General features: G+C 61.2%; 55 protein-coding genes. 26 read left to right on the top strand and 29 right to left on the bottom strand.

Translation table 11 applies throughout. The features are described 5' to 3' along the window. Positions 1–49 precede the first annotated feature (49 nt). Genes lepB through recO form a run of 4 tightly spaced genes read left to right on the top strand, consistent with a single transcriptional unit; the run spans position 50 to position 3,220 of the window. Entirely contained in the window at positions 50–799 is a 750-nt protein-coding gene (lepB, locus tag NA8A_RS09865) for a signal peptidase I (RefSeq protein WP_009450297.1), read from the top strand. A gap of 4 nt (positions 800–803) precedes the next feature. Then, the gene (gene rnc, locus NA8A_RS09860) at positions 804–1,535 is read left to right on the top strand and encodes a ribonuclease III (RefSeq protein WP_009450296.1); all 732 of its coding nucleotides are present in this window, start codon (positions 804–806) and stop codon (positions 1,533–1,535) included. Beyond that, positions 1,532–2,461 (top strand): GTPase Era, encoded by a 930-nt coding sequence (gene era / locus NA8A_RS09855; protein WP_009450295.1) that lies wholly within the window; start codon positions 1,532–1,534, stop codon positions 2,459–2,461. The genes rnc and era overlap by 4 nt, the downstream gene beginning before the upstream one ends. 18 nt (positions 2,462–2,479) lie before the next feature. After that, positions 2,480–3,220: a DNA repair protein RecO gene (gene recO, locus NA8A_RS09850; protein WP_009450294.1), complete on the top strand. Its 741-nt coding sequence runs from the start codon at positions 2,480–2,482 to the stop codon at positions 3,218–3,220. A 52-nt stretch (positions 3,221–3,272) separates the two neighbouring features. Here the strand turns inward: recO and NA8A_RS09845 are convergent, their stop codons facing one another. Together NA8A_RS09845 and NA8A_RS09840 are read right to left on the bottom strand one after the other, a co-directional pair. Further along, positions 3,273–4,514 carry an MFS transporter gene (locus tag NA8A_RS09845; RefSeq protein WP_040672313.1) on the bottom strand — a complete coding sequence of 414 codons (1,242 nt, stop codon included), beginning with the start codon at positions 4,512–4,514 and terminating at the stop codon, positions 3,273–3,275. A gap of 188 nt (positions 4,515–4,702) precedes the next feature. Further along, on the bottom strand, positions 4,703–5,608 hold the full coding sequence (locus NA8A_RS09840) for a mechanosensitive ion channel family protein (RefSeq protein WP_051017986.1): 906 nt from the start codon (positions 5,606–5,608) through the stop codon (positions 4,703–4,705). Positions 5,609–5,808: 200 nt separating this feature from the next. On the opposite strand from NA8A_RS09840, the gene NA8A_RS09835 reads away from it, so the two are divergent. Beyond that, the gene (locus NA8A_RS09835) at positions 5,809–6,285 is read left to right on the top strand and encodes a GNAT family N-acetyltransferase (RefSeq protein ID WP_009450291.1); all 477 of its coding nucleotides are present in this window, start codon (positions 5,809–5,811) and stop codon (positions 6,283–6,285) included. After that, a complete protein-coding gene (locus NA8A_RS09830; RefSeq protein ID WP_009450290.1) occupies positions 6,282–7,733 on the top strand; it encodes a RimK family alpha-L-glutamate ligase in 1,452 nt (483 codons plus the stop codon). Before NA8A_RS09835 ends, NA8A_RS09830 begins: the two co-directional genes overlap by 4 nt. Positions 7,734–7,994: 261 nt before the next feature. Here the strand turns inward: NA8A_RS09830 and NA8A_RS09825 are convergent, their stop codons facing one another. The 5 genes from NA8A_RS09825 to NA8A_RS09805 form a co-directional block, all read right to left on the bottom strand. Next, entirely contained in the window at positions 7,995–8,621 is a 627-nt protein-coding gene (locus NA8A_RS09825) for a YfbR-like 5'-deoxynucleotidase (RefSeq protein ID WP_009450289.1), read from the bottom strand. After that, a complete protein-coding gene (gene ygfZ, locus NA8A_RS09820; RefSeq protein ID WP_009450288.1) occupies positions 8,618–9,475 on the bottom strand; it encodes a CAF17-like 4Fe-4S cluster assembly/insertion protein YgfZ in 858 nt (285 codons plus the stop codon). The genes NA8A_RS09825 and ygfZ overlap by 4 nt, the downstream gene beginning before the upstream one ends. Before the next feature lie 99 nt (positions 9,476–9,574). Next, complete coding sequence (locus NA8A_RS09815) at positions 9,575–10,357, bottom strand: 6-phosphofructokinase (protein ID WP_009450287.1); 783 nt, start codon at positions 10,355–10,357, stop codon at positions 9,575–9,577. Positions 10,358–10,367: 10 nt separating this feature from the next. Next, entirely contained in the window at positions 10,368–10,718 is a 351-nt protein-coding gene (locus NA8A_RS09810) for a TIGR02301 family protein (RefSeq protein ID WP_040672307.1), read from the bottom strand. Positions 10,719–10,928: 210 nt separating this feature from the next. After that, positions 10,929–11,348 carry an NUDIX hydrolase gene (locus tag NA8A_RS09805; protein WP_040672212.1) on the bottom strand — a complete coding sequence of 140 codons (420 nt, stop codon included), beginning with the start codon at positions 11,346–11,348 and terminating at the stop codon, positions 10,929–10,931. 134 nt (positions 11,349–11,482) lie between these two features. On the opposite strand from NA8A_RS09805, the gene NA8A_RS09800 reads away from it, so the two are divergent. Continuing rightward, on the top strand, positions 11,483–12,241 hold the full coding sequence (locus NA8A_RS09800; protein WP_009450284.1) for an SOS response-associated peptidase: 759 nt from the start codon (positions 11,483–11,485) through the stop codon (positions 12,239–12,241). A 21-nt stretch (positions 12,242–12,262) separates the two neighbouring features. Here the strand turns inward: NA8A_RS09800 and NA8A_RS09795 are convergent, their stop codons facing one another. Further along, on the bottom strand, positions 12,263–13,546 hold the full coding sequence (locus tag NA8A_RS09795; RefSeq protein ID WP_009450283.1) for an NAD(P)/FAD-dependent oxidoreductase: 1,284 nt from the start codon (positions 13,544–13,546) through the stop codon (positions 12,263–12,265). Between the two features lie 262 nt (positions 13,547–13,808). Next, entirely contained in the window at positions 13,809–13,979 is a 171-nt protein-coding gene (locus tag NA8A_RS25370; RefSeq protein ID WP_157174139.1) for a transcriptional regulator, read from the bottom strand. Positions 13,980–14,465: 486 nt separating this feature from the next. On the opposite strand from NA8A_RS25370, the gene cysS reads away from it, so the two are divergent. The 7 genes from cysS to rarD all read left to right on the top strand — a co-directional run bounded on the left by cysS (position 14,466) and on the right by rarD (position 21,011). Then, positions 14,466–15,941: a cysteine--tRNA ligase gene (cysS, locus tag NA8A_RS09780; RefSeq protein WP_009450280.1), complete on the top strand. Its 1,476-nt coding sequence runs from the start codon at positions 14,466–14,468 to the stop codon at positions 15,939–15,941. Then, a complete protein-coding gene (locus NA8A_RS09775) occupies positions 15,938–16,321 on the top strand; it encodes a VOC family protein (protein WP_009450279.1) in 384 nt (127 codons plus the stop codon). Before cysS ends, NA8A_RS09775 begins: the two co-directional genes overlap by 4 nt. Before the next feature lie 17 nt (positions 16,322–16,338). Continuing rightward, positions 16,339–16,830, top strand: a complete 492-nt coding sequence (locus tag NA8A_RS09770) for a GFA family protein (protein ID WP_009450278.1) — start codon at positions 16,339–16,341, stop codon at positions 16,828–16,830. Continuing rightward, complete coding sequence (locus tag NA8A_RS09765; RefSeq protein ID WP_040672209.1) at positions 16,827–17,318, top strand: GFA family protein; 492 nt, start codon at positions 16,827–16,829, stop codon at positions 17,316–17,318. The genes NA8A_RS09770 and NA8A_RS09765 overlap by 4 nt, the downstream gene beginning before the upstream one ends. Then, entirely contained in the window at positions 17,315–18,268 is a 954-nt protein-coding gene (gene pip / locus NA8A_RS09760; protein ID WP_009450276.1) for a prolyl aminopeptidase, read from the top strand. The genes NA8A_RS09765 and pip overlap by 4 nt, the downstream gene beginning before the upstream one ends. A gap of 101 nt (positions 18,269–18,369) precedes the next feature. Continuing rightward, positions 18,370–19,986, top strand: a complete 1,617-nt coding sequence (cimA, locus tag NA8A_RS09755; RefSeq protein WP_009450275.1) for a citramalate synthase — start codon at positions 18,370–18,372, stop codon at positions 19,984–19,986. A 110-nt stretch (positions 19,987–20,096) separates the two neighbouring features. Further along, complete coding sequence (rarD, locus tag NA8A_RS09750) at positions 20,097–21,011, top strand: EamA family transporter RarD (RefSeq protein WP_009450274.1); 915 nt, start codon at positions 20,097–20,099, stop codon at positions 21,009–21,011. A 218-nt stretch (positions 21,012–21,229) separates the two neighbouring features. Here rarD and NA8A_RS09745 read toward each other — a convergent pair whose 3' ends face one another. Continuing rightward, a complete protein-coding gene (locus NA8A_RS09745; protein WP_009450273.1) occupies positions 21,230–21,841 on the bottom strand; it encodes an LOG family protein in 612 nt (203 codons plus the stop codon). Between the two features lie 110 nt (positions 21,842–21,951). On the opposite strand from NA8A_RS09745, the gene NA8A_RS09740 reads away from it, so the two are divergent. The 5 genes from NA8A_RS09740 (at position 21,952) to NA8A_RS09720 (ending at position 27,619) form a co-directional block, all read left to right on the top strand. After that, on the top strand, positions 21,952–23,442 hold the full coding sequence (locus NA8A_RS09740; protein ID WP_009450272.1) for a LysM peptidoglycan-binding domain-containing protein: 1,491 nt from the start codon (positions 21,952–21,954) through the stop codon (positions 23,440–23,442). Positions 23,443–23,617: 175 nt separating this feature from the next. After that, entirely contained in the window at positions 23,618–23,992 is a 375-nt protein-coding gene (locus NA8A_RS09735; protein WP_009450271.1) for an ArsR/SmtB family transcription factor, read from the top strand. Further along, entirely contained in the window at positions 23,985–25,862 is a 1,878-nt protein-coding gene (locus tag NA8A_RS09730; RefSeq protein WP_009450270.1) for an ABCB family ABC transporter ATP-binding protein/permease, read from the top strand. Before NA8A_RS09735 ends, NA8A_RS09730 begins: the two co-directional genes overlap by 8 nt. A 210-nt stretch (positions 25,863–26,072) precedes the next feature. Continuing rightward, a complete protein-coding gene (locus NA8A_RS09725; protein ID WP_009450269.1) occupies positions 26,073–26,771 on the top strand; it encodes a phosphatidylserine decarboxylase in 699 nt (232 codons plus the stop codon). Continuing rightward, positions 26,771–27,619 (top strand): CDP-alcohol phosphatidyltransferase family protein, encoded by an 849-nt coding sequence (locus tag NA8A_RS09720; RefSeq protein WP_009450268.1) that lies wholly within the window; start codon positions 26,771–26,773, stop codon positions 27,617–27,619. The genes NA8A_RS09725 and NA8A_RS09720 overlap by 1 nt, the downstream gene beginning before the upstream one ends. Positions 27,620–27,891: 272 nt before the next feature. Here NA8A_RS09720 and NA8A_RS09715 read toward each other — a convergent pair whose 3' ends face one another. The 13 genes from NA8A_RS09715 to NA8A_RS09655 form a co-directional block, all read right to left on the bottom strand. Further along, a complete protein-coding gene (locus NA8A_RS09715) occupies positions 27,892–28,560 on the bottom strand; it encodes a lysophospholipid acyltransferase family protein (protein ID WP_009450267.1) in 669 nt (222 codons plus the stop codon). A gap of 319 nt (positions 28,561–28,879) precedes the next feature. After that, on the bottom strand, positions 28,880–29,629 hold the full coding sequence (locus NA8A_RS09710; protein WP_009450266.1) for an SDR family NAD(P)-dependent oxidoreductase: 750 nt from the start codon (positions 29,627–29,629) through the stop codon (positions 28,880–28,882). After that, a complete protein-coding gene (purF, locus tag NA8A_RS09705) occupies positions 29,626–31,101 on the bottom strand; it encodes an amidophosphoribosyltransferase (RefSeq protein WP_009450265.1) in 1,476 nt (491 codons plus the stop codon). Before purF ends, NA8A_RS09710 begins: the two co-directional genes overlap by 4 nt. 127 nt (positions 31,102–31,228) lie before the next feature. After that, entirely contained in the window at positions 31,229–31,768 is a 540-nt protein-coding gene (locus NA8A_RS09700; RefSeq protein WP_009450264.1) for a CvpA family protein, read from the bottom strand. 107 nt (positions 31,769–31,875) lie between these two features. Further along, positions 31,876–33,261, bottom strand: coding sequence for a DNA repair protein RadA (gene radA / locus NA8A_RS09695; RefSeq protein ID WP_009450263.1), 1,386 nt, complete (start codon positions 33,259–33,261; stop codon positions 31,876–31,878). Next, positions 33,261–34,418: an alanine racemase gene (gene alr / locus NA8A_RS09690; RefSeq protein ID WP_040672303.1), complete on the bottom strand. Its 1,158-nt coding sequence runs from the start codon at positions 34,416–34,418 to the stop codon at positions 33,261–33,263. The genes radA and alr overlap by 1 nt, the downstream gene beginning before the upstream one ends. 26 nt (positions 34,419–34,444) lie before the next feature. Further along, the gene (locus NA8A_RS09685; RefSeq protein WP_009450260.1) at positions 34,445–35,935 is read right to left on the bottom strand and encodes a replicative DNA helicase; all 1,491 of its coding nucleotides are present in this window, start codon (positions 35,933–35,935) and stop codon (positions 34,445–34,447) included. Between the two features lie 262 nt (positions 35,936–36,197). Further along, a complete protein-coding gene (locus NA8A_RS09680) occupies positions 36,198–37,454 on the bottom strand; it encodes an SAM-dependent methyltransferase (RefSeq protein WP_009450258.1) in 1,257 nt (418 codons plus the stop codon). Between the two features lie 284 nt (positions 37,455–37,738). Further along, on the bottom strand, positions 37,739–38,353 hold the full coding sequence (gene rplI, locus NA8A_RS09675; protein ID WP_009450257.1) for a 50S ribosomal protein L9: 615 nt from the start codon (positions 38,351–38,353) through the stop codon (positions 37,739–37,741). 241 nt (positions 38,354–38,594) lie between these two features. Then, positions 38,595–38,843: a 30S ribosomal protein S18 gene (rpsR, locus tag NA8A_RS09670; protein ID WP_009450256.1), complete on the bottom strand. Its 249-nt coding sequence runs from the start codon at positions 38,841–38,843 to the stop codon at positions 38,595–38,597. Beyond that, positions 38,843–39,277: a 30S ribosomal protein S6 gene (rpsF, locus tag NA8A_RS09665; RefSeq protein WP_040672301.1), complete on the bottom strand. Its 435-nt coding sequence runs from the start codon at positions 39,275–39,277 to the stop codon at positions 38,843–38,845. Before rpsF ends, rpsR begins: the two co-directional genes overlap by 1 nt. Positions 39,278–39,524: 247 nt before the next feature. After that, on the bottom strand, positions 39,525–40,286 hold the full coding sequence (locus tag NA8A_RS09660) for an ABC transporter permease (protein ID WP_009450254.1): 762 nt from the start codon (positions 40,284–40,286) through the stop codon (positions 39,525–39,527). Beyond that, positions 40,283–41,212 carry an ABC transporter ATP-binding protein gene (locus NA8A_RS09655; RefSeq protein ID WP_009450253.1) on the bottom strand — a complete coding sequence of 310 codons (930 nt, stop codon included), beginning with the start codon at positions 41,210–41,212 and terminating at the stop codon, positions 40,283–40,285. Before NA8A_RS09655 ends, NA8A_RS09660 begins: the two co-directional genes overlap by 4 nt. 272 nt (positions 41,213–41,484) lie before the next feature. On the opposite strand from NA8A_RS09655, the gene fabD reads away from it, so the two are divergent. From fabD to gmk, 7 genes are all read left to right on the top strand, one after another. Then, the gene (fabD, locus tag NA8A_RS09650) at positions 41,485–42,426 is read left to right on the top strand and encodes an ACP S-malonyltransferase (protein ID WP_009450252.1); all 942 of its coding nucleotides are present in this window, start codon (positions 41,485–41,487) and stop codon (positions 42,424–42,426) included. 50 nt (positions 42,427–42,476) lie between these two features. Next, positions 42,477–43,214, top strand: coding sequence for a 3-oxoacyl-[acyl-carrier-protein] reductase (gene fabG / locus NA8A_RS09645; RefSeq protein ID WP_009450251.1), 738 nt, complete (start codon positions 42,477–42,479; stop codon positions 43,212–43,214). Between the two features lie 306 nt (positions 43,215–43,520). Continuing rightward, positions 43,521–43,760: an acyl carrier protein gene (locus NA8A_RS09640; RefSeq protein WP_009450250.1), complete on the top strand. Its 240-nt coding sequence runs from the start codon at positions 43,521–43,523 to the stop codon at positions 43,758–43,760. A 48-nt stretch (positions 43,761–43,808) separates the two neighbouring features. Continuing rightward, complete coding sequence (gene fabF / locus NA8A_RS09635) at positions 43,809–45,065, top strand: beta-ketoacyl-ACP synthase II (protein WP_009450249.1); 1,257 nt, start codon at positions 43,809–43,811, stop codon at positions 45,063–45,065. A gap of 191 nt (positions 45,066–45,256) precedes the next feature. Then, positions 45,257–46,432 (top strand): endolytic transglycosylase MltG, encoded by a 1,176-nt coding sequence (gene mltG, locus NA8A_RS09630; RefSeq protein WP_009450248.1) that lies wholly within the window; start codon positions 45,257–45,259, stop codon positions 46,430–46,432. A gap of 128 nt (positions 46,433–46,560) precedes the next feature. Then, positions 46,561–47,451, top strand: a complete 891-nt coding sequence (locus tag NA8A_RS09625) for a YicC/YloC family endoribonuclease (protein ID WP_009450247.1) — start codon at positions 46,561–46,563, stop codon at positions 47,449–47,451. A 3-nt stretch (positions 47,452–47,454) separates the two neighbouring features. Continuing rightward, complete coding sequence (gene gmk / locus NA8A_RS09620; RefSeq protein WP_009450246.1) at positions 47,455–48,120, top strand: guanylate kinase; 666 nt, start codon at positions 47,455–47,457, stop codon at positions 48,118–48,120. Between the two features lie 76 nt (positions 48,121–48,196). On the opposite strand, the gene rsmA is transcribed toward gmk, so the two are convergent. The 6 genes from rsmA to lptF all read right to left on the bottom strand — a co-directional run bounded on the left by rsmA (position 48,197) and on the right by lptF (position 55,869). Beyond that, complete coding sequence (gene rsmA / locus NA8A_RS09615; RefSeq protein WP_009450245.1) at positions 48,197–49,024, bottom strand: 16S rRNA (adenine(1518)-N(6)/adenine(1519)-N(6))-dimethyltransferase RsmA; 828 nt, start codon at positions 49,022–49,024, stop codon at positions 48,197–48,199. 3 nt (positions 49,025–49,027) lie between these two features. Beyond that, entirely contained in the window at positions 49,028–50,029 is a 1,002-nt protein-coding gene (gene pdxA / locus NA8A_RS09610) for a 4-hydroxythreonine-4-phosphate dehydrogenase PdxA (RefSeq protein ID WP_009450244.1), read from the bottom strand. A gap of 123 nt (positions 50,030–50,152) precedes the next feature. Next, the gene (locus NA8A_RS09605; RefSeq protein ID WP_040672299.1) at positions 50,153–51,082 is read right to left on the bottom strand and encodes a peptidylprolyl isomerase; all 930 of its coding nucleotides are present in this window, start codon (positions 51,080–51,082) and stop codon (positions 50,153–50,155) included. Between the two features lie 124 nt (positions 51,083–51,206). Then, a complete protein-coding gene (locus NA8A_RS09600; protein ID WP_240532763.1) occupies positions 51,207–53,552 on the bottom strand; it encodes an LPS-assembly protein LptD in 2,346 nt (781 codons plus the stop codon). A gap of 26 nt (positions 53,553–53,578) precedes the next feature. After that, positions 53,579–54,664 (bottom strand): LPS export ABC transporter permease LptG, encoded by a 1,086-nt coding sequence (gene lptG / locus NA8A_RS09595; RefSeq protein ID WP_009450241.1) that lies wholly within the window; start codon positions 54,662–54,664, stop codon positions 53,579–53,581. Further along, positions 54,661–55,869 (bottom strand): LPS export ABC transporter permease LptF, encoded by a 1,209-nt coding sequence (gene lptF / locus NA8A_RS09590; RefSeq protein WP_040672203.1) that lies wholly within the window; start codon positions 55,867–55,869, stop codon positions 54,661–54,663. Before lptF ends, lptG begins: the two co-directional genes overlap by 4 nt. Positions 55,870–55,922: the final 53 nt, after the last annotated feature.

Below are 55,922 nucleotides of genomic sequence, written 5' to 3'. Positions count from 1 at the left end.
GCCGGATGGGCGCGATATGACCGAGCGAAACACTCGAACCGAGGAATTTATGAGCGTGGCTGACAAATCGAAGAAGAATTCGGGCGGTTTGGGCGAAACCATCAGCGTTATTGTTCAGGCTCTGATCCTGGCGCTGGTGATCCGCACCTTCCTGTTCCAGCCATTCTCGATCCCGTCGGGTTCCATGCGGCCGACTTTGCTTGAAGGTGACTACCTCTTCGTGACGAAGTGGGCTTATGGCTATTCGCGCCATTCTTTGCCTTTTTCGCCGCCGCTCTTTTCCGGCCGCATCTGGGGTAGCGAGCCGAAGCGTGGCGATGTCGTCGTGTTCAAGTTCCCGCCCAATCCCTCGATTGATTACATCAAGCGTGTGGTGGGTCTGCCGGGCGACAAGATTCAGGTGCGCGAAGGCGTGCTTTATATCAATGATGAGGCGGTCAAGCGCGAGAAGGTTGGCCAGATCGATGATCCCGATATCACCGAGACCGACCGGCCGGTGGATGTCTATCGCGAGACCCTGCCGAACGGCGTCTCCTATGACACGCTCGATCTGACGCCGAACGGCATCGGTGACAACACGCGTGAATTCGTGGTGCCGGAAGGCCATTATTTCATGATGGGCGATAACCGCGACAATTCCTCGGACAGTCGCTTCTCGGTCGGCTATGTGCCTGCGGAAAACCTTGTTGGCCGCGCCAACATCATCTTCTTCTCCATTGCAGGCGGTGCAAGCCCGCTTGAGCTGTGGCGCTGGCCTTCCGAGGTGCGCGCAACGCGGATCTTCAACTGGATCGACTGATATTTTGGTAAAAAGCGTATCGGGAAAACGTCTGCGCGGGAAGGAACTGGCCGAGGCCGTTTCTGCCTGCGCGGGCTTTGTATTTGAGGATGTGGCGCTTGTAGAGCAGGCCATGACGCATGCGAGTGCGCGTGGGCGCTCCGGGCTCGACTACCAACGCCTGGAATTTCTGGGCGACAGGGTCCTGGGGCTCGCAGTCGCGGAACTCCTCTACGAACTCTTTCCGCAAGCGCCCGAAGGCGAGCTTTCCGTGCGTCTGAACACGCTGGTCAACGCCGAGACGCTGGCCGAGATCGCCGACGCGCTGAGGGTCAGCCCGCTTATTCACATCGGCAGCGACCTGCGTGGGGCCGCGGCACGCAAGCAGGTCAATCTGCGCGCCGATGTCATGGAAGCGCTGATTGCGGTGATCTTCCTTGAGGGTGGTCTTGATGCTGCCCGCACCTTCATCCGTACCAATTGGGGCGGGCGCGCCCGTGCCGCCGACGCGGCGCGCCGCGACCCCAAGACCGCGCTTCAGGAATGGGCGCATCAGGTTTCCGGCGCAACGCCGGCCTACACGATTGAAAACCGCGAGGGACCGGATCACGATCCGATATTTTCCGTGGCGGTTCGGGTAAAGGGATACGAGCCGGCCCACGGGAGCGGACGCTCCAAGCGCGAGGCGGAACAGACGGCTGCAACATCGATGCTCGAACGCGAGGGTATCTGGGAAAAGAACGAGGCGGGATCATGAGCGACGAAAACACGACTATCCCGGAAGCTGGCGAGAAGACACGCTCCGGTTTCGTTGCACTGATCGGCGCCCCCAATGCCGGCAAGTCGACGCTTCTGAACCAGCTTGTCGGCGCCAAGGTCTCCATCGTCACACATAAGGTGCAGACGACGCGCGCCATCATTCGCGGTATTGCCACGCATGAGCAGACGCAGATCGTCTTCATCGATACGCCCGGCATCTTCAATCCGCGCCGCCGCCTTGACCGCGCCATGGTCACGACGGCCTGGGGAGGCGCGAAGGATGCCGACATCGTGGCCTTTCTCATCGATGCCGAACGCGGTATCAAGGGCGATGCCGAAGCCATTCTCGAGAGGCTTTCCGAGGTTGCCCAGCCCAAGCTCCTGATCCTCAACAAGATCGACCGTGTGAAGCGCGAAACGCTTCTCGAACTCGCCGCCATTGCCAATGGCAAGGTCGATTTCGAACGCACCTTCATGATTTCGGCGCTCAACGGCTCGGGCTGCGAGGATCTGCTCGCCTATCTCGGCGAACGGCTTCCTGAAGGCCCCTGGTACTATCCGGACGATCAGATATCCGACCTGCCCATGCGCCAGCTTGCCGCCGAGATCACGCGCGAGAAGCTGTTCCTGCGCCTGCATCAGGAATTGCCCTATGCGATCCATGTGGAGACCGAAAAGTGGGAGGAGCGCAAGGACGGTTCCGTGCGCATCGATCAGGTGATCTATGTGGAGCGCGATAGCCAGAAGAAGATTGTGCTCGGCCACAAGGGGGCGACCATCCGCGCCATCGGTCAGGCGGCCCGTGAGGAGATCGCGGGCATTCTGGAGCAGAAGGTGCATCTCTTCCTGTTCGTGAAAGTGCGTGAAGGGTGGGGCAACGACCCTGAGCGCTATCGCGAGATGGGGCTTGAATTCCCGGGCTGACGGGAGGACAGTCGGCCCATGGAATGGCGTGACGAAGGCATCATTCTGGGCGCCCGCCGGCATGGCGAAAGCAGCGTTATCCTTGAAACGATGACGGCGGCCCATGGCCGGCATCTGGGGCTCGTCAAGGGCGGCCGTTCGCGCCGCATGCAACCTTTGCTTCAGCCGGGAAACCGTGTGGAACTCGTCTGGCGGGCCCGCCTTGAAGAGCATCTGGGTGCCTTCCAGGTCGAGCCCGTGGAGCTGAATGCCGCCCGGCTTCTCTCATCCGCTATCGCCGTCTATGGCATCCAGCTTCTGGCCGCGCATCTGCGACTTGTGCCCGAGCGCGATCCCAATGCCGGCCTTTATGAGAGCCTGAAAATCATCACCGCGCATCTCGACGATCCGGAGCTTGCAGGCGCCCTGGTCGTGCGTTTTGAGCTGGCCGTCCTGGAGGAGCTGGGCTTCGGGCTCGATCTTGCCCAATGCGCCTTGACCGGAGTTCGGGAAGACCTTGCATATGTCTCGCCCAAATCAGGCCGCGCGGTCACGCGCACTGCGGGAGCGCCCTGGCAGGACCGGCTGCTGCCGTTGCCGGCTTTTCTCATGGCGGGCGGCACACAGCGTATTGCAGAAGAAACGGCCCTTGGCGAAGCATTCCGTCTGACCGGCTTCTTCTTCAATCGCAACGTCTATGAGCCGCGCGGCCTGCAGGAACCCGATGCGCGCGGCGGTTTTATCGCCGCTCTCGCAAGGCTTCGCGCGCAGGCGGTTTGACACCTCTCTCCGACAGGCAGACACCAGTGGTTTAAGCCGGTTGGACGGTTTTCTATTCCGCAGGCACGAGGGCAGGGCGGTCGACCGCCTTTTCCTGGATTGGCCAGTGCACGACAGCCGCAAACAGGCCAAGTGCCATGCCAAGCCACCAGACCGGATCGTAACTGCCGAATTGATCGTAGAGATAGCCGCCGAGCCAGACGCCCAGAAATGAGCCGACCTGGTGCGAGAAGAAGACGACACCGCCCAGCATGCCGAGATGGCGCGTGCCGAACATCACCGCGACCAGCGCATTGGTGGGCGGCACGGTCGACAGCCACAGAAGGCCCATGACCACTGAGAAAGCGATCACGCTCGTCGGCGTTTGCGGCAGAAGCAGGAACAGCGCCACCGCTACCGAGCGGGCGATATAGATATAGGCGAGGAAGATTGGCTTCGAATAACGCTGGCTGATGAAACCGGAAAGAAGAGAACCGATGATGTTGAAGAAGCCGATCAGGGCCAGCGCGATCACCGCATAGCTGGCGTCGATGCCGATATCGCCGATATAGGCGGGGAAATGCGCGGTGATGAAGGCGAGCTGAAAACCGCAGACGAAGAAACCTGACACCAGCAACACGAAGCTGCGATGACCGAGGGCCTCGCGCAAGGCTTCTGCCGCCGTCTGCTTGAATTGCGCATGTGCTGACGGGTTGGATGCCGCATTCCCGATAAGCGGGATCGCAAGCACCGGAATGATGAGCATGGCCGCCGCCATATAGACCAGCGTGTCCGACCAGCCATAGGCGCTGATCAGCCCTTGCGAAATGGGCGCGAAAAGGAACATGCCGGCCGAACCCGCCGCCGTGGCAAGCCCGAAGATGAAGCTGCGCTTTTCCGCGGGCACGCTGCGGGCGAATGCCGCAAGGATGATGCTGAAGGAGCCGCCCGCCACGCCAAGCCCGATAAGGACACCGCCGCCGATATGCAGCATCATCTCATTGTGCGCGGACGCCATCATGAGAAGGCCGGCAGCATAGATCGCAGCCGAAAGAGTGAGCACGCGCCAGGTTCCGAACCGGTCGGCGAGAGCGCCGAAGACAGGCTGCCCCACGCCCCACATGAGGTTCTGAATCGCAATGGCGAGACCGAAGGTCGTGCGGTCCCAACCGGTATCGGCAAGCATGGGAAGCTGGAAAAAGCCCATTGCCGAGCGCGGGCCGAAATTCAGTCCCGTAATCAGGCATCCGCAGATGACGATCAGCCAGGGAAACGAAGACTGGGCAGTCGCGCGGGCGGTGGCGGGCTGGGGCATGATCGACTCGTTTGTTGTGAAAACGGTTCTCGGGCTCATGCCCATACAGCAAGATAGAATGAGCTTGCATCAATGCAAATGAATAAAAACACTCGTTACATTCAAAAATCTTCACTGGCCCAAGAGCGGCATGCAGCACAGCCTTTTGAAAACGCGCGGGCTGCATGCCGGTTTGTATGGGGCGGTCGCTATTTCTTCGAGCCTGCCGCTGCCGCACCGGCCTTGCCGACGCTTTTGCCCTGCGGTTCCGCCTCCACAGGCAGATAGTGCACGTCGCGTTGCGGGAACGGGATGGAGATGCCTTTGGCGTCGAAGGCTTCCTTGCCGGCCTTGGTCATATCCAGGCGCGTCTGCCACCAGTCGGCTGTCTGCGTCCAGTAACGCAGCGTGATGCCGACGGCGCTGTCGCCAAGCTCGGAAACGAACACCGCCGGTGCCGGTTCGCTGAGAATCCGGGCATCCGCCTTGGCGAGATCAAGCATGGTTTCCTGCGCCAGATTGATGTCGTCCCCATAGCCGATCCCGATCGCCAGATCGTTCCGGCGCAGCGGGTTGCGGGTGAAATTGGTGACGGAGGTGTTCCAGAGCGAACTGTTGGGAGCCAGGATATAGAGCCCGTCAACGGTTTTCATCTCCGTGGCGAAAAGGCCGATGGACTGAACCGTGCCTGAGATGCCGCTTGCCTCCACATATTCGCCGATCCGAAAGGGTTTCAGCACCAGAAGCATGATACCGGCTGCGATGTTCTGCAAGGTGCCCTGGAGGGCGAGGCCGATGGCCAGGCCAGCCGCGCCGAGCGCTGCGATGATGCTGGCCGTCTGCACGCCGAACTGGGCAAGAACCGTGACCCCGACAAGCACGAGCACTGCATAGCGCGCAATGGTCGCGAAGAAGGTCGTCAGCGTGATGTCGAAGGAGGGGAAGCGTCGCAGCGTGCGTGTGACGGCGCGCTGCACCACCCCTGCCACGATGAAGCCGGCCACGATGAGAACGATGGCGCCGAGAATCGAGAAGGCGTAAGATACGGCGAACTCACTGACCTGGGCCAGCACTGATTCTGCCACCGTCATGAGGTTTTCTGGTTGCAGCTCCATGGATAAACGATCTCCGTGCAGTTTGTCGTGATTGTCGTCGATGCGCGGAAAGCGCGTCATCGCCCCTGTCGAAATCGCCAACGCGCCACTTTCGGTGCGGTTGCGGATTTCAGCCTGCGTCGGCTGTGCGGAGACCCCGTGTCTAGCAATATGAGACCGGGGTCGCAAATCCGCAGCGGGAATTTCAGGGGAGCAAATCCATGACGATCGAGGTCCGTCCTGCGCGTCGCAGCGATGTCGAGGCTTTGCTCGCTATCGAGAATGCCGCCTTTACGGGCGACTGGCTGTCGCGTCGGTCATTCTACACGCTTTCGAGCCGGCGTTCGGCAATCCTTCTCGTCGCGGCGGAAAACGGGCGGATCCTTGCCTATGCGCTCGTGCTCCTGCGTCGGCTGAGCCGCAAGGCGCGGCTTTACTCCATCGCTGTGTCGCCGCAGGCTCTGGGGCGTGGCATCGCAGGCCTTCTTTTAGAGGCTGTAGAGCAGGAGACGATGTTGCGCGGTTGTCAGCTCATGCGCCTTGAGGTGCGGGAAGATAATTCAGGCGCAATTTCGCTCTATGAGAAATCCGGCTATCGCTGCTTCGGGCAGCATGAGAATTACTATCATGACGGCATGCGCGCCCTGCGCTACGAAAAGCGCTTGGGCGGCAAAGAAGAGGAAGAAGGCCCTAAATGACCTGGGTCATCCTGACTGGCAGGAAAGGCGATCTGGACGAGACCGCCACCCCATACAAGATCATCACCAACCGGGATTATCTCACCCATCCGTCGCTTTTTCGCGGGCAGTTGCCGAAGATTATCAATCTTTCGTCGAGCTATGCCTATCAGAGCCGAGGCTATTATGCCTCGCTTCTTGCGAGTTCGCGCGGCCACCGCGTGATCCCTTCGGTCGAGACGATGATCGACCTGTCGGCTCGCAAGCTCTATGAAAATTCCCTGCCGGAGCTGGAACAGGCGTTGAACCGTTGCCGCGCCGAACTGGGGGGCGCCTTTCCATCGAGCGTAGGGGTTTTCTTCGGCATCGGGCCAAGCAAGGCGTGGGAGCGCTTTGCCCGGCTTCTCTTCGATTGGTTCCGTGCACCTGCGCTCGAGGTTTCCATCAAGGATGGCGATTGGGCCACGATCACCCGCATCGGCTTTCGCCCGCTGGCGCGCATGTCGGCTGAAGAGAAGGAGCGCTTTACCGCTTGCCTTGAGACCTACACCAGCCGCCAGTGGCGCGACGGAAAGGCGCGTGCCGCCGCCCGCTACAGTTTTGCGACCCTCATAGATCCGAAGGAAGAGCTGCCGCCCTCAAGCATCGCCTCGCTCAAGCATTGGTCGCGGGTTGCCGCGCGCATGGGCGTCGAGGTGGAGCCGATCACCAGGAAGGATCTGCCGCGGCTCGCCAATTTCGACGCGCTCTTCATCCGCGAAACCACCTCGATCTCGAACCACACCTATCGTTTCGCCCGCCGCGCACAGCAGGAAGGCATGCCCGTCATCGATGATCCCCTGTCGATGATCCGCTGCACCAACAAGGTCTATCTGAACGAATTGATGGCGGCCAACAATGTCCCGGTTCCGCCGACGGTGATGATCGCTGGACCGGGCGATCTAGAAAAAGCCGCCGAGCAACTCGGTTTCCCGCTGGTCCTGAAAATTCCCGACAGTTCGTTTTCGCGCGGTGTCAAAAAGGCGTCGACCCTGGATGAATTGAGGGCGCTGGCCACCAAATGGCTGGAGGATTCCGATCTTCTGATTGCGCAGAAATTCCTGCCGACGGAGTTTGACTGGCGCATTGGCGTTCTGGGTGGCGAACCATTGTTTGCTGTTCATTATCTGATGGCCAAGAAGCATTGGCAGATCGTCAATCACGAGCGCGGCGGCAAGCCGGATGAGGGCGGCTTTCGCTCCTTCACGCTGGCGGAGACACCGAAGGAGGTGATCGATATCGCCGTGCGCGCCGCGCGCTGTATCGGCGACGGGCTTTATGGCGTCGACATTAAGGAAACGCCCGATGGCATCTATGTCATCGAGGTCAACGACAATCCCAATCTCGACCATGGCTGTGAGGATGCGGGCGAGAAGGATACGGTCTGGACCAAGCTTACCCAGTGGTTCATCGACCGACTGGAGCGCTAGGCATTTTGCAGTCAGGTGGAATCACCTAGCGTCTGCATAAATGCGGAAAAACAAAATAGATCGGTTCAAGTGAAACGGTGAACCGATCTAGCGCATGTCTCGCGGAAGCGGGCACCGGCTTTCGGGATAGGGCATGCGCAAGAACGGCGCTCTGGAGCCTCATAAGCGCATCCCGCCCCTCCTTCTCCCCGTTCGCGGGGAGAAAGTGCCGGCAGGCGGATGCGGGTCGGGCCTCAGCGCCTCAATCCTGCGGAGCTCCAGTCAGCCGACCGATCCCCGCCCACGCAACTTCTCGATTTCGGCAAATCGCTTCAGGAAGGCGGCTTGTGCTTTCTTTGCAGGCTGGGGCGTCATGTCGACCGTCTCCGGTGCGATGCCCCTCGGTCGGCCGAAGAAGCGTGCAGCCTCGCTTTCGGCGAAACCGGCAAGCCTCGTTGCTTCATAGAAGGCGGCGATGCGGTCCGCACGCTTGATCGCCTTTTTGAGCGTCACCGTTATATCCGGCGGCAGGGTGAAGCGCAGATGGATGGCACGCTGCAATCGCTTCTCGACAGATTTGTAGTCGTCGCCGAGTGTGGCCTTGAAGGGCGAGATCATGTCGCCGATCACATATTCGGGGGCATCGTGCAGGAGCGCGGCCTGTAACCAGTCAGCGGTGGCGCCTGCGACGATCCTGCCGAAAACATCTTCAACGAGAAGCGAATGCTGGGCAACCGAATAGGCGTTGTCGCCCTCGGTCTGTCCGTTCCACCGGGCAACGCGGGCAAGCCCGTGCGCGATGTCGCCGATCTCGATATCGAGCGGGGAAGGGTCGAGCAGGTCGAGCCTCCGGCCCGAAAGCATGCGTTGCCAGGCGCGGGCGGCCTCCGGTGCCTTGGCCGGGCTCACGCCTCGCCTCCACCGGTCTCGGGAAAGGTGAAACGGGCCCAGGCGGGAATGCTCAGCGTGACGGAAACCTCTCCGGCCAGAATGGGTATCGCCGCATCCATGGCATCTTTCACCCGGTCGATGCGGGCGATGGCAAGTCCCATCGTTCCTGCCACACTGCCAAGTGTGCCCAGCGCACGATCATTGGCCTTGAGCTCGGTGCCTGCCTCCGGCAGGACGGCCTCGGCGCTCGCAATCAGCAGGCGCCGGCGCGCAGTGCCCCGGTGGTGCATGCGCGAAACGACCTCCTGCCCGATATAGCATCCCTTTTTCAGGCCGACGCCGCCATTCTGATCATAGAGCACATCATGCGGAAATGCGTCCCCCAGGGCGAAGTCGCTGCCGCTCTCCGCCACGGCGTTCTCGATGCGCAATCTCGTCCAGCCGGTCTCGTCCGCATTGGCTGGCGGTTGTGTGCCATAATGGCGGATCACCCTGGTCTCGGCCGGAAAGCGCAGGTCGAGCACTGTTTCGTCGCCGGTCTCGTGAGCGGAATCATTTTCCCACGAAACCGCCACAACAGATTGTTCTTCCAGTGCAATATCGAGCTTCGCACGAAGTTTGTAGAGCATCAACCGGCGAGCGAGATCAGCGGCAATGTCTGCACGGCAGTCGAGCCGGAATGCACCCGGTCCGGCGCGTGATACCACGAAGTCGAACATGATCTTGCCCTGCGGGGTCAAAAGCGCGCCGGCCTTTGCCTCGCCGGGTTGCAACGCTCCAAGGTCGGTGGTGATCACATTGTGCAGGAAGTGCTCGGCTTCCGGACCGCTGACACGGACGGTGGCGCGTGGGGCGAGGTGAATGACGGGCATGGCTTATCCGAAAGAACGCGAAGCTGAGGGCGATGCTCTCTAGCTAGGATGCTTTCGCGTGCGCGGCAAGGCACGGCGAGAACCGCTTGTCAGGGCCCGTCAGTCTCCTGCCACGAAAAACGCCCAATGCCCTTCAGGGGTGATGCCCACGCGATAAAACACATAGGCGCCGAAATTCTTCATCTCCTCGTAGTCGCCCGCCGTTACCAGGGTGAAGAGCTCCACTCTTTGGCGCTTGTCGAGGCTGTCGAGCGGCACGGCAAAGAAATAAGGCCAGACATAGAGTTCCGAAGGCGTGCCCACATCGGCGTGGACATAGCCCGCCTGCAGCACTTCCAGTAGGATGGCCATGATTTCCTGTCCCTCGTCGTCGCCCGAAAGCTCCCGCAGGAATTGCAGCGGATCGCCTTCGATCCCGCCGAGAGAAAGCTGTGTGGCGTCTTCGCCCATGCCGATCAGCGGGCGCAGCTGTTCCAGGTCGCCGGTCTTGCAGGCCTCGACGATCAGATCATGCATGCGCCGAACAGGTTCGGGCAGCTTGTCGAGATCATAGAGAACTTCAGGCAGCGGCTTGTCGGGGTCTATGCGAGGGCGAACGACTTCCTCTTCGCTCGCCCCTCCGTCCGGGGCTGCCTCTTCCGCACCCGGTTCATCTCCCGGTTCGGACGGTTCCACTTCGTTCGCGGCCGCAGGCGGTTTGACAGGCGAAGGGAGCGGCACACGCTCGATCGTCTCGGACGGCTCTTCCGCAGGCTCCGGCGCCTCCTGAAGCTGGCTGAGCGCATGGCCGGGCCCTGCCAGAGCAAGAAGCAAAGCGAGCGCGCTCAGACAGGCGCGCGGGGCGGAGGTTCGACTGGTTCTGGAAAAACTGGAGTTCCGCATCGGTTTTCCTTCAGTTCCCGTATCGTTGCGCTATGTCCTTCGACAGGCGCGCGCCTTCTTCCATATAGCCCGAGATGGCGCTGCGCGCCTGTTGCGTACAGCTTTGGTAGGTGCCGGCGAAGGCGCGGTAGCCTTGGTTGAAGCTGGCAACGAGTTTCTCGCGCCGCTCGGGCGAGGGGGCCTCGGTCGTCAGAAGCTCCTGCATCTTGCCTCGCCATGCATCGGAGGTCTCACCGCAAAGATTGCGCAGATAATGGACCGCTCCAAGCACCTCGGCGAGGCGCAGAAGTGGTTTCTCATAGGCGGCCTCGGCAGCGCGCGCGGGCTGTATCGCAAATGCCAGGGCAGCAATAACGAGCATGGTCGCGGATACTCCGGACAGCTTCGCGGTTTCATGGAAACGGCGTTTCGGTCCATTTTCGTATATTTCCACGTTCATGCGGATATCGGATGATTTCGCCTGACCGCAGGATGCTCTGGTGAACAAATTTAGCCTCCGGGCGCGCATTGGCACGCTTTTTCCCATCATAGTCGCATCCGCGTGAAGAAAGTGGCAAGATTGAGAAAGCTGTTAGCCGACCTTTCGGTTTGGCCATGCCGCGCTCAGTTCCTCGACGATTGCAAGTGTGCTCTGGGTGATCGGAAGCTGCCTGATTTCATCGGGCGTGAACCAGGCCGCCTCCGCCGCATCGTCGCCGGCCACCGGTTCGCCTGCAGCGGCCTCGGCGCGATAGACGCTCAGAAGGAAAACCATATCGCGTTCCTCGACCGGCAGGCGGATCTCCCGCAGGAATGCCGCCGAAAGCACGGTCAGCCCTGTTTCCTCCATGATCTCGCGGGCAACGGCTTCCTCATGCGTCTCACCTTCCTCCAGGCGCCCGCCGGGAAATGCATAGAGCCCCTCGGCCGGCGGCCGTCCCCGTCGAACCAGCAGGAAGCGGCCGTTTTGCACGACAGCCGCCGACACCGCGTGGATTTCCTCTGATTTCATGGAATGACACCTTGCATAGCCCGGTTTGATCGCCAACTCTGCCGCAAGCAACCGGAAATGTCACACTCCGAGGGGTTCATCGTGCAAAGAATGTCCCGCATGGCGGGCCGGACCATAACCCAGGGAAACAAGCCATGTGCGGCCGTTTCGCGCTGACTGCGACACCCGATGCGGTGCAGTCCATGCTTGGCGTGATGGAATTGGATCCGTTCCCGCCACGCTACAACATCGCTCCGACGCAGCCCATCCTCATGGCGCTTTCCGGTCCCTCGCGTGCACCCGGCTCGAATCTGCCGTCCCGTTCGGCGCTTCTGGTGCGCTGGGGGCTGATCCCGTCATGGGCGAAAAATCCCGCCGATCTGCCCCTGCTTTTCAATGCGCGCTCTGAAACGGCCGCGCAAAAGGCTTCCTTCAAGACCGCCATGCGGCATCGCCGCGCGCTTGTACCGGCCAGCGGATTCTACGAATGGCGGCGCGTGGGCAATAAACGCGCCGAGCCCTATTGGATCAGGCCACGCCATGGCGGCGTCATCGCCTTTGCCGGTTTGATGGAAAGCTGGTCGGAACCCGGCGGCACGGAGATGGATACCGGCGCGATACTGACCACCGAGGCGAACGCCCGGCTGAAGGGGATTCATCATCGCATGCCGGTGGTGATCGAGCCGCAGGATTTCGAGCGCTGGCTCGATTGTCTCAATCAGGAGCCGCGTCATGTGGCGGACCTGCTGAAGCCCGCCGAACCGGATTTCTTCGAAGCAATTCCCGTGTCCGACAAGGTCAACAAGGTCGCCAATGCCGGCCCGGAGTTGCAGGACCGCGCCGAACGGCCGGCAGATGCCATAACCGCTGAAAAAAAGAGCAGCGATAAAGACGATCAACTGACGCTTTTCTGAGATGCCCCCTGAAGCATCGTATCAGCCGAGCATGCCTGCGAGATGGGCAGCTTCCGAGCCATAGCGGTAAACGCTTTCGTAGATCGGACGGAAAGCCCGGACGCCGGGCTTGGTAACGGGGAGGGGAAGCTCCGCATCCGTACGTGTGCCCGACGCGAGTTCGGCAAGTGTTTTACCAAAAACAGTTCCCGGTCCGATGCCGCGCCCATTATACCCGGAAAATCCGACCACATTTTCCGAAAGCCGGTGAAACCGCGGCAGGTGATCTGCCGTCATGCCGATCTGTCCGTACCAGGCGCTCTCGAAAGCCACGCCTTTCAATTCGGGAAAGAGCCGCGTCATGGCACGTTCAGCCCATTTCCGGTGAACGGTGCGGCCGGTCCCTTTCAGCGCACCGACGCTGCCGAACACGAGCCTTCCTGCCTTGTCCCAGCGATAGGACGTTAGAATCTGCTTTGTGTCCCATGCGCCTTCGAGCCCCGGCAGAATGCGTTCGCGCGCCGATGCAGGCAGCGGTGGTGTTGCGAAGTTGAAATAGGGGAGGTGAACGAGCTCCGTCCGCACTTCAGGCCATGGCGAAGTGGTATAGGCATTGGTGGCAACGATAACCTTGTCCGCTGTCACTGCACCGTCTTTGGTAACGATGCGCCAGCCCGCTCCGTTCCTCTCGGCGCGCTCCACGCGCGAACCCGTGAAAACGCGGGCCCCTGCGCGGACCGCCGCATCGGCAAGGCCCCGTACATAGGCGAGCGGCTGGATCGTGCCGGCGCGCTCATCGAGCAGCGCCCCGGAATAGGCGCCGGTGCCGACACGTCTTGCCGTCTCTCGCGCATCGAGCAGCCGGACGGGCGCACCCCGCGCCGCCCATTGCCGGGCCCGCTCTTCCAGCTGTTTGAGGCCGGATGCACCGACCGCGCAATGCAGTGTCCCTTTGTGAACCGCCTCGCAGTCCATGTCATGGCGCTTTACCAGATCGAAAACGGCTTGGGGCGCATCGCCCAGGAGTTTCAAAAGCCGTTCGCCATAGTCCGTACCGAGGATTGCGGGCAGGTCGTCGGGCATGACCCACATGCCCGCATTGACGAGCCCCACATTGCGGCCCGAGCCGCCGAAACCGATCTCTTCCGCCTCGATCACCACCGCGTCGACGCCGGCTTCCGCGAGATGCAGCGCAGCCGAAAGTCCGGTGAAGCCGCCGCCGACGATTGCCACGGCGGCGCGGAGCTCGCTTGCCAGGGATACGGTTTGTGGGGCAGGGGGGGCGGTCTTTTCCCAAAGGCCGTGGGAAAGCGGATCGTTCTTCATGGCGCGGTGACCTTCTGGACGCCCTTGCGGACGACATGGTGAAAGTACACGCATCTCATGTCCGCCCGCACGCATCCAAGCGAAAAAAATGCATCATCCAATGCCGTTGGCGCATCGAAAATGCCAGCCGCGCCGGAAGGCGTATGCTGGAGCCCGTCGCGCCGCTCTCGCCTGCCGAAATGCAAGCGATGCCGCTACCCGCCGTTTGACCGCGATTTTTCCGGATGGAAGTCACCCGGCGCCCGAAAGGGCGTTCTGCGGTTCAATCGGTCTGGGTGGTATAATGGCTCGGCCGCGGCGTTTCCGCCGGCTTGTCGGCCTTGCACTGTAGGGCGGCGGCAATGGCCGCCGGCCCAACCGCGTGATACTGGCTGAGCAGCTCATGTTCCTTTTGTGGGTTCTGGGCTACTGGCTTGCTTGTTTCGCGGGGCATACTCTCAATCCTTGATACCGCGTTGTCGTCTGTCCGCGCAGGTGGGGATCGAATCCGACAAAATCTTGACGAGGCGCTTCCTGCGGCAAGACACATTGCTAAAATTGCAGCAGCAGCCTTAATATTTCCTTCACAAACGTGGCTTGAAGGCAACGGTTGATTGGCGTTGGAGCCTTTCGGCCGCCTCTCATCCCCAGTCTTTCAGGTGGGCCTTCATCTCCACCTTTTGTCTTGACGGCTTTCGCTGCGGCGGCGATAAGAACGGCCATGAAAACGCTTTGCGCCATCACCGGCATTTGCATTATCGGCTAGCGCCTCACCGCTGGTCCGGACGTTTTCGCCCCTCACACTGAAGAGAAAAACGCCCAGGCCAGACGGCCCTGGTTGCCTGTCGCCGTTTGATGGTTTCCTGTTGCAGGGCGTTTGCGCGGTCGCGGGCATGTGGCCGTGGCGGGTGAAACGGAAATTCGGAGACGGAAGGCGAGCATGACGGATGGTTTCAAGGGCCTCAGGGTCTACAACACGCTGACCCGCGCCAGGGAAGACTTCGTTCCCTTCGATGCCGACAATGTGCGCATGTATGTCTGCGGTCCCACCGTCTATGACTACGCGCATATCGGCAATGCCCGACCTGCCATCGTCTTCGACGTTCTGTTCCGGCTGCTGCGCCATCTTTATGGTGCCGACCACGTGACCTATGTGCGCAACATCACCGACGTGGACGACAAGATCAATGCGCGTGCGCGCCGCGATTATCCCGCTCTGCCACTGAATGAGGCGATCCGCGCCGTGACCGAAAAGACGGCGGATCAGTATCACGCCGATGTCGCCGCGCTCGGCTGCCTCACACCCACGATCGAGCCGCGCGCCACAGAATTCGTTTTGCCACGCACCGATGGACTGACGGATATGGCGAGCTTGATTCAATCTCTTATCGATCGTGGCCATGCCTATGAGGCGAAAGGCGAAATCCTTTTCGACACGGAATCCATGCCCACCTATGGCGGTCTTTCCCGCCGCAAGCTCGAAGACCAGCAGGCTGGCGCCCGCGTGGCCGTCGAGGCGCACAAGAAGAATCCCGCCGATTTCGTGTTGTGGAAGGCTTCTTCGCCCGAAGAGCCGGGCTGGGACGCGCAGTTCACCATCGCCGGCGCTCCCCTTGCAATCCGCGGTCGCCCGGGTTGGCATATCGAGTGCTCGGCCATGTCTGCCGCCTATCTTGGCGAGGTCTTCGACATTCACGGAGGCGGGCTGGACCTGATCTTCCCGCATCACGAGAACGAGATCGCTCAATCCTGCTGCGCCCACGGCACCGACCGCATGGCGCGCTACTGGATGCATAACGGGTTCCTTCAGGTGGAAGGCCGCAAGATGTCGAAATCCGAGGGCAATTTCATCACCATTCATGAATTGCTGGCGACGGAGAAGTTCGGCGGCCGTTCCTGGTCCGGTGAGGTGCTGCGGCTTGCGATGCTGATGACGCATTACCGCGAGCCAATCGATTTTTCCGTGCGCAAGCTGGAGGAGGCCGAAGCCGTTCTCGACGGTTGGTATCGTGCGGTGGGCGATCTGGCCGTGGACGGTGGCGATTGCGCGACCGTGCTTGCTGCGCTGTGCGACGATCTGGGCACCACCGGCGCGATTGCTGTCCTGCACGAGCTGCGGGGCGAGGCGGCAAAGGGCAATGAGGCTGCCCGCGCCGCACTCAAGGCGGGCGCCGGGCTCCTGGGGCTTCTGCCTTCCACTGAAAGCGATTGGTTCGCCGCCAAGGCTTCGGGTGCGGATATCGATACCGGTGCGGTGGACGCACTGGTGGAAGAGCGTTTGCGGCATCTGCGGGAAAAGAATTTCGCCGAAGCCGACCGCCTCCGCGATGAGCTTACGGCACAGAACATTCAGCTGATGGACTACAAGGACCCTGAAACCGGCGACCGCCGGACGCGCTGGGAGGTGAAACGGTGATCGATCATATCGGCATTCGGGTCGCGGATTTCGACCGCGCGAAGGCATTCTATGACAAGGCCATGGCGCCGCTCGGCGCCTCGCTTCTGATGATGGTGCCGGCGGAATTCACCGGCGGCATGAAGGTGGGTGGTTATGGGCGCGACCGGCCGGTCTATTGGCTGAGCGAGGGGAGCGCCGCCGGCGAGCCGAAACATGTGGCGTTCACGGCCGCAACGCGTGCCGAGGTCGATGCCTTTCACAAGGCCGCCCTTGAAGCAGGCGGCAGGGACAATGGTGCTCCCGGCCTCAGGCCGCACTATCATCCAGATTACTACGGCGCCTTCGTGTTCGATCCGGATGGCAACAATATCGAAGCCGTCTGCCACAGGCCCGAATAGGGGGAAGGGGAGTTTCAATGAGCCTCGACAACAAGCCCGTCTATTCCGGCGGATGCCAGTGTGGCGCGGTTCGCTTCCACATCGAAGGTGCGCTTGGCGAGGCCTCGGTCTGCCATTGCCGTATGTGCCAGAAAGCGAGCGGAAACTTCATGCTGCCGCTGGTCTCGGTTCGCGAGGCGCGGCTTTCCTGGGTCCGCAACGAACCGAAGCGCTTCCGGTCATCCAACCACGTGCGGCGCGGCTTCTGCTCCGAATGCGGAACCCCTCTCACCTACGAGGCGCCGGACGGCATGGCGGTCGCCATTGCCGCCTTCGATCACCCCGATGAGATTGCCCCTGCGGTGCAATGGGGGCTTGAGGGTAAATTGCCCTATACCGACACTATATCCCGCCTGCCGGGGCACAGTTCGTTGGACGATCCCCAGGCGGTCGAGTTTTTGCGTTCGCTCGTTTCCTACCAGCATCCCGATCATGACACGGCTGAATGGCCGGTGGAGGAAAACTCATGAACGCGTCGTCTGTTTTCACTGGCGGGTGCCAGTGCGGTGCCGTGCGCTTTCGCGCCACACGGCTTGGCCGTCCATCCATATGTCACTGCCGCATGTGCCAGAAACAGTTTGGAAATTTCTTCGCCGCGCTCGTCACCGCCTATAACGATGATCTCGAGTGGATGCGTGGTGAACCGGCGCGGTTTCGCTCATCGAATGTCGTCGAACGCGGTTTTTGCGCAGCCTGCGGAACGCCGCTCACCTATGAATATGACGGCGGCATCGAGATCGCGATCGGGGCCTTCGACGAGCCGGAGAGGCTCGAACCGCAGGTTCAGGTGCACCACGCGGCGCGTCTCCCATGGATCGAACACCTGTTCGAAAAGCCGGCTCGGGCGCAGGACACGCTGCAGGAAGCAGGCATCGCGGTCGTTTCATACCAGCACCCCGACCACGATACGACCGAATGGCCGCCCAGGGATGACGCTCCAGGAAAGATGTTGAAATGACGCAATTGCGCACGTTTTATCCGGCCATCGAGCCTTTCGAGAGCGGCATGCTCGATGTCGGCGATGGACATCGCATCTACTGGGAACGCGCCGGCACGCGTGGCGCCAAGCCAGCCGTGTTTCTCCACGGCGGGCCCGGCGGCGGTATCTCTCCGGAGCATCGCCGCCTGTTCGACCCCGCCCGCTACGACGTCCTGCTGTTCGATCAGCGTGGCTGCGGCCGCTCGGTTCCGCACGCCGATCTTGAAGCCAACACCACATGGCATCTGGTCGCGGATATCGAGCGGTTGCGCGAGATGGCGGGCGTGGAGAGGTGGCAGGTCTTTGGCGGCTCCTGGGGGTCGACGCTGGCTCTCGCCTATGCGGAGACCCATCCCGAACGGGTCTCCGAACTCATACTGCGCGGGGTCTACACGCTCACCCGTGCCGAACTCGACTGGTATTATCAGTTCGGCGTGTCGCAGATGTTTCCCGACAAATGGGAACGCTTTCTGGCGCCGATCCCTGAGGAGGAGCGCGGGGACCTCATGGCCGCCTATCGCAAGCGCCTGACTTCACCCGACCGGGCGGTGCAGCTGGAGGCGGCAAAGGCCTGGAGCCTGTGGGAAGGCGAGACGATCACGCTTCTGCCGGAACCCGAAACCAGCGACCGCTTCGGTGAGGATGATTTCGCAATCGCCTTCGCCCGCATCGAAAACCACTTCTTCACTCATTCGGGATGGCTGGAAGAGGGGCAGCTTCTGCGCAATGCGGGGCGGCTTGCGGGCATTCCGGGCGTCATCGTGCATGGCCGCTACGATATGCCTTGCCCGCTACATTATGCCTGGCAGCTGCACAAGGCATGGCCTGAGGCGGACTTTCATATCATCGAGGGGGCGGGGCATGCCTTTTCGGAACCGGGCATTCTCGATCGTCTCATTCGCGCCACGGACGGTTTCGCGGACGGGTGAATGGATCCGGCACGGATTATGACGGACACAGCCCGCCCGTCTCGGGGCGGAAAATGACGGCGGAAGACCACAGAAAACCGCCGCGCGGAAAAGGAAATACAATGGCATCCAAGGAACGGATCTATCTCTTCGACACGACATTGCGTGACGGGCAGCAGACGCCGGGCGTCGATTTCTCTGTCGAGGACAAGATTGCGGTCGCGCGCATGCTCGATGCGTTCGGCTTCGATTATGTCGAGGGCGGCTATCCGGGCGCAAATCCCACCGACACCGCATTCTTCGCGCAGAAACGGACGCGGGACGCCGCCTTCGTAGCCTTCGGGATGACCAAGCGCGCCGGTGTTTCAGCCTCCAACGATCCGGGACTGGCGGCACTCATTCGGGCCGAAAGCGATGCCATCTGCTTCGTCGCCAAGAGCTGGGATTATCATGTGCGTGTGGCGCTCGGCTGCACCAATGACGAGAACCTGGAATCGATCCGTGCTTCGGTCGAGGCATCGGTGGCTGCCGGCAAGGAGACGATGGTCGATTGCGAGCATTTCTTCGACGGCTATAAGGCCAATCCGGAATATGCGCTTGCCTGCGCCAGGGCAGCCTATGAAGCCGGAAGCCGCTGGGTGGTTCTGTGCGACACCAATGGCGGCACGCAGCCGCCGGAAATCCGCAGCATCGTCGAAACGGTGATTGCCGCGGGTATTCCGGGCGACCATCTGGGCATCCACGCCCACGATGACACGGGCCAGGCCGTTGCCAATTCGCTTGCAGCGGTCGAGGCCGGCGTCCGTCAGGTGCAGGGAACGATGAACGGCATTGGTGAACGCTGCGGCAATGCCAACCTGATCACGATTCTGCCGACCCTGATGCTCAAGCCCGCCTATGCGGACCGTTTCGTGACCGGCCTTTCTCCCGACAGGCTCGCCGACATCACGCGCCTGTCCCATGCCTTCGACGAGCTTTTGAACCGCGCACCCAATGCGCAGGCGCCTTATGTCGGCGCATCGGCCTTCGCCACCAAGGCTGGCATTCACGCCTCAGCCGTTCTGAAGGAGCCTGAAACCTACGAGCATGTACCGCCCGAAACGGTCGGCAACCGCCGCCGCGTCATGGTGTCGGACCAGGGTGGCAAGTCCAATTTCATCGCTGAATTGAAGCGGCGCGGCATTGCGGTCGACAAGGCCGATCCACGCCTCGACACGCTGATCGCGCTCGTCAAGGAACGCGAGGCGGAAGGCTATGCCTATGAGGGAGCGGATGCGAGTTTCGAACTCCTTGCCCGCCGCACGCTTGGGCATGTGCCGGAGTTCTTCAAGGTGGACGGATTTCGCTGCATGGTCGAGCGCCGCTTCGATGCCAACGGACAACTGAAGTCGGTTTCGGAAGCGGTGGTCCGTGTGACGGTGGACGGCGAGACGCTGATGTCGGTCGCCGAGGGGCATGGCCCGGTCAATGCGCTCGATATCGCGCTGCGCAAGGATCTCGGCAAGTATCAGCGCGAGATCGCCGATCTGGCGCTGGCCGATTACAAGGTGCGTATTCTGAACGGTGGCACGGAGGCGATCACACGCGTTCTGATCGAATCCTTCGATTCCACCGGGGCGCGCTGGTCGACCGTGGGCGTCTCCGACAACATCATCGATGCTTCCTTCCAGGCGCTGATGGATTCGATCGTCTACAAGCTGGTCCGCAACCGCGAGAACCCCGCGCCCAAGCCGGATTGATCATTGGACCAATAATTTGAATTGGATCGCGGGTTGGTTTCCGTGAGACAGTGGATTTCACGAGGGACCGTGCCGAAGAGGGCGGTCCCGTTTCGGTTTGAGGATATCCCATGAGCGATACGGCATCCGCGCCCGCCGCGCAGAACGACGCCCTGCGTGGCTTCCTGTTTGCTCTGTCCTCCTATGTTTTCTGGGGGTTCCTGCCACTTTACATGAAGGCGGTGGTGCATATTCCGGCTTTGGAAATCGTCGCCCATCGCATTGTGTGGTCCGTGCCGGTCGCGGCGGCGGTGCTGTTCATGCTCGGGCGCACCGCCGACATCAAGCGTGCACTGCGCTCCCCGCGCACACTTGCCATGGCCGCACTCACTGCAGCCGTAATCTCCTGCAACTGGGGAACCTATGTCTATGCAATCGCTACCCATCGCACGGTGGAAACCGCGCTGGGCTATTACATCAACCCGCTGGTAAACGTCGCGCTCGGGGCACTCTTCCTTGGAGAGCGTTTGAAGGGCTATCAGTTCGTGGCCGTCGGTCTTGCAACGCTTGCAGTGGTCATCCTCACGGTGAATGCCGGCGGCCTGCCATGGATATCGCTCGTTCTGGCCCTCAGCTTCGCTTCCTATGGGTTCCTGCGAAAGACGCTGCCGATTGGCCCAAGCCAGGGGTTCTTCCTCGAGGTTCTTCTGCTCACTCCGCCGGCGCTTGCCTACATTTTCTGGACCGTGGCCTCTGGCGACAGCCATTTTCTGGCCTCGCAGCCAATGGACATTTTCCTCCTGATGGCGCTCGGACCTGCCACGGCAATCCCGCTCATTCTTTTTGCCTTCGGGGCCAAGCTTTTGCGCTATTCGACCATAGGCATCATGCAGTACACCGCGCCGACCCTGATCTTCCTGATTGCCGTTTTCGTCTTCCGTGAGCCTTTCGACACGGTCAAGGCGTTTGCCTTCGCGCTGATCTGGGTGGCGCTCGCGATCTATAGCGGGCCGTTGCTGAAGGACCTGATCGCGGCAAAAAAATAGCCGCCTCGCGAAGGAGGCGGCAATTCCGGCTCTGCCGATGGACGGGGGTCGCGGCGCGGCGAGGCCGGGGTCAGGACGCAACCGAAATCGATTTGCAGGAACATTTAGCCAGTTATCTGTAACAGCCGAGCGTCATTTGCGTGACATGGCCATGACAGGCTTGTCGAACCACGCACGGCGTCACTGCCGGCAGGGTTTCCGTGAAACGGTAAACCGATCTAAAGCTTGTCCACTTCGACGCGGTCATTCCCGTTTGCCGGGGCTGCATTCCGCGCTGCCGCAAGGATGGCGGGAACGATGTCTTCGGCCTTGTCGACCACCAGCGGCTGAACGCGGCCCGCCGAATGGACGAAAGCTTCCGCCTTCATGTGCTCGATCAGTTTCAGAAGCGGGTTCCAGAACCCGCCGATATTGGCAAACACGATGGGTTTGTCATGACGGGCAAGCTGTGCCCAGGTCATGATCTCGACGATCTCTTCGAGCGTCCCTATTCCACCGGGCAGGGCGACAAAGGCATCGGAGCGCTCGAACATCGCATGTTTGCGCTGGTGCATGTCATCTGTGACGATCAGCTCATCGAGCTGGGTCAGCTCGATCTCCGGCGCCTCCTTGCGGATCAGGAATTTAGGTATGATTCCAGTCACCACGCCGCCGGCTTCCTTCGTTCCGCGCGCCACAGCACCCATGATGCCCTTCGTGCCGGCGCCATAGACGAGGCGCAACTTCGCCTGCGCGAGCGAGCGCCCGAGCATCAGGCCCGACTGGAAATAGCTTTCATCGCGCCCGTTGCTGGAACCGCAATAGACGCAAACCGACTCAATCTTTTTCATTCGGTTATTGCTTCTACTGCCGGGGCTTATGGTCAAGTGGTCAAAGGCTTTTTCTTGTCGCAGCAGTGAAAAAGCGTTACAGCCTGTTATCAAAACGGAGCGCTGAATTCATGGCATTGTCACCTCTCAGCAAGGGGCTTCTGTTCGCGATCGGTGCGGTCGCGGCCGGCGTTGTTTCGGCATATTTCATGGGCGTTTTCGAACCCTATATGAAAGGCCGTTCCGAGACGGTGGCCGTCGCGCCGCAGCCGCAGGCGGAAAATGACAAGGGTGTCGCCGCCGAAAGCGGAGCGCAGCAGAAAACCGGGCGTTTGCCCGAAAATGCTCCCGCCATGCAGGAAGCGCAGCCGCAGGGCCAGGAACCTGCGGTCTCTAATCAAGAAGTGTCTCCCCCTTCCTTCGATCTCGTGCGCGTCGAACCGGATGGCTCGATGGTGGTTGCCGGCCGGGCGTCTGCCAATGCGCGTGTCGAGATACTGCAGGGAACCCGCGTTTTGGGAACGACGACGAGCGGGGCCAATGGCGATTTCGCTGCGGTGCTCGACGAGCCGCTCGCGCCGGGCGATTATCAGATCGTGCTGCGTGCGACGACGCAGGACAATGTCGCGGCCAATTCCATTGAAACCGCTATCGTGACGGTGCCCGACAATGCCGACGGTCAGGTTCTTGCCCTGGTCGACAGGCCCGGCGCCCCAAGCAAGCTGATCACCGTTCCGGAAGCGCAGCCGCAAAACCCATCGGTCGGGCAAGGGCCTCTAAAAGAGGGGCAGGCTGAACAGCCCGCCGGTCAGGCGGCTGCCCCTCAGCAGCCGATGGCGCAGGCCCCGGAGGCTTCCGCGACAGACAAGAACATCGCTGATACCCGGCAGGATGCTCCTGCCGACGGGCAGGCCGCGATTGCACAAGCCCAGCCGATCCCGGCGCCGGCAACCCAGCCTCAGACCGCTGCCCAGCCTTCAAAAGAAGAAGTGCAACCGCATATCGAGGCGGTGGAGATCGACGGTCGCCAGATTTTCGTTGCGGGCACGGCCAAGCCCGATACGCGTATTCGCGTCTATGCCAATGAAATCCTTCTGGGCGAGACGGAGACCCCGTCCAGCGGGCGTTTCCTGATCGAGGCGGTGCGCGATCTTCCCGCTGGCGATTATATCGTGCGCGCGGATATGCTGTCTGCCGATGGCCGTACGGTCATTGCGCGTGCGGCGGTTCCCTTTACCCGTGCCGAGGGTGAACAGGTGGCAGCTGTCGCACAGCCTCAGCAGCCTGCCGGGGAAAGGTTTGCAGCCGGTAATGGCGAGACCGCGGCCCCTGCTGTCGCAGAAGGTGGCGCTGCTTCGTCCGATGGAACCACGACCGCGCCGAAGCTCGAACCTGTAGATGGTTCCGTGATCATCCGGCGTGGAGACACGCTGTGGCAGATCTCGCGTCGCGTTTATGGACGCGGTGTCCGCTTCTCCACGATCTATCTGGCAAATCAGGATCAGATATCGGACCCCAACCGCATCTGGCCGGGGCAGGTTTTCGCCATTCCCGAAAAGACGCAGGAAGGCGAGGCAGCGGACATGAAGGGCCTGGAAGAAGTCGAGACGCCGAACCGCTGAAGATCAGGTCACGACAGGCGAGCCGCTGCCCTTTCTTGAAACCTCGCCGGTCGATCAGGCCCGCTTGGAGCCTGTCCCTGTCCTGACCCGTATTGGGTAAAACATTGCCTCGTACCCTTGATGCGTGGAATATTTCATCGTATATCGCCGATTAACGATGAAAAGGAATTCTCCGATGCGTCAGGATGTGAAGCCGGAATTCTGCTGTGCACACAAGCCTATGGCGCTTGGTCTGGCGGCATTGTCCCATCCGGCGCGTATTGAGATTTTACGGCATGTGTCCGGGCTTCACGCCTCATGCTGCAAGGATGTGGTTGGCCATCTGCGGCTGGCGCAATCGACGGTCTCGCAGCATTTGAAGGTGCTGGTGGAGGCCGGCCTTCTGCGCATGCGACCCGAGGGACAGAGTTCGCGTTACGAGGTGGATACCGAGGCCTTGGGAAGTCTGGCCAGCGAGTTGGCCGAGCTCGCGAGCGCCTGCTCGAACGCGCAGAACATGAAATCCTTACACTCGAACGACGGCAAGCGGGGGCCGGCACTGAATGACTGAAAAGACCGTGTCGGCAGAAGGCTCGACCCTCCAGACGCTGCGCAATCTCTGGCCCTATATGTGGCCGACGGGCAGGGCCGATTTGAAGCGCCGCGTTCTCATTGCGACGGTCTTCCTCGTGGTCGCCAAGCTTGTGCTTGTGCTTGTGCCTTACTTTTTCAAATGGGCAACGAACGCATTGTCAGGCGAGGGCGCACCGCCGTCCTTCCTCCCCGCGATCCTTGCCGGGCCCATCATGCTGGTGGTCGCCTACAATCTGGTGCGTGTCATACAGGTTGGCTTCAACCAGTTGCGCGATGCGCTCTTTGCCCGCGTCGGGCAGCATGCCGTTCGTCAGCTTGCCTATCGCACCTTCGTTCACATGCACGATCTTTCCCTGCGCTTCCATCTGGAGCGGCGCACGGGCGGCCTTTCGCGCATCATCGAGCGCGGCACGAAGGGCATAGACACCATCGTCCGCTTCACGATTTTGAACTCCTTGCCGACATTGCTCGAGTTCGCGCTTGCCGCCGGTATCTTCGCCTTCGCCTATGGATGGATTTATGTTGCCATCGTCGCGGTGACGGTGTGGCTCTATATCTGGTTCACGATCAAGGCGAGCGACTGGCGCATCGGCATCCGCCGCGAGATGAACGATTCCGATACCGACGCGAACACCAAGGCCATCGATTCGCTCCTGAATTTCGAGACGGTGAAATACTTCAACAATGAAGACATGGAGGCGCGCCGCTTCGACAAGTCGATGGCGCGCTATGAGGATGCGGCAACCCGCACCTGGACCTCGCTCGGATGGTTGAATTTCGGCCAGGGCGTTATTCTTGGCCTGGGCATGACGGCGGCCATGGGGCTTTCCGCCTGGGAAGTCATGCAAGGCACGCAGACCGTCGGCGATTTCGTCTTCATCAACGCCATGCTGATGCAACTTTCCATCCCGCTCAACTTCATCGGCTTCGTTTACCGCGAAATCCGTCAGGGTCTCACGGACATCGAGCAGATGTTCGATCTGCTCGATGTGCCTGCTGAGGTGAACGACAGGCCCGATGCCAGGCCGCTTGCGATTGAAAAGGGCACGGTCCGCTTCGAGAACGTTCGTTTTTCGTATGATCCGGAGCGCCCCATACTCAAGGGCATAAATTTTGAGATACCCGCGGGTCGCACGGTTGCTGTGGTCGGGCCTTCAGGGGCTGGCAAGTCGACCATTTCGCGGCTCCTGTTCCGCTTCTATGACGTGCAGGATGGTACGATCACCATCGACGGGCAGGATGTGCGTGACGTCACACAGAAGAGCCTGCGCTCGGCTATCGGCATGGTCCCGCAGGATACGGTGCTCTTCAACGACACCATTGCCTACAATATTCGCTATGGCCGTCCGGACGCGACCGAAGAAGAGGTGCGCCATGCTGCCGATCTGGCGCAGATCGGCGCCTTCATCGAGAGCCTGCCGGATGGTTATCGCACCATGGTGGGCGAACGCGGCCTGAAACTGTCCGGCGGCGAGAAGCAGCGCGTGGCCATCGCCCGCACGATCCTCAAGGCTCCGCCCATCCTGTTGCTCGACGAGGCAACGTCTGCTCTCGACACCCATACCGAGCGCGAAATTCAGACCGCGCTCGACACGGTAAGCCGGGGCCGCACGACCCTGGTCATCGCCCATCGCCTGTCCACGGTGATTGGTGCCGATGAGATCATCGTCCTGAAGGGGGGCGAGATCGCAGAGCGGGGCCGGCATGCGGAGCTTCTCTCCGCAGGCGGCCTCTACGCGGAAATGTGGGACCGTCAGCGCGAAGCAACGGAAGCCGAAGAGCGCCTGCGCAAGGCGCGCGAGACGGACGAACTCGGCGTGGTCGTTCGTGGTGAACCCGCCTATTAGAGCAGCCTGCCACGGGCCGAAAGCGTCGTGGCTTCCCGGGTTTGATTGGCAAGCCATGCCGCAGGGTCGCCTGAAGCACACCCGCCGATGCGGCGAAAAGACAGGCTCATATTGCCTCATCTTTTCGTTGAAACGCTGGAGTTGCGTTGCGACTGGGCCCGGATTCCGTTACGAAGGCCGCTATCCTGAATTTGGAAAGCACGCCCTGCGATGAGCCTTGTAGACACGATACGGAAGACTTTTGTGCCCATCCACCGCGAGGGCTACCCCTTCATTGCGGCCTTCGCTGCTGCGACGGTTCTCCTGGGCCTCTTGTGGGGACCGCTCTTCTGGATCGGCCTGATCCTCACCGCCTGGTGCGTCTATTTTTACCGCGACCCCGAACGTGTCACACCGGTCGACGACCGGTTGGTCATCAGTCCCGCCGATGGTGTGGTGTCCTATGTTGGGCCAGCCGTCCCCCCGAGCGAATTGGGCATGGGGCCGGCTGAGATGACGCGCGTTTCAGTGTTCATGAATGTCTTTTCCTGCCACATCAACCGCGCGCCCGTGCGTGGCCGCGTATCGAAGGTGGAACACAAGCCGGGCCGTTTCCTGAATGCTGAACTCGACAAGGCGAGCTCGGAAAACGAGCGCAACGGCCTCGTGATCGAAAGCCCGTACGGCCCCATTCCGGTGGTGCAGATCGCCGGGCTTGTCGCCCGCCGCATCGTTTGCTGGACCGAGGCGCCGGATGCGCTGGCCGTCGGCGAGCGTTTCGGCCTGATACGCTTCGGTTCCCGCGTGGACGTTTATCTGCCCGACAATGCGGCCGTTCGTGTCGCCATCGGCCAGACGGCCGTCGGCGGAGAAACGGTGATCGCCGAATTCGGCGGAGAGCGCAGCCAGCCCGTGGTGCGGGTGTCCTGATGGCAGGCCCCTTCCCACCCTTCGAACCGCATGGGGGAGGCGGGCCCAAGATTCGTGAAATACCGCTGCGCATGCTGGTGCCGAACGTTATCACCGTGCTGGCTATCTGCGCGGGCCTCTCCGGCATCCGCCTCGCATTCGAACAACGTGTCGAAATCGCCGTCGTCATGGTGCTGATCGCGGCATTTCTCGATGCGGTCGACGGTCGCGTGGCGCGGATGCTCAAGGCCTCCTCCAAATTCGGCGCACAGATGGATTCGCTCGCCGACATCGTCAATTTTGGCGTTGCGCCGGCACTTGTCCTTTATGCGCATCTGCTTGATCAGGCCGGTGCGCTCGGCTGGATTGCAGCCCTTCTGTTTGCCATCGCCTGTTGTCTGCGCCTTGCCCGCTTCAACGTCATGCTTGAGGATCCGGACAGGCCTGCCTGGCATGCCGACTATTTCGTCGGCGTTCCAGCACCGGCCGGTGCGGCGCTGGTGCTTTTGCCGGTCTATCTCGGTTTCCTCGGGATCACGACCGACAAGACGCTCGCTTTCTTTGGCTGCATCTACACCGTGTTCATCGGCTTTCTGATGGTCAGTCGCCTGCCTGTCTACTCGGGAAAGCATTCAGGCAATCGCGTTCCGCGCGAATATGTGCTGCCGCTTATTTTCGGCCTGGCGCTCTTCGTGCTGCTTCTGACCAGCTACACATGGCTCACGCTCTCGGCTTCGACCATTGCTTACCTGGTGTTTCTCGTCTTCAGCATGCGGGCCTATTCGAGGCGCGCTGACCTGGAAGAGGAGAAAGCCGGCGAGGCGGGAAAGGTCAATGCTGCACCGGATGCGGACAGCGATCATCCCTGATCATTCCGCCGGGGTGCTCTGGAGCATCCTTTGTGTATCCGGATGTGCGTCCGGATGGACGCATGGCTTTCTAGATCGGTTCAGGGTTTCACGGAAACCCTGAACCGATCTATCTCTTTGTTTTTCCGCATTTATGCAGACGTCAGGTGATTCCACCTGACTGCAAAATGCTTTAAAGCATGTCGCAATCTTTCAGATTCGCTTCCTACGCATTAAGTCGCAGATATTACCCATGTCTCCCGGAACCGGTTCCCACTTCCGGGAGATATGCGTTAGTCGTCGGTTTTCTGCGGCGTCTGATCGTTGCGCGCTTCGATCATGCGTCCGAACAGGGCCTGCGACGCGCGCATGTCGTCTTGTCCTGAACGCTCGATCAGCTGAGCGATGGTCATCGGTGGGAGTGTGTGGACGCGCCGTGCCGGCAGGAAGCCTCCGCGCGACAGGAAAACCGGAACAACCTGAGCCTCGGCCTTGAGTGCAATGCGCGCAACGGCGCGGAAGAGGCGAAATTCCTTGACGTCAGGTTCGGGGTCGTTGGGCAGATAAACGCATAGACGCCCCTTGGCTTTCAGGCGCTGAACCAGACGGCGGCTCACGAAAACATGGTGCGCATTGAAGGTGATCGTGCGGCCGAGCGCCCGCCACGGCTCGATCATATGCGAGCGGGCAGAGGCTTCATCCAGAATATGGAGCGTGTCGTCGGGGAGGAGAGACAGCATCACGGCCGGGTCGAGCTTGGACTGATGCCACACCGCGTAGATGACGGGAGGCTGGGCCTTGCGCGCTTCGGTGACCTCACGGTCGCTGATCCGAAAAAGAAGCTTCAGTGGCGCATAGAGCGCTGCCTGATGGAAATTGAGGTCTCGCCGGTACTGGACGGTGAGGGCCATGCCGGCCCAGATCACCACGATCGCCAGAACGATCTCGAACGCCAGAATCATGCCGCGTCTCCCAGTGGCTCCGCAGGCGCCCGCAATGGCCGTCCGCGCAAGCAGTCTTGCATCTACGTATGGGCTTTACTCAAACGGACGGCGCCTTGCCAAACCCATGCCGTATCCCCCCTGGAGCGCGGCCTCCTCAGCCGCTGCTGCGTGAAAGGTACCGGATGCGGCGTGAACGTCAATTGCCCACGCCGTTTTAGGATTGGTGCACGGCGCTCCAGAGCATTTTGCAGTCAGGTGGTCGAACCTGACCGTCCGCATGAATGCGGAAAAGCATAAGATGGAGCGTCCATTATGCGTCCAGAAGGACGCCCGTGCTCTAGGCAGGCATCTGGTAGCGGGTGAAACACCCTTTCGGCACGTCGAGAATAAGCCCGGTTTCGGTGAGTTCCGGACTTGCCAGAGGCAGGATTGCCGCTGCAACTTCGGAAGGATGGGGAAGTGTCTCAGGGTCTTCGCCAGGCATGGCGAGCGCCCGCATTGCCGTGCGCGTCGCGCCCGGATTAACCGAATTGACGCGCAGCGGCATGTTCTTGGTTTCATCCGCCCATGAGCGTGCAAGGGCTTCCACGGCGGCCTTGGAGGCCGCATAGGGCCCCCAGAATGCGCGTGCCGAATGGGCTGCCCCTGAAGACAGAAGGATGGCGCGCCCCGCATCCGAGGCCCGCAGCAGTGGATCCACCGCACGAATCAACCGCCAGGTGGAGGTGACGTTCACCGTCATCACCTTCTCGAACACCTTCGCCTCGACATGGCCTATCGGCGAGATGACGCCCAGCATGCCGGCATTGGCCACCATGATGTCGAGCTTGCCCCAACGTTCGTGGATCGCACCGCCTATACGGTCGATCCCGGCCATGTCCGTCAGGTCGAGCGGCACGAGCGTTGCCTCGCCGCCCAGCGCCTTGATCTCGTCATCGAGTTCTTCGAGGCCTCCGACAGTTCGCGCAACCGCAATCACGTGAGCGCCGGCTGCCGCCAGCTCCTTGGCAAGAAAATAGCCGATACCGCGCGAAGCGCCGGTGACCAGCGCGAGCCGGCCCTTCAGATCTGGTTTCCTGTCCGTCATTGTCCGCCTGCAGCAAGAAGGGAAAGGGTGCGCACATTGTCGGCGCCTTCATGGTCCGTCAGCCGCGTCGGATAGTCCTGCGTGAAGCAGGCGTCGCAATATTGCGGCTGGTTGGTGTTGCGCTTCGCCTCGCCGACGGCGCGATAGAGGCCGTCGATTGAGAGAAAGGCAAGCGAATCGACGCGGATGAACTCCGCCATTTCCTCGATTGTCATGCGCGAAGCAAGCAGCTTCGCCGCTTCCGGTGTGTCGACGCCATAGAAACAGGGCGCGCGCGTGGGCGGGGAGGCAATGCGCATATGCACTTCTGCTGCACCCGCATCGCGCACCATCTGCACGATCTTCTGGCTTGTGGTTCCACGAACGATGGAATCGTCCACCAGCACCACGCGCTTGCCCTCGATGAAGCGGCGATTGGCGTTGTGCTTGAGCTTCACGCCCATGTGACGGATCGAATCCGTCGGCTGGATGAAGGTGCGGCCCACATAGTGGTTGCGGATAATGCCGAGCTCGAAGGGCAGGTTTGCCGCCTGTGCGTAACCGATGGCCGCCGGCGTACCCGAATCGGGAACAGGAACCACGATGTCGGCCTCGACGGGCATCTCGCGGGCAAGCTCAGCGCCGATCTCCTTGCGAACCTCATAGACATTTCGCCCTTCGACGGAGGAATCGGGACGGGCGAAATAGACATATTCGAAGATGCAGAAACGCGGCTCCTGCTTGATCTCGAAGGGAAACGAGCTCTCGAGCCCGTCTTCGGTGACGACTACCATTTCACCGGGCTTGACGTCGCGCACGTAGCGGGCGCCGATGATGTCGAGGGCGCAGGTCTCGGAAGACAGGATATAGGCCCCGTCGAGATCGCCGAGCACGAGCGGGCGTATGCCCAGCGGATCGCGGCAGCCGATCATCTTCTTCGAGGTCAGCGCGACGATGGAGAAGGCCCCTTCGATCTGGCGCAGCGCGTCGATGAAACGGGCATTTGTGTCGCGCCCCTTGCTGGTGGCGACCAGATGCAGAACGGTTTCTGTATCGGAGGTGGAGGAGAAGATGGCGCCCTGTTTCTGCAAGGCGCGTTGCACGGTCATCGCGTTGGTGATGTTGCCGTTATGGGCAATGGCAAGTCCACCTTCGGAAAGTTCCGCGAAAAAGGGCTGCACATTGCGCAGGCCCGCGCCGCCCGTCGTGGAATAGCGTGTATGGCCGATGGCCCGGCTGCCCTGAAGGCGATCGAGCACGGACTGCTTGGTGAAGGTATCGCCGATCAGGCCGATATGGCGCTCGACATGGAACTGACTGCCATCGAAGGAGACGATGCCTGCTGCTTCCTGCCCGCGGTGCTGCAAGGCATGCAGCCCCAGCGTGACGATCGCCGATGCGTCCGTTCGGCCGAAAATGCCGAAAACGCCGCATTCGTCATGGAAATGATCGTCGGCTTCGCCCGCGAGGGGCAAATCATCTACCTGCACCATTTTGGCCGCCCTTTCTCCGCACCGTGCGGCCGTCGCCGCAAAACGTGATGCGCTTCAACACTTTACAGTAGCTTGTCCCGGTCTCAAAGAGAGTGCCCTGTAACGCGAAAGACGGCCGCGAGGACCGTCAGTTGCTCGTTTCGCCGTCATTCGACGTGCCTTCGGAAAGGCGGTCGAAAATCGAGTTCTCCGGATCGTCCGGCAACAGCGACTGTATCCACTGGCCGACCCCATCGAGAAGCGGCCGCGATTTGGCTTCCGTGATCCAGCTCGGCGGCTGCGAGCCGAGGAGCCAGTTCAGGAAGAGCAGGGCCACTGCCACGACGACCACGCCGCGCGCAGCACCGTAGAGAAAGCCCAGGGTGCGGTCGAGCGCGCCGACGCGCGAATCGATGATGAAATCGGCAACCTTCATGGTGATGACCGTAACCACGATCAGCGCCACGAAGAACACCGCCGCCGCTGCTGCTGCGACCGCCAGCATGTCATTGCTGATATAGGGCTTCACATAGGGAAGCACCAGAGGGTGAAAGAAGTAGGCAGCGGCAGCCGCCGCCACCCAGGATGCGATGGAAAGAACCTCGCGCGAAAAGCCGCGCACCATCGCCAGCATGGCCGATACGAGCGTGAAGCCGACGAGGACTCCGTCAAGCAGCGTGATGGGCATTGTAACCCCTACTCCTCTGGCAGTTGAAATGCCCCCGCAAGATCAGTCTCATCGCTTCCGGGCCACTGTGTCGCCAATTCATCAATTGCGTCGTCAATTCATATCGTTCAGGCCGCTTTGGAGCCCGCGATGCGGGCAACAAGATCGGCCAGAGCCTCCGGACGCACGGTGCGTGCCCCGATGGCACCGGAACCGTCTTCATTGCCTGGCGGCATAACGGCCTGCTTGAAGCCGAGCTTCTCGGCTTCCTTCAGGCGGTTCGCCGCATGCGCAACAGGTCTCACCGCACCCGAAAGACTGATTTCGCCGAAATAAACGCAATCGGCTGGCAGGGCAAGCCCGGTCATGGATGAGACCAGTGCTGCCGCAACGGCAAGATCGGCCGCCGGCTCGGAAATCCGGTACCCGCCGGCAACGTTCAGATAGACGTCATGCGTTGCAAAACGCACGCCGCAATGGGCTTCCAGAACGGCAAGCACCATGGAAAGCCTGGCCGAATCCCAGCCGACCACCGCGCGGCGCGGCGTGCCGAGAGGAGAGGGGGCAACGAGTGCCTGGATTTCCACAAGAACCGGCCTCGTTCCCTCGATGCCGGCAAAGACGGCAGCGCCGGGTGCCTTGGCGCTGCGCTCGCCGAGAAAGAGTTCGGACGGATTGGAAACTTCCCGCAGGCCCATGTCGCCCATCTCGAACACGCCGATCTCGTCGGTGGGGCCGAATCGGTTCTTCACCGTGCGCAGGATGCGGTAGTGATGCCCGCCTTCGCCCTCGAAATAGAGAACACCGTCGACCATGTGTTCCACCACGCGAGGGCCTGCGATCTGGCCTTCCTTGGTGACATGGCCCACCAGAACGACGGCAGCACCTGTGGATTTGGCATAGCGGATCATCGCCTGGGCAGCGGCGCGCACCTGTGTGACTGTGCCGGGCGCCGAATCGGCGAGATCCGTCCACAGCGTCTGGATGGAATCGAGTATAACCAAGTCCGGTCGCTTGCCGTCCTCGATGGTCGCAAGAATGTCCTCGACATTGGTCTCGGCGGCCAGCTCCACCGGGTGATGCGCGACACCGAGGCGCTGCGCGCGCAGGCGTATCTGCGCCACGGCCTCTTCACCCGACACATAGACGATGCGATGGCCGCGCTCGGTAAGGGCGGCGGCGGCCTGTGTGAGAAGCGTCGATTTTCCGATCCCCGGATCGCCGCCCACCAGAAGGGCCGATCCACGCACGAACCCGCCGCCCGTCACCCGGTCCAGTTCGCTGATCCCGGTCATGATGCGCGGCGCATCCTCGATCTCGCCGGAAAGCGTGGTCAGTGCCACGGCGCGCCCCTTGCGGGCCTTGCGTGCAGCCTGCGGCCCCGAGCCGATGCCCGAGGACGTGCCTTCCTCGATCAGCGTGTTCCATGCCCCGCAGCCGTCGCATTTGCCGGCCCAGCGCGCATGTACCGTGCCGCAATTCTGACAGATGAACTGAACGCGTGTCCGCGCCATCAGATATCGGCCTCGCCACCGATATAATGCCGCTCGTAACGACGGCCGATCGAGGTGAGAATCTCATAGGAGATCGTTCCGGTGGCCTTCGCCACCTCGTCGACCGGCATGTTGGGGCCGAACAGTTCGATGAAGTCGCCCACCTTCACGCCTTCCGCTCCAAGCGCTGTGACCTCGAACAGCGTCAGGTCCATGGTGATGCGCCCGATGACCGGCACGCGGTGCCCGCCGATGAAGCCATGCGCGCCCTCGAGCTCTGCATGGCGCAACGGCACGCCTGCTCCGGAGCCGGAGCGGTGATAGCCATCCGCATAGCCGGTAGAGGCAACGGCAACCAGCGTGTCGCGCACAACGGGCGTCGCGCCGTAGCTGACCGACTGGCCGGCCGGTACATGGCGAATTTGCGCGATGCGGGTTTCGGCGGTCGCCACGGCGCGCATCGGGTTGGCGACGCCGCCCACGGGCGCGCCGCCGTAAAGGGCAATGCCCGGCCGTGTGGTGTCTTGCAGGAAGGGACCGCCGAGGAACACGCCGGCTGAGTTCGCGAGACTTGATTCAGCGTCTGGGAAAAGCGCCGCAAGTTCCTGAAAGGATTCAAGTTGCCGCTGGTTCATCGGATGTGTGGGATCGTCGCCGCAGGACAGGTGGCTGATGATGAGGCGCGGGCTGAGCGCACCTGTCAGGGCGTTTTCCTGTGCGAGAATGCGGGCGCGTTCAGGCGTGAGGCCGAGGCGGTTCATACCCGTTTCCACATGAACCGCGCAGGGGCGGGGCGTATCGCCATCGTCCCAGCCATGCGCCTCCCATATCGCAAGATCGGCCTGCGAGTTGAGGACAGGCAAAAGCCGGCCTTCGTGATAGAAGGCGGCGGCCTCGGGCGTGAAAAGCCCGTTGAAGACGTAGATTTCGGCCTCGGGCGCGGCACGGCGAACCGCAAGCCCTTCTTCCGGCAGCGCCACGAAGAAACGGCGGCAGCCCGCTCCGGCGAGAGCACGCACCACCTGTTCAGCACCCAGGCCGTAGGCGTCGGCCTTGACGACCGCGGAAGCCTCCGCGGGGGCGGAGCGTTCGGCGAGAAGGCGATAATTCGACACAAGCGCGTCGAGGTCGATGGTCAGTCGCGCACCCGCGACCCGCGGGTCGGCGCCGGTGGTCATGGTATGGATGGTCGTGGTCACGTGTGTCACTCGAAACGTTCGGGCAGCCGGTCTTCTTCGGCAAGGTCGTAAAAGCGGGTGAACTCACCCTGGAAGCCGAGCCCCACAGTTCCGGTGGGGCCGTGACGCTGCTTGGCGATGATGACTTCAGCCTTGCCGCGCGCCTCGTTCATTTCGGCTTCCCACTTGATGTATTCCTCGGTGCCGGGCTTCGGCTCCTTGTTCTTGAGATAGTACTCATCGCGATAGACGAAAAGAACCACGTCGGCGTCCTGCTCGATGGAGCCGGATTCGCGAAGGTCGGAAAGCTGGGGGCGCTTGTCGTCGCGGTTTTCCACCTGGCGCGAAAGCTGGGAGAGCGCGATGATCGGTGTGGAGAGCTCCTTGGCTAGCGCCTTCAGGCCCGTCGTGATCTCGGTGATTTCCTGCACGCGGTTCTGGGCCGATTTCGCCGAGGAACCCTGCATCAGCTGCACATAGTCGATCACCATCACGTCGAGGCCGCGCTGACGCTTCAGGCGCCGGGCGCGGGCGGAAAGCTGGGCGATGGAGATACCGCCGGTGGCGTCGATATAGAGGGGTCGGTCCTGCATGGTCTGTGCGCAGGCGACCAGCTTTTCGAAATCGGCCTCGGTGATTTCACCGCGCCTGATCTTGGAAGAGGGGATTTCCGTCTGCTCGGAAATGATACGCGTCGCGAGCTGCTCGGACGACATTTCGAGCGAGAAGAAGCCGACGACGCCGCCATTGGCCGCCGCATAGGAGCCATCCGCCTGCTGTGCGGGCTCATAGGCATTGGCGATGTTGAAGGCGATATTGGTGGCGAGCGATGTCTTGCCCATGCCCGGGCGACCGGCGAGGATGATAAGGTCCGAAGGCTGCAGACCACCCATGCGCTTGTCGAGATCGCGCAAGCCCGTCGAGACGCCCGAAAGATGGCCCTCGCGCATGAAGGCCGCATTGGCCATGTCCACGGCCACCTTGGTGGCGTCGGCAAAGCTCTCGAAGCCGCCATCGTAGCGGCCGGTTTCGGCCAGTTCGAACAGCCGCCGTTCCGCATCCTCGATCTGCTGCTGCGGAGCCATGTCCACCGGAGCGTCATAGGCGATGTTGACCATGTCTTCGCCAACGGTAATGAGCGCGCGGCGAATGGCAAGATCGTAGATGGCGCGGCCATAATCGGCAGCATTGATGATGGTGACGGCTTCTGCAGCCAGACGGGCCAGATATTGTGCGACGGTAAGCTCGCCCACCTTGTCGTCAGCGGGCAGGAACGTCTTGATCGTGACGGGATTGGCCGTCTTGCCCATGCGGATCAGTTCGCCCGCCACCTCGAAGATCTTGCGGTGCAGCGGCTCGAAGAAGTGCACGGGCTTGAGAAAGTCGGAAACGCGGTAGAGCGCGTCATTGTTGACCAGGATAGCCCCCAGCAGCGCCTGCTCCGCCTCGATATTGTTGGGCGCCTCGCGATAGAGCTGTGTTTCTGCGGTTTCGAGCTTGCGGGCTGCCTCTGCCATTCCCTTGCGATCCGTTGTCCGGGCCGTCAATGACGGCCTGTTCCCTAAAATGCGCCCGGACAACTAGAAAACATGATCGGTCCTGGCACCCCCGCCCAGTCGTAACGTTTCTGCAGCCAGTGCGCAGGAAAAAGATCGTTGTGGGCGGGATTACCCCGCTATCCACTTCAATTCACCGCACGAAAGCCACAGCCGCTAAAAATGAGGGCGTCACGGGATGATCCGCTTGACAACGAATCACCCCCAGTCAGCGATTATATTCCTATTCGGCAGCTTCGGTGAATTTGCCCGGGCGGCGCGACGCAGGCGCAAGGCGCCGTTCTGTCTCGCCGATATAGCCCCGGGTCATGGGCAGGGTCTCGCGTTTCTTGGTGAGCTGGATCTGGAAGACCACCATTTCCTGCCAGCGGAAGGAGGCTTCGGATCCGGCCAGGTAAAATTCCCACATCCGGGCAAAGCGCTCGTCATAGATCTCGACGGCCTTGGCCCGGTTCTTCTGGAAACGCGCCTGCCAGTGCTTCAGCGTTTCGGCATAGTGCAACCGCAGGATTTCCACATCGGTGATGATGAGTCCGGACTTCTCGATTGCCGGCGTCATCTCGGAAAGCGACGGGATATAGCCCCCGGGGAAGATATATTTTCGGATGAAAGCGTTGGTGACGGACGGGCCGGTCGAGCGGCCGATCGTGTGAAGAAGCATGACGCCGTCATCGGCGAGCAGCCGGGCACACTGGTTGAAGTAGGTGCGGTAGTGATTGATGCCCACATGCTCGAACATGCCGACCGAAACGATCCGGTCGAAAGGCCCTTTCAGCGAGCGGTAATCGGCAATCTCGAAGCGTGCCCGTTCGGAAAGCTTCTGCTCCTTTGCCCGGGCATTTGAAACCCTGTGCTGTTCTTCCGAAAGTGTCACACCAAGCACATTGGCATCGAACTGGCGGGCGATGTCGAGGCCCAACCCACCCCAGCCAGACCCGATATCGAGCACTTTCTGCCCCGGCTCCAGGGCCAGCTTGGCCATGATGTGCCGTTTCTTGGCGCGTTGGGCCTCTTCGAGCGGAACTTCCGGCGTCTCGAAATAGGCGCAGGAATATTGCAGGTCTTCATCGAGAAAGAGGCGGTACAAATCCTCCGAAAGATCGTAGTGGCGGTGGACATTGCGCTTCGAGCGCGTCGCCGTGTTCCATTGCTGAAGCCGGCGGAACGGATAACGCAGTGCTTCGCCCAGTTTCAGAAGGAATACCTGTCCCTGAACCTCATCCATATTGGTGTAGGCCAGGTGGAGAAAGGAGAGGACGTCTCCCTTGAGGATATCGACTTCGCCATCCATGTACCGCTCTGGCACGGCCAGCATGGGATCAAGCGCAATCGCGCGTTCGGCACCGGGCGTCCGGATCGCAATATGAACCGGCTCTCCCGTTCCATCCCCGAAAGTGCTCGTGGCACCCTGTGGATCGGTGATGGTCAGAGTGCCTTTGCGGATCAGTCGGGAAACGAATCTCTCAAGCAACCAATTCATCGCAACACCCCCAATAATTGACGGGTATTGCGATTATGAAACGATTTATCAGGAATTGAAAAGGGGTGCGTCCGGCGGCGCCCGGCGAAGCGGTGTGCGATCCGGGAAGTTTGAAGCGCTATGTTCGATTTTCGGCTTGAGCGTCAATAGCTTGCGCAGAGCTCGACAGTTGTTGGGCCAAAGTATCAAATTTATTGAACTATTGAATTTAGCGCGTTTTGCCTGCTGCAGCGCAGCAAAAAGCCGGGCGCAAGCCCGGCTTTTCATGTCTCGATATTTGTGGATCAGGCGTTTTCGTCGGAAGCCTCGGGGGCTTCCTCGCCATCCTCGTCGCCCTCGAACTCGGCATTCGGGTCGAAGAAGGCGTCGGGACGGGCGCTCTCATTGATGTCGTCGCCATAGATGGCTTCAGCCGAATCGAGCGTTTCGCCGCGGGCCTGGCGCTCTGCTTCGTCGGCCGAGCGCGCAACGTTTACCGTCACGGTCACCTCGACCTCGGCATGCAGCGCGATTGCCACATTGGTAAGGCCGATGGACTTGATCGGCAGGTTGAGCTCGACCTGCGAACGGCCGATCTTGAAGCCTTCCTCGGCGAGTGCGTCGACGATGTCGCGCGCGGAAACTGAACCGTAGAGCTGGCCGGTCTCGGCAGCCGAGCGAACCATGACGAAGGTCTTGCCGTCGAGCTTCTCGGCGACGGACTGAGCTTCCTGCTTGCGCTCCAGGTTACGGGCTTCGAGCTCGACGCGCTGGTTCTCGAATTTCTGGCGGTTAGCCTCGTTGGCGCGCAGCGCCTTGCCCTTCGGCAGAAGGAAGTTACGGGCGTAGCCGTCCTTGACCTTCACGACATCGCCCATCTGGCCCAGTCGTGCGATACGTTCGAGAAGAATGACGTCCATTGTCTCTGTCCTTTTCCTTTGGGCGTGTTGCGCCGCAATTGGGTCCTTTCGGCGCATGGCGCCGCAATCGGATCGAGGCTGGGCAGAAACGGAAGGGAGGCCATCGGGCCGTCCGGGTCGCTGTCCTGCCTCATGGCAGTTAGGAGCTGTGCCCCAACTCGGGATTTTGAAATTTCTCCACCGCGCCCGTCGCGGGGAGAGGAGCAGGCGCGGTCAAACCTGACAGCGCCTGCGCCGAAACTTACTTCACCACGTAGGGAAGAAGGCCGAGGAAGCGGGCGCGCTTGATGGCGCGGGCCAGCTCACGCTGCTTCTTCTGGCTGACCGCCGTGATGCGGGACGGCACGATCTTGCCGCGCTCGGAAATGTAGCGCTGCAGGAGCTTGATGTCCTTGTAATCGATCTTCGGGGCGTTGGCGCCGGAGAACGGGCAGGTCTTGCGGCGGCGGTGGAACGGACGCCGGGTGGGGATCTGGTTGATGTCGACCATTATTCGTCACCCTCGTTCGTATCGCGCTCGCGGCGCGGGCCGCGGTCATCACGGTCACGGCGCGGGCCGCGGTCATCACGGTCGCGGCGCGGGCCACGCTCGTTGCGGTCGTCGCGGCGCTGCATCATGGCCGACGGACCTTCCTCGTGGGCTTCCACGCGGATGGTCATGAAGCGCAGGACGTCTTCCGAAAGACCCATCTGGCGCTCGACTTCCTTCACGGCCTCGGCCGGGGCGTCGATGTCCATCAGGGTGAAGTATGCCTTGCGGTTCTTCTGGATGCGGTATGCGAGGGACTTCTGTCCCCAGCTCTCGACCCGGCCAACCGTGCCGCCACCAGCTTCGATCACACCCTTGTACTGTTCCACAAGGGCTTCGACCTGCTGCGGCGAGAGATCCTGCCGGGCAAGAAACACGTGCTCATAAAGTGCCATTGTCTTGCCTTTCTTCAGTTCTGTCCGGTCGGCGCCCAACGGCTAAGCCTCAGCGACTTCTCTTTTCCGGCCAGGCCGGCGAAGAAAGGCGCGTGTTCGAGACGGTCGAGAGCGGAGACACGGGAGGCGGAAGAACTTGCCTTCACAACGCACGCGATAAGCGCACGGCCCTCCGTTCAGCCCCCAGCTGGGACCGACAGACCGCGCGCTTATACAGGTTCTGGACGAAGATGCAAGCTGTTGGCCTTCAGGTCTTCAGCTTGTAACCCGTCCTGAAGATCCACCAGATGATCGACAGGCAGAGCGCCAGGAAGATGAGGATCATCGCGATGCTGAGCTCGATGCCCACATCCGCCGTTTCATAGAAGCTCCAGCGGAAGCCGCTGATGAGATAGAGGACAGGGTTTGCCAGCGTCACCTTCTGCCAGAATTCCGGCAGCATGTGGATCGAATAGAAGGACCCGCCGAGGAAGACCAGCGGCGTTATGATGAGCAGCGGGATGAGCTGCAGTTTCTCGAAATTGTCGGCCCATATGCCGATGATGAAGCCGAAAAGGCTGAAGGTGATCGCCGTCAACACGAGAAAGAAGAGCATCCAGAAGGGGTGCTTTATCTCGATGGGGACGAAGAGATGCGCGGTGGCGAGAATGATCAGCCCCAGAATCATCGATTTGGTTGCCGCCGCCCCCACATAGCCGAGCACGATTTCCAGAAACGATATCGGCGCTGACAGGACTTCATAGATAGTGCCGATGAATTTCGGGAAATAAATGCCGAACGAGGCGTTGGAGATCGAGTTTTGCAAAAGCGTCAGCATCATCAGGCCGGGAACGATAAAGGCGCCGTAAGGAACGCCTTCCACCGTTTCGATGCGCGAGCCGATGGCTGCCCCGAACACGACGAAATAAAGCGAGGTCGATAAGACCGGAGAGATGACGCTTTGTAAAAGCGTGCGCTTCATGCGCGCCATCTCGAAAAGATAGATGGATTTTACAGCCTCGAAATTCACTGGCTTTCCTCCACGACAAGGCTGACGAAGATATCTTCCAGCGAGCGTTGCTCCGTGTCGAGGTCCTTGACCGTGACGCCGGCGCCGGCGAGTGCCGCCAGAAGCGAGGCGATGCCGGTGCGCGTCGCCTGCGTGTCATAGTGATAAGTGATGCGGGTTCCGCCGTCCGACAGTTCCAGCGCGTAGTCCGACAGGGCTTCGGGAAGCTGCTCCAGCGGTTTCTGCAATTCGAGCACCAACTGCTTCTGGCCAAGCTTGCGCATAAGCTCCGCCTTGTCTTCCACGAGCAGAAGGCGGCCTCTGTTGATGACGCCGACCCGGTCGGCGATCTCCTCGGCCTCTTCAATATAATGCGTGGTCAGGATGATCGTCACACCGGTATCGCGCAGCCGCTTGACCAGCCGCCACATATCCTTGCGCAGTTCCACGTCGACACCCGCCGTGGGTTCGTCGAGAAAGAGAATGCGGGGCTCATGGGCCAGCGCCTTGGCGATCATCACGCGGCGTTTCATGCCGCCCGAAAGCGCCATGATCTTGCTGTCTTTCTTTTCGAACAGCGAGAGGTCCTTGAGAATCTGCTCGACGAGTTGCGGCGCCGGCTTCTTGCCGAAAAGGCCGCGGCTGTAGGAAACAGTATCCCACACGGTCTCGAATGTTTCGGTATGCAGTTCCTGTGGCACCAGCCCGATCAGGGCCCGAGCCTTGCGATAATCCTGAATGATGTCATGGCCTTCGACAGCCACCGTACCCGTCGATGGATTGACAAGGCCGCAGACGATGGAGATCAGCGTCGTCTTGCCCGCACCGTTGGGGCCGAGAAGCGCGAGAATCTCCCCGCGTCTGATGTCGAGGTCGACCCCGTTCAGAGCGGTAAGCCCCGTATCGTAGGTCTTGGAAAGGTTCTTGATGGAAAGGGCGTTCGTCATGGAGGCGTTTCCTTGAAATCAGGAGCGCTCGACCGAGCCGCGCTCATATAGGCCATAGCGGGCGTTCTTGCCACCGCAGCCGGCCCCGTCCCCTGAATGATCGCTGACACTTCCTGACACGGGAAAGTGGCGGCAAGCGGCGGAAAATCGCGGAAAAACCGTTTGAAATGGCGCCCGGCCGTCTCCGGGAACAGCCCAAAAGGCTTGACGCGTGCGGCGCGTTGCGTCACCAGATGCGCCCCACATTGCGAAGAATTCGGGAGACAGTGGCGATGAGCATCGCTTTCACCTTTCCAGGCCAGGGCAGCCAGGCCGTCGGCATGGGCCGCGATCTGGCCGAAGCTTTCCCCGAGGCGCGCGCCGTTTTCGAGGAAGTCGATGATGCGCTTGGCCAGAAGCTCTCGAAAGTCATGTGGGAAGGCCCCGAGGACGAGCTGACCCTGACGGCCAATGCGCAGCCCGCGCTGATGGCTGTTTCCATCGCCGCCATGCGCGTGATGGAAAAGGGCGGATTGTCGCTCAAGGACAAGGTCGCCTTTGTGGCGGGCCATTCGCTGGGGGAATATTCGGCGTTGTGCGCCGCAGGAACCTTCTCGCTTGCCGATACGGCGCGGCTTCTGCGCATTCGCGGCAACGCCATGCAGGCGGCTGTTCCGGTGGGTGAGGGCGCCATGGCTGCGATCATCGGCCTTGAGGCCGCGGATGTGGAAAAGGCTTGCGAACAGGTTGCTGCCGGCACCGTATGCCAGATCGCCAACGACAATGGCGGCGGCCAGCTTGTCATTTCCGGCGCCAAGCCGGCGGTGGAACATGCCGCCCGCATCGCTACGGAAATGGGCGCCAAGCGCGCCATCATGCTGCCCGTCTCGGCGCCGTTCCATTCCGCCCTGATGCAGCCGGCCGCCGATGCCATGCGCGAGGCGCTGGCGGACGTTGCCAGGAATGCGCCGGTCGTTCCTGTCATTGCCAACGTCACCGTGTCGCCGATCAGCGATCCCGACGAAATCGCCGCTCGTCTCGTCGAGCAGGTGACGGGACGCGTGCGCTGGCGCGAGACGGTTGCCTGGTTCGCCGACAATGGCGTCGAGACGCTTTATGAGGTCGGGTCCGGCAAGGTTCTTTCGGGGCTTGCCCGCCGCATCAACCGCGACCTCGGCGCGGTCCCGGTCAACACGCCTGCCGACGTAGAAACGGCGATGCAGGCGCTGGCCTAGCCGCTGCCGATCCCAAACCCATTCGAAGCTTCTGCTGGAAGGACAAAGCCATGTTTGATCTCAACGGCCGCAAGGCGCTGGTAACGGGAGCCTCCGGCGGTATCGGCGAGGCCATTGCCCGCATTCTCCACGCCCAGGGCGCCATCGTCGGACTTCATGGCACCCGCGTTGAAAAGCTCGAGGCGCTGGCCAGCGATCTCGGCGACCGTGTGAAGCTGTTTCCGGCCAACCTGTCCGAACGCAATGAAGTCAAGGCCTTGGCTGAAAAGGCGGAATCGGAACTGGAGGGCGTCGACATTCTCGTCAACAATGCCGGCATCACCCGTGACGGCCTGTTCGTGCGTATGAGCGATGACGATTGGGATTCGGTTCTGGAGGTCAATCTCACCTCGGTTTTCCGTCTCACCCGCGAACTGACCCACCCCATGATGCGCCGCCGTTTCGGCCGCATCATCAACATCACGTCGGTGGTCGGCGTCACCGGCAATCCGGGCCAGGCCAATTACTGCGCCTCCAAGGCAGGCCTGATCGGCTTTTCCAAATCGCTTGCCCAGGAAATCGCCAGCCGCTCGATCACCGTCAATTGCGTTGCTCCGGGCTTCATCGAATCGGCGATGACCGACAAGCTCAACGAAAAGCAGCGCGATGCCATCATGGGAGCGATTCCCATGAAGCGCATGGGATCGGGCTCCGAAGTCGCTTCTGCCGTGGCCTATCTTGCTTCGAACGAGGCTGCCTATGTCACCGGCCAGACCATTCATGTGAATGGCGGCATGGCGATGATCTGACCCCGCTGGGGGCGCAGATACCCTTGCGAGCCATGCGGATTAAGGCGCGGGCCACCGTAACGATGAGACAGTGAACCCGTCCTGGGGCGTGGATGAACAATGATTAACGCTTGGCGGTCGCGTCCCATTCATGATATGCGCCCGCCCGACGTGGTTTTCTTCCTGTCCGGCCATCGGATGGTGTCGGAAGAGGCATTGAGGGGCTGATAGGCGCGGAAGCTGCCTGTACAGTCATCATTTCAGCTTGATTAGCGGCAATCGTGCGGCTAACGAAGATCGGAAATTCAGAAAGTCGAGGGTTCTCACATGAGCGATACTGCAGAGCGCGTTAAGAAAATCGTTGTCGAGCATCTGGGCGTCGAGGGCGAAAAGGTCACGGAAGCGGCCAGTTTCATCGACGATCTTGGCGCGGACAGCCTCGACACGGTCGAGCTGGTCATGGCGTTTGAAGAAGAGTTCGGCGTCGAGATTCCTGACGATGCCGCCGAGACGATTCTCACCGTCGGTGACGCGGTGAAGTACATCGACAAGGCAACCGCCGCCTAACGCCCTCGGGCGTTATTCTTCGGCGTCAGCCAGACCGGATAGCAGAATATGAGACGCGTCGTCGTCACGGGCATGGGGCTTCTTTCGCCCTTCGGCCTGGGTGTTGAACACGGGTGGAAGAATCTGCTCGCAGGCAAAAGCGCGGCAAGGCGCATCGACCGCTTCGAGGTCGATGACCTTCCCTGCAAGATTGCGACGATGATCCCCCGTGAGGGCGATGGCGCGTTCAATCCGGACGAGTTCCTCGAACCGCGCGAACAGCGCAAGATAGGTGAGTTCATCACCTACGGCATTGCCGCTGCGGATCAGGCTCTCGCCGATTCGGGCTGGAAGCCGGAAACCGAGGACGACAAATACGCTACCGGCGTGCTCATCGGTTCGGGCATCGGCGGCATTGAGGGCATTGCGGAAAATGCCCTCATCCTGCAGGAGCGCGGTCCGCGCCGCATCAGCCCCTTCTTCATTCCGGGTAACATCATCAATCTCGTTTCGGGGCAGGTCTCGATCCGTCACGGATTGAAGGGACCGAACCACGCCGTGGTGACCGCCTGTTCGACGGGCGCGCACGCCATCGGCGATGCGGCACGCCTTATCATGCTTGGCGATGCCGACGTGATGCTGGCCGGTGGCGCCGAAGCGCCGATCACGCGCCTTTCCATTGCGGGCTTCTCCGCCTGCAAGGCACTTTCGACGAGCTTCAACGACACGCCTGAAAAGGCTTCGCGCCCCTATGATCGCGACCGCGACGGTTTCGTCATGGGTGAGGGCGCAGGCGTTGTCGTGCTTGAGGAGCTTGAGCACGCGAAGGCGCGTGGCGCCAGGATTTATGCCGAGGTGGTTGGGTATGGCCTTACGGGCGATGCCTATCACATCACGGCCCCGGCCGAGAATGGCGACGGCGCTTATCGCTGCATGGTTGCGGCGGTCAAGCGGGCGGGCATCACGCCTGCCGATATCGACTATATCAATGCCCATGGCACCTCGACCATGGCCGACACGATCGAGCTTGGTGCGGTGGAGCGCCTGTTAGGCGATGCTGCTGGCAAGGCCTCCATGTCTTCCACCAAGTCCGCCATCGGCCATCTTCTGGGCGCAGCAGGCGCGGCCGAGGCGATCTTCTCGGTCCTCGCCATTCGCGACAATGTCGCCCCCCCGACCATCAATCTGGAAAATCCCCAGATAGAGAGTCCGATCGACCTCGTGCCGAACAAGCCACGCGAGCGCCAGATCGACATTGCCTTGTCGAATTCCTTTGGATTTGGCGGGACCAACGCTTCGCTGGTCTTCAGGCGCTACGCCGAGTGACCGGAAGCACCAGCCGGGGACCAAAGGGAGGATTGCAGTTTTGCCATTTTCGCACTTCATTTTTCCCCGGCAGCGATTCGATACTTTAAGGGCAGAACCGGCAGGGAGCATATTCCGGTCGTGACTGCCAAGACAGGTTAGCACCGGGCAACGGCCGATGGGCTGGCCCTGCAGGGAGCGGTCCAGGCGACATGACAGAGAGTTCCGGCGAGAGCAACGGCTTTGGACGAAACACCGGCGATGAGCGGGCGCGCGCTTTCAAGGCCGCCGGCCAGGCCTTGCGCCCGGAAGCCGGCACTCCGCCACCACGCCGTTCCCGGCGCGCGCGCAGCCAGTTCGTCATCTTCCTGAACTTCGTCTTTTCCTCACTGGTATTTCTGGTGGTTCTTGCTGGCGGTGCCTTTTATTTCGGCAAGCGCGAGTTCGAACGCCCTGGCCCGTCACGTACGGCTGAGACCGTTCTGATCAAGCCGAGTACGGGCGTTCGCGAAATTTCCACCATTCTCGAACGCGAAGGTCTGATTTCGGATGCCCGCGTCTTCCAGATCGGTGTGCGCGCCCATGGCGCCGATGGCCAGCTCAAGGCCGGCGAATACGAGGTCAAGGCTGGTGCTTCCATGTATGAAATCATGGAGTTGCTGAAGAGCGGCCGGTCCGTTCTCTATTCCCTGACCATTCCCGAAGGCCTCACCGTCCAGCAGATTTTCGACCGTATTCGCGACACACCGGAGCTTGCCGGTGATATGCCGAGCGAAATGCCCGCTGAAGGCACTCTCGCCGCCGACACGCTGCGTTTCACGCGCGGCATGGAACGCAAGGCTGTGGTCGAGAAGCTGAAGGAGGATCAGCAGGAGCTGATCGACGCCATCTGGGAGAGGCGCGACCCGGACCTTCCGATCAAGGATAAGAACGAGTTCGTCACGCTCGCCTCCATTGTGGAGAAGGAAACGGGCATTGCCGATGAGCGCCCGCGCGTTGCAGCCGTCTTCCACAACCGTTTGAGCCGCGGCATGCGCCTCCAGTCGGATCCGACCATCATCTATGGATTGTTCGGTGGACAGGGCAAGCCGGCCGATCGGCCGATCTATCGGTCCGATCTCGACAAGAAGACGCCTTACAACACCTACCAGATTGATGGGCTTCCGCCCACGCCCATCGCTAACCCGGGGCGCGCGGCTCTTGAAGCGGTCGCCAATCCGTCCAAGACAGAAGAACTCTACTTCGTCGCCGACGGAACGGGCGGGCATGTTTTTGCCAAGACGCTGAAAGAGCACAATGAAAATGTCGCCCGCTGGCGTGCGGTCGAAAAGCAGCGGCGCGCCGATGAAGCGACCGCCGAAAAAGACGCAGACAGCAAGGCCAACTGATAGGGGCGCTGTCGCGCATCAGCCGGCCGGGCGGTACGCTCGAATAGCCGGGATGCGTCTGGCATAGAGGACGGTGCAGTCGCTTTCCGCTGGGAGGAGGGCGGCCACCGGGGCGGCAGGAAATTGCGATGAGTGAGCTTCAGAGTATGACGGGCTTTGCCCGGGCCTCTCGTGAACTGGAGGCGGCGTCTGTTGCCTGGGAGATCAAATCCGTCAACGGACGCAGCCTTGAGGCGCGCTTTCGCCTGCCACAGGGCTTCGAGCGAATCGAGCAGGGCGCTCGCCAGCGCCTGCAGAAGCGCTTTGCGCGCGGTAATCTCCAGATATCCCTGACGGTCAATCAGACAGGCGCGGAGCGCCGTCCCGTGGTGGATGAAGCGTTCCTGAAGGACGTTGCCGGCCTTGCGGCACGGCTGACGGAGCAGTTTGGCGTTGCGCCTGCAAGCGCCGATGGACTGCTTGCCCTGCGCGGCGTTCTGGACTTTCCGGAGCCGGGCGAGAGCGACGAGGCTCGTGAGGCACTGGACGCTGTCATATTTGATACCTTCGAGGAAGCGCTGAGGGCGCTTGAGGATGCGCGCCGCACGGAAGGCGCTGCCCTTGGTGCATTGCTGCTCGAACATGTGGCGCGGATCGAGGCGCTGACGGCCAGGGCCGAGGCTGATCCCTCGCGCACGCCCGACATGATCCGCGCGCGGCTGAAGGAGCAGGTTTCCCGTCTTATGGAAGCGACATCCGGTCTCGATGAAACCCGGCTTCATATGGAGGCGGCTGTCCTGGCCACCAAGGCCGATATTCGCGAGGAGCTCGATCGCCTCACCACGCATGTGGCTTCCGCCCGCGCGCTTGTCGCAGCTGGCGGTGCGGTGGGGCGCAAGCTCGATTTTCTCGGTCAGGAATTCAACCGCGAAGCCAACACGCTTTGCTCGAAATCCAATGCGGCTTCCGTCACCGCCATTGGCCTTGATCTCAAGGCCGTGGTCGACCAGTTCCGCGAACAGGTTCAGAATCTGGAGTAGGACATGACGGGCGAGATTTCTGCTCAGAACACGGTCGAGATCGAACGGCGTGGCTTGATGCTGGTGCTGTCCTCGCCTTCTGGTGCCGGCAAGTCGACCATTGCGCGCGCTCTTCTGGCGCAGGTCAAGGGTTTCGAACTTTCCGTCAGCGTTACCACGCGCCAGCGCCGCGCCAGTGAAATCGAGGGCGTGCACTACCATTTCAAGACACAGCGCGAATTCGAACTGATGCGCGACAATGATGATCTGCTGGAATGGGCGGAAGTGCACGGCAATTTCTACGGCACACCGCGCGCACCGGTCGAAAAGGCGCTGGCCGAAGGACGCGACATGCTTTTCGACATCGATTGGCAGGGCGCCCAGCAGCTCCGCGAGAAGATGCGCGGCGATGTGGTCTCGATCTTCATCCTTCCGCCCAGCATGAAGGAGCTTCTGGGCCGCCTCACACGCCGGGCCGAAGACACGCCGGAAATTATTCAGACGCGCCTCAAGAACGCCCGTTTCGAGATCGAGCAGTGGGTGGATTATGACTATGTTGTCGTCAACGATCAGCTTGACCGGGCGTTTTCAGCGGTCCGCTCGATTGTTGAGGCTGAGCGCCTGCGTCGCGACCGCCGTCCCGGCCTGTTCGATTTCGTCTCGAAGCTTTTGGGCGAAGGCCCTGCCTGAGGTTCCATAGCGCTTCTGGTTTGATGCGGCTCAATCTGAACCCGATGCGTCACTGCGCAAGGTGTTGCAAATACCCTCAGGCTTCTCTTGCGAGGGCTGCGAACTCCTCGACGGACAACGTCTCGGCACGCCGCGTTGGGTCGATGCCGGTTCGCTCCAGAAGAGCTTCTCCGCCAAGAGCTTTGAGGCTCTGACGCAGCATTTTCCGGCGTTGGCCGAAAGCCGCTTCCGTAACGCGCGCAAGCGCCTTGGCATCGACTGCGATAGGCGTCTGGCGCGGCACCAGGTGAACGACGGAAGAGGTCACCTTGGGCGGCGGCGTGAAGGCCTGCGGCGGCACATCGAAGGCAATCCTGGATTCGGTTCGCCATCCCGCCAGAACGCCAAGCCGGCCATAGGACCTGTCTCCCGGCATTGCCACGATGCGTTCGGCCACCTCGCGCTGGAACATCAGCGTCATGGAGGAATAGAAGGGCGGCCAGGCGCTTGGCGTCAGCCAGCGGACCAGAAGTTCCGTACCGATATTATAGGGCAGATTGGCGACGATACGCGTATCGCCCTGTTCGGCGGCAAGAGCAGCGAAATCCGTCTCCAGCGCGTCGCCGCTGATCACCTCGAGACGACCGGGATAATGATCGGAAATCTCGGCCAGAGCCGCAAGGCAGCGCTCGTCGCGCTCCACGGCGACGACCCTGCGCGCGCCTGAAAGAAGAAGGGCGCGTGTCAGCCCGCCCGGGCCGGGGCCGACTTCGATCACTGTCGAGGCGGTCAGGTCGCCCGCCGCCCGTGCAATCTTGGCCGTCAGGTTGAGATCGAGAAGGAAATTCTGCCCAAGCGATTTCTTGGCGGCGAGCCCGTGCTCGGCGATCACCTCGCGCAGCGGCGGCAGTCCGTCGATGCTCATGCTTCAGCCTGCATTCTTGGCGAGCGAGCCGGCAAGCCGGATCGCAGCAACCAGACTGTCCGGCCGCGCGATGGCCTTGCCGGCAATGTCGAAGGCAGTGCCATGGTCCGGCGAGGTCCGTATGAAGGGCAGACCAAGCGTGACATTGATGGTCTCGTCGAAGGCGATGGTCTTGACGGGGATAAGCGCTTGATCGTGATACATGCAAAGCGCCACGTCATAACCCTGTCTGGCGCGTGCGTGGAACATGGTGTCGGCGGGCAGGGGGCCGAATGCATTGATGCCGAGCGCACGAAGCATCTCGATGGCGGGCGCGATGACGTCCATATCCTCTTGCCCCATGGCCCCGCCTTCGCCCGCATGCGGGTTGAGGCCTGCAATGGCAAGGCGCGGGGCGGCAATGCCGAACCGGGCCTTCAGGTCCCCGGCAACGATTTTTCCGGTTTCCACGACAATGGCGCTGGTGAGCGTTTCCGGCACCTCGCGCAGTGCCTGATGGACTGTAACGGGAACGGTGCGCAGTTCCGGTCCTGCCAGCATCATCACGGGCAGTGCCGGAACGCCTGTGATCTCCTCGGCGAGGTGACCCAGAAATTCCGTGTGTCCGGGAAAACGAAAACCGGCGTCATAGAGAGGCTTCTTGGCAATGGGAGCCGTGACGATGGCGCCTGCATGCGCCGACATCGTGTCCTTCACCGCTTTGGATATAGCCTCGATAATACCTGCAGCGTTGACCGGAGAAGGAATGCCGGGTTCATCGGTCAACCGGTTTTCGAGAACAGAGACCGGAAGGCGCTCGCCAAAGGCCGCCACTGCCCCTTGTGGGGCGGTTTCGGCAAGGGGGGCGTCTATTCCGAGCATTCGCGCCCGCGCTGCCAGAAGGGCAGGGTCGCCAAGCACGTAAAAGGGAGGCAGTGACAGGGCCTTGCGCTGCGCCCATGCCTGGACGATCAGTTCCGGGCCGATACCGGAAGGGTCTCCGATACTGATCGCCAGCGGCAGCATGAGCGGGCTTTCCTAGAGCGTTCTTCTGTCAGATGAAATCACTGACGTCCGCACAAATGCAGAAAACTACGAGACGGAGCAGGATAGCGTTTCTCTGAAACGATGTTCCTGCTCCCGGCATGATCAGCGCTTGGAAATCCGCGCCTTCTTGCGCAGTTCCGCCATATATTCCTTCGTGGCTTCCTCGCTTGCCTGGTCGCCGCTGCCTTCCTCGTTCTGGAAAACCATCTGGGCAACCCGGTCGTCGGAAACCTCCCGGGTGGAACACACGCCGACGAACTCGACACCACGATCCGTTTCGCGGATCTTGGTGGCATTGCCCGGTGAGGTGGTCTTGATCATGTCTTTCCAGTCGGCCGGAAGCTGCGGCTCGAGGAAGCGTCCGAGATCGCGAACGGTCACGTCGATCAGCCCCTTGGCAAAATCGCGGGTGGTGTCACAACTGCGGAAACGGTCGCGCATAGCCTGAGCCTCGCGCTTGCGCGTGCCCATCAGCTTGCCGCGCTGGCCCGAAGGCACGACGAAGATCACCTGCTGCAGCATATACTCGGTGGCGGACGGCTTCTGTCCGCCCTTCTGCAGCATTTTGGCCACCACATCCTGCTCGGTCATGCGGCCCTGATTGCTGCTGCGCGCCTGCATGACGCGGCCCCAGCCGATCTGTGCTTCGATGAATTTCTTGAAGTGCTGCGAGGTGACGCCTGCCTGGGCCAGAATCTGATCGAGCTGCTTCGTCGACAACTTATTGCCGCTGGCGAAGCGCTGATAGGCCTGGTTCACCATCTCGGGGCTGATATTGATGTTTAATCGCCGCATCTCCTGGAGACGCAGCGTCTGGTCGATCATCTGCTCGGCGGCCTTGTCACGCCCGCCGCTCTGTCGCTGCAGGCGCAAAAACGCCGCGCGGCGGTCGATATCGTAGCTGGTGATCGGTGTGTTGTTGACCACATAGCGAATTTCAGTCGCCTGCGCCTGCTCGATTGCAGGCACGGCGGCTGCGACGGTCAACGCCAGAAAGCCCGCGCGCGCCAGAAGTCTGCAACTGCGAAACATCATAACAGCCCTCGTTGTCATTCCCCACATCTGCGATGGCAATATCAGCAAATGTGGCTCGGCCAAAGCCCTTCGACCGGTTTTATTGATCCTTGATGGGGCAAAACAATGTCCTGCGCGGCGATCAGAACGTCGTGTTCAGATCGCCGGTGCTGGAACCGAAATCGCCGATCGTGCGAAGCGACACGGCGAACCCGAAGGAATGACTGGTTTCATGCGTGGTGCGGTTCTCGCTGCGCGTATAGGTCATCGAGTAGATGAAACAGTCATCCCCATAGGCAAAACCATAGGAATTCTTGACCAGCGTCTTGCTTTCAAGGTCATAGGTGCCCGAGGCGAAACCACTCCAGTTCTCGTTGAACTTGACCTTGGTCAGACCGGTCACTTCCTGGCGGTCATAGTTGAAACCGTAGAGAGGCTGCGCCTCGATAAAGGCATATTGCAGGGATGCGGTGACGTTGCCCAGCGTTGCAGCGGTCTTGACGTCCGCGCGGCGCAGATCGAGCGTCTTCTCGTCGAGGCGGGCCCCGACGGAGAAGGCAAAGCCATCCGGGCTGACAAGGCCAGCCATGCCCACGAAGTCTGAAACATCCGTCTCCAGACCCGAATAGGCGCCCACATGCACCAGATCAGGCTGCGCAAACGAATTGTCGCCTGCCAGATGATAGGACTGGCCGACAAGCCCGTGCGCTGTCCAGCCATTGGCGAAGCTGCCGGAATAGCGCAGGCCGACATTGGCACGCGTACCGCCTTCGATCCGGTCGTAGCCGGAGAATTTGTCCCGCTCGAAGAGCGTCGTGGCATCGAAAACCAGCGATTGTGCATCTTCGTTGGGAATGCCGAGGCGCTCCTGGAAGCGTGCATTGGGGCGCACGAAGACCTGTGCGACAGGTTCCAGGACATGGCTCGCGCTGGTGGTTGAGAAAAGCACCGGCCAGCGCACTTCGAGACCGGCCGTCGCCATGTAACGATAATAGGAGGAACGGACGTCGCTCCCCACCGTGGAACCGTTCACTTCGAAATTGGTGATGCCGTTGATGGTGACGGCATCGTAATCCGTATAGATCGCATCGCCACGCGCTTGCAGGATCGGCGTCACCACCAAGCCGCCGGAGGTGACAAAAGACCGCTTCCATTCGGCCTCTGCGGTCATGCGACCGGAGGAGCCTTCCGCGCCGTCGAGCCTTGAAGTGCCAGCAGTGTTGCGCAGGCTGATGTTCTGGCGATGCAGACCTTGCGCGTTGAAGTCGAGATTGAGCTCGCCACCTGCCACGGCCTCGTCCGGCGTATAGGAATAATCGAAGCTCGGCAGCACCCATGGCTGCTGTTCGTCGCGGCCAGTCTTCACATCCTCCTGGATGTTGAAATGATAGGCGCGGATGTCGAAATAATTGCGGTCATCGAGACCGGTCAGATAGATTTCGGAGGTCTGCACCGTGTCGGCAAAGCCGCTGATGCTGTAGGTGCGCGAGAAGTTCTTGTCGCTTTGCGCCAGAACATCCCAGCCGAACGCCCAGCGCGGATTGATCTGGAACTTGCCCTTCGAGCCGATCATGCCGCGCGTGGTCTCGGAGCCGTTGACCGTCGTGGCCTTCCAGGCTTCGGGTTCTTGCTGGCGGATGCCTGCGATCTTGACGCTGTACTGGCCATTGTCGAAGCGCTGGCGCCACTCGGCCTCGCCGAGGAAACCCTGCTTCGTATAATAGGTGCCCGAAACCGTCAGGTCGTAGGTCGGCGAAAGGGCTAGATAGTAGGGCACCTTCACGCCGAAGCCGAGTTCCTTCTTGTAGCTGGCGCTCGGAATCAGGAAGCCCGACTTGCGCTTCACCGTGGGGTCGGCGACCTGGAAGAAGGGCAGGTAGGCAATCGGCATGCCGAAGAATTCGAAGCGCGCATTCTCGAAACGAACCGTCTTCGTCTCACCATTCCAGATGATCTTCTGCGACTTGATCTGCCAGATCGGCGGTCGGTCAGGCTTTTTCTCACAGGGCTGACAGGCCGTGTAGATGCCGTTGTTGAAGGTGGTCACACGCCCGCCTTCGCGCTGGGCGCTCTCAGCGGCGAAATAGGTCTTGTCGACCGTTTCGACACGCAGCGCGTTGACGAAGCCGTCGCTGAAATTGTCGGTAACGTCGATCTCGTCCGCGTAGATGCGGTTGCCGCCCTTTTCGACGATCTCCACACGTCCGCGCGCCATGACGCGCGAGGTCGTACGGTCATAGATCACGCGATCGGCGACGAGCTGGTTACCGGCATATTCGATCTGCACGCCACCGGCGGCCGTGATCGTGTTGCGGTCATTGTCATAGATGAGGTTGTCGGCCGTCAGGAGCATCTGGGCATCCTTTGGCGCATATTCCTCAAAGGACAGGTCTCCGCTCTGGGCCCAGGCCGCCTGCGGTAGCTGCGCATATGCGCACAGGGCCACCAATGCCGTCGCACCCATCAGGCGCGCCGTGCGATTGGACATGCCGGCTCTGTTTGCCGCAACCCCCACTAACCGTCCTCCTTATACAACAGGAAAGTAACCCCGTAGAACATGGCAACGACCACAGGCGTCCATGCAGCCACCGCTGGGGGAACAACCCCCGCGCTGCCGAACGCCTTGACCAGAACCGAAACCACATAAAGCAGAAACCCGGCGAGGATTCCACCCAGAATCACAGTGGCCGACTGCCCCATTCGCGTAAATCGCATGGATACCGTAGCGGCAATCAGCGTCATCGCCACGAGGAGCAGGGGAAGCACCACAAGTGAATGAAAATGCGTGGCAAATGCGTTCGCGCGCAAGCCGAATGAACGCGCCACCTCGATCTTGCCGGGAAGGGCATAGATGGAGGTCGCTTCGGGCCGTGCCAGCTGTTCGCCCACGAATTCGGGACGCAGATTGGTCGGCACCTCGACAGTCACCAGATGTTCTGCCGGAGCGGTGCCGCGGCGACGTGCCACGGTCTTCAATTCCCAGAATCCGTCGCGCAGGAATGCACGTTCGGCGTCGAGGCGTTCGTAGATCGTCCCCTCTTCGTTGATTCGAAAGAAGGTGGGCGCAACAAGCTCCTGGCCATCGTTGACGACGGCCTTTGCACCGATCACGGTTTCTTCGCCGCCGGAACGCTGCTTGAGCCATTGCTCGGCGTCGGAATTGGCGCGGGTCTTGGCACCGCGCACTTCAGCCTCGACCACCTGGGCGCGCGAGAAACCATAGGCTGCAAGAGGGTTGAGCAGGGCCACCGCCAGCGCACCGAACAGGAATGCACCCAAGCAGATGGGTGTCAGGAACTGCCATGCCGAAACGCCGGCAGCGCGCGTCACCACCAGCTCGTAGCGGCGGTTGAGGCTGATCAGCGTGGCCATTGCCGCGATAAGGCCGATGAACGGAATGGCCTGGAGCAGGATGATCGGTGTCTGCAATGCGGCCAACGAAAGTGCCCAGTTGGTGGAATAGCCGGGCAGGCCTGCCGAGCGGCTCGACACTTCCGCGAAGGTCACGATGAAGACCAGAACGCCGATGCCGACGAAATTCCAGGCGGCGATGGAAGCATAGCGGCGTATGAAATAGCCGCCGAGCGTCAATCCGATCATCCTCGGCCTCCCTGCGTCCGGCGCTTCTGCGCCAGCCGGAAGCCGAGCCCAGTCATCCTGTCCCGATAGGCCTGTGTGCGAGCGTTCAGCTTCTCAACCCAATGTGTCGGCAGTTCCATCACTCTATTTGTAAAGATGAAGAACGCGCATAGGCCAATCATCAATAACGGTGCCGCATAGAGAACGAACGAGAAGAACGGGTTTTTCTCCGCCTCCGTGCCTGAGAAGAAGCCGACCCAGCGGATGAGGAGAGCGATCACCATTGTCGTTACGATGGGATGCAGCCGGGCCTCGCGGAAGGAGCGGGCATCTCCGGCAACCGCAAGGGCGATCATGGCGAACACAAGCGGGAACAGCCACTCGGAGAACCGCATATGCAGCTCTGCCCTGAAATTCTGCGGCGCGCGCTTGTAGAAACCGTCATTGGGGTCGGGGTTCAGCAGGAAGGAAAGCGACCGGTCCTTCGGATGCAGGGTCGGGGTGCCTCCGCCGCTGCTGCTCGTGAATTCGGACAGATCGAATGCATAGGAATCGAAACGGATCGTCGAAACGTCGCCATTGGCCGATTCGCGCTGGATCATTCCGTCCTGCATCACGAGTATGCTGCCGCCGTCCTGCTCGACGGTCGCCCCGGTGCGGGCGTGGTAGACAAGCTTGGTGTTTTTCTCCCGCGAATCGGCAACAAAAATCCCGCCCAGCTGACCATTCGGCAGCCGCTGCGACACCTGCACGAAGAGACCGTCATCCACTTTCTGGAAAGAGCCTTCCTGCAGCACCGTGGTGATCAGGTCGGCGCGTGCATTGGCGAGAATGGAGCGAAAGGCCTGGCGGGAAGCCGGTTCCAGCGTGTTGTTGATCAGGAAGGAGGCGATGCTTGCGGCAATCGCGATAATCAGAATGGGACGAACGATTGTGGCGCGCGGCGCACCCGAAGCGTTGATGACGACGAGCTCGGAATCCGTGTTCATCGTGGCAAGCGTTTGCGCCACCGCGATGCCCAGCGCAAAGGGGATGACGATGGGGATGACCGCTGGCAGGACAAGGGCGGCAACAAGGAAGAAGGTGCCGGCCGACTGGCCGCTATCGGTCACAAGGTCGATGCGGTTGAGGACCTGGGTCGTCCACACGAGCGCAAGCACCCACAAAAGCGCTGCGGCAAACAGCGTGAAGGTGCGTCGCAATATGTATAGTTCGATTATCCGCATGGAAATCGACGGCCCGGTTGTTCGTGACGGATCGAGAGATGCGCGCGCGAAAA

The organism is Nitratireductor indicus C115 (assembly GCF_000300515.1).
Taxonomy (GTDB): Bacteria; Pseudomonadota; Alphaproteobacteria; order Rhizobiales; family Rhizobiaceae; genus Nitratireductor; species Nitratireductor indicus.
Note: the sequence above shows the minus strand (reverse complement) of the source record. Positions and strands in the feature narration are given on the sequence as shown.

Coding starts and splice junctions, on each gene's coding strand:
- NA8A_RS09640 (WP_009450250.1), top strand. CDS start 43,521: ATGAGCGATACTGCAGAGCGCGTTAAGAAAATCGTTGTCGAGCATCTG.
- lptG (WP_009450241.1), bottom strand. CDS start 54,664: ATGATCGGATTGACGCTCGGCGGCTATTTCATACGCCGCTATGCTTCC.
- radA (WP_009450263.1), bottom strand. CDS start 33,261: ATGGCGCGGACACGCGTTCAGTTCATCTGTCAGAATTGCGGCACGGTA.
- cysS (WP_009450280.1), top strand. CDS start 14,466: ATGACGGATGGTTTCAAGGGCCTCAGGGTCTACAACACGCTGACCCGC.
- NA8A_RS09835 (WP_009450291.1), top strand. CDS start 5,809: ATGACGATCGAGGTCCGTCCTGCGCGTCGCAGCGATGTCGAGGCTTTG.
- NA8A_RS09605 (WP_040672299.1), bottom strand. CDS start 51,082: ATGTTTCGCAGTTGCAGACTTCTGGCGCGCGCGGGCTTTCTGGCGTTG.
- lptF (WP_040672203.1), bottom strand. CDS start 55,869: ATGCGGATAATCGAACTATACATATTGCGACGCACCTTCACGCTGTTT.
- NA8A_RS09795 (WP_009450283.1), bottom strand. CDS start 13,546: ATGAAGAACGATCCGCTTTCCCACGGCCTTTGGGAAAAGACCGCCCCC.
- NA8A_RS09805 (WP_040672212.1), bottom strand. CDS start 11,348: ATGAAATCAGAGGAAATCCACGCGGTGTCGGCGGCTGTCGTGCAAAAC.
- rarD (WP_009450274.1), top strand. CDS start 20,097: ATGAGCGATACGGCATCCGCGCCCGCCGCGCAGAACGACGCCCTGCGT.
- pip (WP_009450276.1), top strand. CDS start 17,315: ATGACGCAATTGCGCACGTTTTATCCGGCCATCGAGCCTTTCGAGAGC.
- NA8A_RS09700 (WP_009450264.1), bottom strand. CDS start 31,768: ATGCCCATCACGCTGCTTGACGGAGTCCTCGTCGGCTTCACGCTCGTA.
- NA8A_RS09625 (WP_009450247.1), top strand. CDS start 46,561: ATGAGTGAGCTTCAGAGTATGACGGGCTTTGCCCGGGCCTCTCGTGAA.
- NA8A_RS09710 (WP_009450266.1), bottom strand. CDS start 29,629: ATGACGGACAGGAAACCAGATCTGAAGGGCCGGCTCGCGCTGGTCACC.
- purF (WP_009450265.1), bottom strand. CDS start 31,101: ATGGTGCAGGTAGATGATTTGCCCCTCGCGGGCGAAGCCGACGATCAT.
- cimA (WP_009450275.1), top strand. CDS start 18,370: ATGGCATCCAAGGAACGGATCTATCTCTTCGACACGACATTGCGTGAC.
- NA8A_RS09830 (WP_009450290.1), top strand. CDS start 6,282: ATGACCTGGGTCATCCTGACTGGCAGGAAAGGCGATCTGGACGAGACC.
- fabD (WP_009450252.1), top strand. CDS start 41,485: ATGAGCATCGCTTTCACCTTTCCAGGCCAGGGCAGCCAGGCCGTCGGC.
- alr (WP_040672303.1), bottom strand. CDS start 34,418: ATGACCACCGGCGCCGACCCGCGGGTCGCGGGTGCGCGACTGACCATC.
- NA8A_RS09740 (WP_009450272.1), top strand. CDS start 21,952: ATGGCATTGTCACCTCTCAGCAAGGGGCTTCTGTTCGCGATCGGTGCG.
- NA8A_RS09680 (WP_009450258.1), bottom strand. CDS start 37,454: ATGAATTGGTTGCTTGAGAGATTCGTTTCCCGACTGATCCGCAAAGGC.
- NA8A_RS09715 (WP_009450267.1), bottom strand. CDS start 28,560: ATGATTCTGGCGTTCGAGATCGTTCTGGCGATCGTGGTGATCTGGGCC.
- NA8A_RS09720 (WP_009450268.1), top strand. CDS start 26,771: ATGGCAGGCCCCTTCCCACCCTTCGAACCGCATGGGGGAGGCGGGCCC.
- NA8A_RS09735 (WP_009450271.1), top strand. CDS start 23,618: ATGCGTCAGGATGTGAAGCCGGAATTCTGCTGTGCACACAAGCCTATG.
- gmk (WP_009450246.1), top strand. CDS start 47,455: ATGACGGGCGAGATTTCTGCTCAGAACACGGTCGAGATCGAACGGCGT.
- NA8A_RS09655 (WP_009450253.1), bottom strand. CDS start 41,212: ATGACGAACGCCCTTTCCATCAAGAACCTTTCCAAGACCTACGATACG.
- NA8A_RS09725 (WP_009450269.1), top strand. CDS start 26,073: ATGAGCCTTGTAGACACGATACGGAAGACTTTTGTGCCCATCCACCGC.
- NA8A_RS09745 (WP_009450273.1), bottom strand. CDS start 21,841: ATGAAAAAGATTGAGTCGGTTTGCGTCTATTGCGGTTCCAGCAACGGG.
- NA8A_RS09765 (WP_040672209.1), top strand. CDS start 16,827: ATGAACGCGTCGTCTGTTTTCACTGGCGGGTGCCAGTGCGGTGCCGTG.
- NA8A_RS09815 (WP_009450287.1), bottom strand. CDS start 10,357: ATGCGGAACTCCAGTTTTTCCAGAACCAGTCGAACCTCCGCCCCGCGC.
- NA8A_RS09800 (WP_009450284.1), top strand. CDS start 11,483: ATGTGCGGCCGTTTCGCGCTGACTGCGACACCCGATGCGGTGCAGTCC.
- fabF (WP_009450249.1), top strand. CDS start 43,809: ATGAGACGCGTCGTCGTCACGGGCATGGGGCTTCTTTCGCCCTTCGGC.
- NA8A_RS09685 (WP_009450260.1), bottom strand. CDS start 35,935: ATGGCAGAGGCAGCCCGCAAGCTCGAAACCGCAGAAACACAGCTCTAT.
- rplI (WP_009450257.1), bottom strand. CDS start 38,353: ATGGACGTCATTCTTCTCGAACGTATCGCACGACTGGGCCAGATGGGC.
- rpsF (WP_040672301.1), bottom strand. CDS start 39,277: ATGGCACTTTATGAGCACGTGTTTCTTGCCCGGCAGGATCTCTCGCCG.
- NA8A_RS09810 (WP_040672307.1), bottom strand. CDS start 10,718: ATGCTCGTTATTGCTGCCCTGGCATTTGCGATACAGCCCGCGCGCGCT.
- NA8A_RS25370 (WP_157174139.1), bottom strand. CDS start 13,979: ATGCCCCGCGAAACAAGCAAGCCAGTAGCCCAGAACCCACAAAAGGAA.
- NA8A_RS09600 (WP_240532763.1), bottom strand. CDS start 53,552: ATGTCCAATCGCACGGCGCGCCTGATGGGTGCGACGGCATTGGTGGCC.
- NA8A_RS09770 (WP_009450278.1), top strand. CDS start 16,339: ATGAGCCTCGACAACAAGCCCGTCTATTCCGGCGGATGCCAGTGTGGC.
- fabG (WP_009450251.1), top strand. CDS start 42,477: ATGTTTGATCTCAACGGCCGCAAGGCGCTGGTAACGGGAGCCTCCGGC.
- mltG (WP_009450248.1), top strand. CDS start 45,257: ATGACAGAGAGTTCCGGCGAGAGCAACGGCTTTGGACGAAACACCGGC.
- rsmA (WP_009450245.1), bottom strand. CDS start 49,024: ATGAGCATCGACGGACTGCCGCCGCTGCGCGAGGTGATCGCCGAGCAC.
- pdxA (WP_009450244.1), bottom strand. CDS start 50,029: ATGCTGCCGCTGGCGATCAGTATCGGAGACCCTTCCGGTATCGGCCCG.
- NA8A_RS09840 (WP_051017986.1), bottom strand. CDS start 5,608: ATGGAGCTGCAACCAGAAAACCTCATGACGGTGGCAGAATCAGTGCTG.
- rpsR (WP_009450256.1), bottom strand. CDS start 38,843: ATGGTCGACATCAACCAGATCCCCACCCGGCGTCCGTTCCACCGCCGC.
- ygfZ (WP_009450288.1), bottom strand. CDS start 9,475: ATGCCCGTCATTCACCTCGCCCCACGCGCCACCGTCCGTGTCAGCGGT.
- recO (WP_009450294.1), top strand. CDS start 2,480: ATGGAATGGCGTGACGAAGGCATCATTCTGGGCGCCCGCCGGCATGGC.
- NA8A_RS09845 (WP_040672313.1), bottom strand. CDS start 4,514: ATGCCCCAGCCCGCCACCGCCCGCGCGACTGCCCAGTCTTCGTTTCCC.
- era (WP_009450295.1), top strand. CDS start 1,532: ATGAGCGACGAAAACACGACTATCCCGGAAGCTGGCGAGAAGACACGC.
- lepB (WP_009450297.1), top strand. CDS start 50: ATGAGCGTGGCTGACAAATCGAAGAAGAATTCGGGCGGTTTGGGCGAA.
- NA8A_RS09730 (WP_009450270.1), top strand. CDS start 23,985: ATGACTGAAAAGACCGTGTCGGCAGAAGGCTCGACCCTCCAGACGCTG.